We start from the raw sequence: 57,671 nt of genomic DNA, 5'->3' as shown, positions 1-57,671 counted from the left end.
GTCAACAACCCGTCCTAATAATGCATCGCCAACGGGTACTTCCATGATTCGACCCGTCCGCTTAACGGTGTCTCCTTCACGAATGCCTGTGTAATCCCCTAAAATAACAATACCTACATCATTACTTTCGAGGTTTTGAGCCATTCCGTAGACCCCGTTACTAAATTCGAGCAACTCACCAGCCATAGCATTATCTAAGCCATCGGCACGAGCAACCCCATCACCAACATAGGTAACAGTACCGGTTTCTTCGACAGATACTTTGTCTTGGTAGTTGGCGAGTTGTTTTTTGATGAGTGAACTGATTTCCTCAGTTTTAATGCTCATAAAGGTCTCACCTCTTTGAAAAAAGATATATTTATCTAACTAGTAAACGACGAATTTGCTTAATCTTTGAGCTGAGACTACCATCTAATGTCTTATTATCAACATGGACAATAACCCCACCTAAAATTTCTGGATCAACATGTTTCGTTAAGGTAACTTCATTAGCACCAAAACGTTTTGCAAGATTAGCCTTCAGTTGATCCTCTTGTTGTTTATCGAGTTGGATCGCTGTGGTAACGTCAGCATGCATCCGCTTCATTTTACGGTCATACCGCCGTTCAAACTCATCAATAATTGCGACCATGCAGTCAATACGGCCGTAATCGAAAACCATTTGAATTAAGTTAGCAACATACTTCGAAGCACCTTGCTGTAAATCTTTAATCAATGATTTCTTTTCATCAAGTGACAGTTGAACTCCCGCAAGTGCGGCGTCCAATCCCTCGTTGTCCTCAAAGACTTGGCGTAAAGCAATCAATTCTTGATAAGTTTGATCGAGTTCGTTATCAGCATCGACCAATTCAAACAGTGCTTTCGCATAGCGATCAGCAACTGTCTTCTTATCAAGACTCATGTTCTACCAACCCTTCGATATAGGAATCGATCAATTCTTTTTGATCGTCTGCCTTTAATTCTTTTTGGATGAGTTTGGAAGCAATCTCAATAGATAAGTTTGCAACGTCATCCTTAGCACTATTTAATGCATCGCGACGTGCTTGCTCAGCATCTTTTTGTGCCTGTTGCTTGAGAGCTTGGGCATCTTTTTGCGCCGTTTCAACAATTTGTGCCCGCTGAGTTTCTCCAGACTTTTTAGCATTACTTACAATCTCAGCAGCTTCTTGCCGTGAGCTTTGTAACTCAGCTTGTCGCTTTGCAGCCATCTTTTCAGCACTTTCACGTGAACGAGCAGCATTATCAATGTCATTAGCAATCTTATCTGCACGTTTCTTCATCATATCTGTTACTGGTTTCCAAGCAAAATGCTTAACTAATAGCATTAAGATGATAAAAGTAACGATGTAGAATACCAAGTCACCAATGTATAAACTGTTTGATTCAGCTAACACACTGTTTACAAACATCTATTGACACCTCCTTATCTTAAAATAAAAAACTTAAAATAATTACTTGTTCATAACAAGGAAGCCAATAACGATGGCAATAATAGGCATGGCTTCAATCAAACCAACACCAATAAACATCGTTGCTTGTAATCTACTTTGTAATTCTGGTTGACGTGCGATACTGTCAACTGTGTGTCCGATTAAGATACCGTCACCGATACCACCACCGATAGCGGCACCCATAGCCGCGAGTCCTGCAGCAATTGCTCCTAATGCCATTTTAAAATTCCTCCTTAGGGATTATTATTCGGAAATCTTCCGAGAAATATAAACCGTCGTTAATGTTACAAAGACATATGCCTGAATCGAACCGATAAATACGGAGAACCCTTGCCATGCTAGTTCCAAAAATAGTCCTGGAATAATAGTTAGGATTCCATGTGAGAATGCCATATTAGCAATCAAACTCATTAAAAGTTCACCGGCAAAAATGTTACCAAAAATACGGAGACCAAGAGTTAAGAAGTTAGCAAAGTCTTCGATAATGTTAACAGGAAGCATTAAAGTAAATGGTTTAGTGTATCCTTTCAAGTATCCACCAAGGCCATTATGTGCTACTCCAGCAGCGAATGCTAATACCATTACCATTAAAGAAAGTGTTAACGTAACAACTGGATCTGCCGTTGGACTTCTAAGCACTTCAGCTCCGTTCCAATGGAATTGGAAAATTAAACCGAATTGGTTTGCAAAGAAAATGAAAACAAACAAAACAAAGGCAAAGAAACTATAGTGCCCTTGTTCGGATGCTGGCATCTGACTTCGCACAATTCCATTAGTAAAGTCAACTAGCCACTCAAATACATTTTGTGCACCAGTAGGCTTCATTTGGATCTTTCGTGACATCCCGTAAAGAGTGAAGAACACGATTGCGTAGATAATCAGTCCAGAAACAATGTTCGTAGTATTGAACGTGAGTCCGAAAAGCTTAAAAGTTAAAGCATCACCGCCCATTCATATTCCACCTCTTTCCTTATAACAATAATTTGGCTTGTAAATTGGATGAACGTTGCAAATAAAACGAACTACCCCAAGTTACGAATGTTAATATATCATTAATTTCGTTAAAATTCAAAAAAACATTAGGTTTATATACCCCTACTAATCAATTGATAAGAATGGAAAGAAAACGTTTTCATAGCTTTGATAAACTTTTTCTTACAATCTGTTTTTTTCCACGACCGCTCAACTTTTTTGTTTTGTTATCATACGAAAAAACAGAGTAAGAGGCCGAACTCACTCTGCTTAAAATTCAAACTACATTTCACTTTTGGCTTTTTGGGGAAGAATTAAATTCATTATTATTCCGAGGACGGCTGCAACTGCTAATCCAGAGAATTGATATTTTCCCAATTGAAGATAGGCATTCCCAATCCCAATTACTAAAATAACGGATGAAATCATCAAATTTCTTTTTTCATTAAAATCAATTTTGTTCTCAATCATTACGCGCAATCCACTAGAGGCAATCACACCAAATAATAGAAATGAAATCCCGCCGATAACTGGTGAAGGAATAGATTCAATCAAGGCGCTTAATTTGCCAATAAAGCTAAAGAAGATGGCAAATACAGCTGCTCCAGCAATAACGTAAACTGAGTGGACACGCGTAATTGCCATTACCCCAATATTTTCCCCATAACTAGTTACGGGAGGTCCACCGACGAATCCGGCAATAATTGAAGCCGTCCCATCTCCTGCAAGCGTATGGTTCAACCCTGGTTCCTTGAAGTAATTTCGTTCAGTCAACTCATTCAGAACCATAATATGTCCCAAGTGTTCTGTCATGGTAACGAAAGCGATCGGTGCCATACTCAAAATCGCACCCCAGTATAATTGGGGATGGTAATCAACAAATGGAATCTGGAAGTCTGGCAAACTAAACCAGTGTGCATGCGCAACTGGAGAAAAATCCACAATACCAAATAAGACCGCAATAATATAACCAGCGACAATCCCCATCAAAATCGGAATTAAACCGAGAAATCCTTTAAAATACATATTGAAGATAACTGTTATTGCCATCGTAAGCATTGCGACCGCAAAAAAGCGTAAATCATAATGGCCAGTAGCTGAATTGATGGTAGCATCTTTAGCGGCTGTTCCTGCTAATGATAATCCAATTACAACTACAATCGGACCGACAACAATTGGTGGCAAAATGCGGTCAATCCATTGCGAGCCAACCAACGTTACAATTACTGATACGATTAAATACACGCACCCAACGGCAATTGTACCCTGTGCAATTCCCGGATAACCAGTAGTTTTCATTAAAGCCATCATTGGGACAACGAATGAGAAACTAGATCCCATATAAGCAGGAATCTTATGCTTAGTAATAAGTAAGTACATCAGGGTTCCTACCCCCGAACTAAACAAGGCGATTCCTGGATTTAATCCGACCAAGATTGGGACTAAAACAGTGGAACCAAACATAGAAAACATATGTTGTAAAGATAAGCCAAACCACTGCCAAGGTGCCGGCCGTTCGTCTACATCTAATACAACATTATCACGGTGCGCCATATAAATCCTCCTAAAGAAAAAACGACCTTGGAATCCCTGCTCCAAAGTCGTCTCTTCCTCTGCCCAATCCTAACTATGGAAAAGCATTAAGAATTTATCCGCACCTTTGAAGCCTCACAGGACTCCGATTAAAGGTCTATTTATAAGTTATTCGTATATTACTTTGTTTTAGGATGATTGTCAATAACTGATTTACGCCGCTTTGTCATCACCCAAGCGGTCATGGGAACAGTGATCAGCACCCCAATGAAAGAGATCAGAATTTCAATCATTTCTGCCACAAAAATTTTATTATTCATAATTGTACCAAAGGAATAGTGGAGACCTAAGAACCAAATAAATAGTGCTAAGAATCCACCGAAGAAGCCAAAGAAAAGCGTATTAAATGTTGTTCCAATAATCTGTTGCCCGATTGCCATCCCACTATGAATTAATTGACGATTAGTTCTTTCAGGATGATTCTCAAGGATTTCCGTAAGGCCAGAGGAAATCGCCATTGCCGCTTCCGCAATTGCGCCGAGCGAACTCAAAATAGTAGTAGTAACAGAAACTTTGAAATAACTAATTCCAATTAAAATTGACATCCCTTCTAACTCATCGCTATCTTCTGTTCCAAAGCCCTGCACCATTGCCCAGTGCTCGACAATAAAGATCAGCACTAAAATTAAACATAACACGATGAGGGAAGCATAAAAGGCTGTCACGGTTGTCCGCAAATCATCCTCTCCCATGAAAATGGTTATTGCCAAAATTGTAATCCCAATAGTCACCGTTACAAATAACGGGGGGACATGAAACGCGACTAAAATAATTGCAAAATATAAAAAGCCAAAGTTAAGAAGCAAGCTTAAAAAAGCCGTCCAGCCCTGTTTCCCTCCCACAAGGACCATCAAAATTAGCAAGACCAAGCCAAGGCCCGTAATTGTCGTCATCTTTGCACCTTCTTCCCTAATAATAATGCCCCAAATAGACTTACAAGGGGAACTGAAAGGACAATCCCAATCCCACTAATCAGGCTCTGAATGGTCCCTAAGCTCATATTCATTGCATAAGTATATCCCCACGAGTTGCCGTTTTTGATATACAAAAGACTACCGGTAAAGGTATCCACCATAAAAATTAAAAACAAAACATTTATTAACGGTCCCATAATTGATTTACCAACATTGCGCCCAGAGATAAATAACTGTTTGCGGGTAACAGCGGGATTTAGCTGTTTTAACTCAAAAAGAGTGGCGATAATATCGCTTGATTCATCCATTACTGCTCCTAAAGACCCCAACAATGTTTCAGCTAAGAAAAGCGGTCGAGGAACTTGAGTAACGTATTCCATTGACTCGTAGTAAATTCCCCGTTCATGTGTCCACATAAATACAAGCATACTTACTCCTAAAGCAACAAATGTCCCAATAACCGTTGCTGCAAAAGTTGCCAGCATCTTTTTACTAAAACCAAGAACTAATAATAGGCTAATAAACGTAAAAATTATGGCAAGAACACTAAAAAGCAGCATAATATGCTGACCATTTTGCTTTAAGTCAATCTCAATTGCAATTATAAACAAAAGAGCATTAATTACTACGCTTAAGAATGCAAATAGCCCTGAACGTCCCATAAGGAGAAGCAGCAACAAGACAACAAGCCAGAGTAAAAAGACGATTACTGTGTCCCGCTTATAACCGTTAACATTGGCGGTTAGTTTTCCGCCTCGTTTATGAAGCTGGGTTAAAAACACTTCATTCCCTGCCCGATAGCGTTGATCCATCGGTTGCGAATCGCTATATGTATTTTGGACTGTTAATTTTTGCCCGCGATATTTACCATTCATTAGTTTTACTTGGAGTTGTTGATTATATTGGTGGTCAACATTGGCAAACTGGTCTTTTACCCTTTGCCTACTCACTGTTTTTTCACTGATTACTTTAGCGATTGGTTGTTGATAGAACTGTTCATTATGGCTGGTAAATAAGAGAGTACCAATCCCAATAACCACTAAAAAAACTAACAACCAGATTCTTTGCTTTGTCCAGTATTGCTTAATCACAACTTTACATCCCCTTAGTACAGCAAAACTATTGTCATTTTACTCTTAACAGGCAACAAAAAAAGGATTTAAGAAAAATCTTTACTTTTCCTAAATCCTTTTTAGTTTGTTACCAACCAATCTTGAACTAACTTCTTTACACCGGTCATTGAATCGCAAGTTGTAATAGCCTGCTGATAGAGTTCCTGACATTTCTTGCTGTCTAATTGTTTCATCATTGAACGTGTCCGTAAAATAGAACTGGCACTCATCGAATAGACATCCAATCCCATCCCGATTAATAGTGGCAAGGCATAACGATCTCCTGCCATTTCTCCACACATCGCCACAGTTGTATCATGAGCATGCCCAGCATCGATAATGTGCTTAATTAATTTTAAAAAAGTTGGATTTAGCGGCTGGTAAAGGTACGAAACTGAATCATTACCACGGTCAGCCGCAAAACAATATTGGATTAAATCATTAGTTCCAATGCTAAAGAAATCAACTTCTGCAGCTAGACGCTCAGCATTTAATGCGGCTAATGGAACTTCAATCATTATCCCAAGATGGACATCGCGGCCAATCCCAGGATGATCGACAGCTAATTTCTGCTGCTCCTCATAATAGATTTTCTTAGCTGCTTGTAATTCTTCAAGCGTGGTAATCATTGGAAACATAATATTAATCTTCCCAAACTCGGATGCGCGGAGTAAGGCCCGCAACTGAGTCCTAAACATTTCTGGCCGATCAAGCGCAATCCGAATAGCCCGGTAGCCAAGGAAAGGGTTCATTTCTTTGGGTAAAGGCATGAATTGAAGTGGTTTATCGCCACCGATATCTAAGGTCCGAACTACTAGCCGTTTCCCATTTAACTGTTCAACGGCTCGACGATAGGCATTAAACTGCTCTTCTTCGGTTGGGAGGTGGTCGCTTTTCATATAAAGAAATTCAGTTCGAAATAGGCCAACACCATCAGCACCATTTTCTATTGCTGATGAAATATCAACTGAAGAACCAATATTAGCTGAAATCTTATATTGCTGGCCATCAGCAGTTACTGAGGGCTGGTTAATCATTTTTTTCCATTGCTGACGAACATTCATAAACTTATCCGCAATTTTTTGATATTGTTTAACATCACTTGTTGATGGTTCAATAATCGCACTGCCTTCAAAACCATCAACAATTACTCGTCGGCCATTCTGCACCTTTTTGGTGATATCGTTACATCCAACAATTGCTGGAATCTGTAAAGAACGAGCCATAATCGCTGCATGACTAGTTCGGCCACCCAAATCGGTAATAATCCCCTTAACAAAGCGACCATCCATCTGTGAAGTATCAGCAGGGCCAATAGAATGAGCAACTACAATGACGGGATGATCTAATTCACGTAAATTAGGGAGCTGTTTGCCTTCTAACTCTGCTAAAACCTGATCTTGAATATTTTGAAAATCAGCTGCTCGCTCTTGCATATATTCATTTCCAGTCATTGCCTGAAGGGTTTTGATCATCTTAGTAATTACTTCTGCAAAAGCCGATTCTGCATTTAAGCGTTGATTGGCAATCCGGTTTTCAACTTGTTTAATCATTTCCGGATCGTTTAGGATTGCAATATGAGTATCAAAAATTGCCAAATCTTCTGCACCAAGTTTATCAACAAGCTTCTTCTTAGTCTCCTTTAATTTCTGAACAATCTTATCAAAGGCATGATGCAATCTTGCTTTTTCACTATCAGGATCACTAATATGATATTTTTCAAAGTTAAGATTAGGCTTCGTTAATAAGTAAGCAGGTGCAATTCCTACTCCATCACTAGCTGCGATTCCATTAATTTGGGTCTCCATTAATCAATTCCCCTTTTCTGGTATAGTACCTATTATAAGCGAAAGCCTTTTCAACACAAACAAAAAATAAAAAGCAAGATTTGCGAAAGCTAAAAAGTTTTCTACAGATCATGCTTTTAATCCTTAATACTCTACTTAGTACCAAAAAGACGGTCACCAGCATCGCCTAATCCAGGAACAATGTATCCATCTTCATTAAGATGATCATCAAGTCCTGCTGTATAAATATCGACATCTGGATAAGCATCGCGCACAGCCTTAACTCCTTCAGGGGCTGCAACTAAGCAAGCAAATTTCATATTCTTTTCTGAGCAACCGCGCTTCTTTAAGGCTTCGATTGCCATCATTGCTGAACCACCAGTTGCCAGCATTGGGTCAACGATGAATAATTGCCGTTCTGTAATATCATTAGGTAACTTAACAAAGTATTCATGCGGCTTTAAGGTTTCTTCATCCCGGTACATTCCGATAAAACCAATTTTAGCTGCTGGGATAAGGTCAGTCATCCCATCAACCATTCCGATTCCGGCCCGAAGAATTGGAATAATCGCTACTTTTTTACCAGCCAATTCTTTCTGGGTTGTTTTAGCAATCGGCGTTTCAATTTCAACATCCTTTAATGGCATATCACGTGCAACTTCATAAGCCATTAAAGTTGAAATTTCCTTGACCGTTTCCCGGAAAAACTTTGTCCCAACATTTTTATCCCGAATCATTGTTAGCTTGTGCTGAATCAATGGATGATCTAACACTTCAAATTTACCCATGCCTATATACACTCCTTTGAATTTCTTCACTATTCTACCAAAAAAATCAAGTCATGACAAAGGATCTTAACAACTTTTTACGTTCTATTTTTTTAGTTAATCGGATACTTTGTGGTTAGCTCATGCACATCTTTTGCTACTTCTTGTAGACGCTCTTCATCGGTAGGGTTAGTTAAGGCTGTACTGATTAATTCCGCAACTCTTTGCGCGTCTCCTTCTTTAAATCCACGGCTGGTAATAGCAGGAGTTCCAATCCGCAAGCCACTTGTGATAAATGGACTTCGTGGGTCATTCGGAATGGCCTCCTTATTAGTTGTAATGTGAACACGGTCAAGGAGATTTTGCGCATCTTTTCCTGTTAAACCAGTCTTAGTAAGATCTAGAACGAGAAGGTGATTTTCGGTTTTTCCGGAAACCACCCGAATTTGTTTACTAGTATTAAACACTTTTTCCATTGCTTGGGCATTTTTTACAACTTGTTGGATATATTCCGCATATTCCGGTTGCAAGTCCTCATAAAGTGCTTGAGCTTTCCCCGCAATTACATGTTCCAGTGGTCCACCTTGGATTCCAGGGAAAACTGCTGAATTAATTTTCCGTCCTAACTCAGTCGATTTAGAGAGGATCATTCCTCCCCGCGGGCCCCGAAGTGTTTTATGAGTAGTAGTAGTAACGACATCAGCAATTGGAAGCGGACTTGGATGGGCACCAGTTGCTACTAATCCGGCGATATGAGCCATATCAACCATTAAGTAAGCCCCAACTTCATCAGCAATCTTACGAAATGCCTGCCAATCAATAATCCGACTATAGGCAGAAGCTCCCGCAACGATCAATTGTGGTTTTACCCTCTTAGCTAAAGCCATAATTTCATCATAATCAAGCTCTTCAGTATCTGGATTTAAGCCATAGCCATACGTCTTATATAATTTTCCACTAAAATTAACTGTTGCTCCATGAGTTAGGTGCCCACCAGCATCCATCCCCATCCCTAAAATCACATCTCCAGGCTTGAGGAGTGCTTGGTAAACTGCCATATTAGCTTGTGATCCAGAATGAGGTTGAACATTAGCATATGCTGCATTGAATAACTTTTTAGCATAATCAATTGCCAATTGTTCAACTTGATCTATAAACTCACAACCACCGTAATACCGCTTATTAGGATATCCCTCAGCATACTTATTTGTTAGAACTGACCCTTGCGCTTCACGAACAGCATCTGAAACGATATTCTCGGAGGCAATTAGCTCAATCGTATCTTGCTGGCGTTGTTCTTCATTTTCAATGGCTGCCCATAATTGGGGTGATTTTTTACCATAGTTCATTTACAACATCTCCTCTGGTTATAAATAAAGAGGCTGGGAAGCTACTCAGTCTCTTTATTATTTTATTGAGATTTTAATTAGGGAGTGGTACCTCTTCCACTATGTTCCCTTATTATTTTACCGCATTACTATCAAAGTGCATACCACCAGCAGACTTATTTAACCGATTCATGTATGCGCCCCCTAAATCATGAGCTGGAAATGCTTGAGTGACAATCACTTTAACATTAGGCTGATCATCAAATTGCCGTAAGCCATCAAATAGACGAGCACTGGCATCTTGAACATTCTTTCCTAATGAAAATTGAATAGCGTTCATCGGCAATACTTCTTGTTGGAGGACCTTTTCTTCAGCCATCATCCCAACATCAAATGGCTGTTGTCGTATCCATTCAACAACTTTATCCCAATCAGTATCTTCATCAACAATATATACTTGGGCCTTAGGTGCATAATGCTTGTATTTCATTCCGGGTGCTTTAGGAGTTTCATTTTTGCCTACTTTATGATGATTAAGGTCAATGGATCCAATCACTTTTTCAATGTCCTTCTTCGTAACAGCACCAGGACGTAAAATTACAGGGTGGGCTGTTGACATATCAAGGACAGTGGATTCAACTCCTACCCGTGTCGGACCATTATCCACAATTCCAGAGATCTTACCATGCAAGTCATGATAAACGTGTTGGGCAGTAGTCGGGCTCGGTTTCCCAGAAGTATTAGCAGATGGTCCCACCATCGGAACGCCAGCTTCTTCAATTAAATCAAGGGTTGGTTGACAGTCGGGGTAACGAAAGGCGACAGTTTTCAAACCACCTGTGACAGTTTTTGAAAGCGCGCCCTTCTTGATCTTCAAAATAATGGTTAAAGAACCAGGCCAAAATGCATCCATCAACTTTCGGGCATTATCAGGAATCTCGGCAGCATACTTTTCAACCATTGCGATGGAGTTAACATGAACAATCAATGGATTATCACTTGGTCGCCCTTTTGCTAAATAAACATTCTTAACGGCTTTTTCATTGGTTGCATCAGCCCCTAACCCGTAAACAGTTTCGGTTGGAAAAGCCACTAATTCACCGCGCTTAATCGCAGCTGCTGCTTGGGCAATCTCACCATGTCGAAAAATCTTCGTATCCATTCTTACTATCTTCCTCCTGCGTTTGAAAAATCCCATGCGTGTATCATCCTCATTTTTCCTGCCACATCATGTCGTGGGCATATCTGTGCGTGTTCATCGGTTTGATGTAGTAATTCTTGAATTGACTCCTCTTGATCATAACCAGTTTCGCCAAATATTTGACCAGTCGTAGTTAGGTATTGCCCTGCTTGCTTAAATAAGCGATGATAGAATCCTAACCCACGTTCATTAGCAAATAGGGCTAAGGCTGGTTCGTTTTCAAGGACTGCTTGATCAATTTCACCAGTATCGTCCGGGTCAATATAAGGCGGATTAGTCACAATTAAATCATATTGCTGATCAATATTTTCAAATAAATCGCTTTTAATTAACGGCAACTCCAGGTTAAACTTAGCCATATTTTCCTGAGCAACAGCAAGTGCAGCGGGTGAGATATCACTTAAACTTACATGCCAATTTGGCCGTTCAAGTGCAAGAGTAATGCCTATCACTCCACTCCCCGTTCCTAAATCAAGGACCTTCAATGGGCGAGATGGCATTTCTTGCAATACCCAATCGATTAACTCTGCTGTCTCAGCTTCTGGAATCAAAACATTTTTATTAACCTTAAAAGTTCGTCCATAAAATGGGGCCTGCCCAACAATATATTGAGCAGGCTCATGATTAAGCAATCTTGTTATGGCATCCTTCCACCAGTCTACTTCGTCAGCCGGCATCTCATCACGATTATGTAAAAGTAAGTGAGTCGCATCCCAACCATGTGATTGCTGAAGTAAAAACTGGGGGGCACTTGGATCAATATCTGTTCCTTGCAATTGTTCTTTTGCCCATCGCTGAGCCATAAAATAGTTGGTCGGTACGAAACTACTCATTCCGTAATTGCTCCAACTTTTGCGTTTGGTCAGCAACAATCAATGCTTCAATAATTTCATCGAGGTCACCAGCCATAATCTTATCAAGCTTGTTTAATGTTAACCCAATTCGGTGATCTGTTACCCGGTTTTGTGGGTAGTTGTAAGTACGAATCCGTTCTGAACGATCACCTGTCCCAATTGCGTCTTTCCGCTTTTGATCATAGGCGCTTTGTTCTTGTTGTTGGTAATAATCATAAACCCGTGACTTCAAAATCCGCATTGCCTTAGCTCGGTTTTGCTGTTGTGAACGTTCATCTTGCATTGCAACAACAATCCCTGTTGGCAAGTGGGTCATTCGAACAGCTGATGAAGTCTTGTTAACGTGCTGACCACCGGCACCGCTTGAACGGTAAACATCAACCCGGATATCTTTTGGATCAATGTCCACATCTACGTCTTCAGCTTCTGGCATTACCCCAACCGTCGCAGTTGACGTATGGACACGTCCAGCAGATTCAGTAACAGGGACCCGTTGAACACGATGCGCACCGTTTTCAAACTTAAGCTTAGAATAAACTTTATCCCCAGTAATCATTAAGGCAATTTCCTTAAAGCCACCGACTTCAGTTTCATTTCGATCCACAACTTCTACTTTCCAGCCTTGCTTTTCAGCATAGCGAAGGTACATGTTATAAAGGTCAGCAGCAAAGAGGCTTGCTTCGTCTCCTCCAGCAGCTCCACGGATTTCCATGATAATATTTTTATCATCATTAGGGTCTTTCGGAATTAGTAGGACTTCAAGCTCTTTTTCTAACTGTGCTTGTTCTTCTCGTGCTTCTGCTAACTCTTCCTTAGTTAAGGCGGTTAAGTCATCATCATTCGTTTCACGTAATAGTTCTTCATCATCACTAATCGTTTGGGTGACTTTTTTATATTGATTATATTTTTCAACCGTTTCACGTAAGCTTCCTTCTTCTTTTGAAAGCTTCATAAAACGTTGTGAGTCGGCAATTACTTCTGGATCACTGATCAATTCATTTAGTTCATCGTAACGATCAGCAACCGCTTGAAGCTTATCGAAAATTTCTTCCATTTCCATTCTTGGTTATTCCTCCTATTGTTTTAATTGGGGATGAAAATAGTGCTTCCGGCATACTGGATAATATGATTCATTTCCCCCTATCTGGACTTGTTCTCCCTCATATACTGGCTTGCCATTATGAATCCGTAAATTCATCGTAGCTTTGTGAGGGCAGAACCAACAAATTGTTTTCATCTCTTCAATTTTGTCAGCATAAATCAGTAAATATTTTGAACCTTCAAATAATTCATTCCGAAAGTCATTCTTTAGTCCAAAAGCCATTACCGGAATATTTAGCTCATCAACAATTTTGATTAATTGTAAGACATGCTCTTTCTTTAAAAACTGTGCTTCATCGATCAATACACAATATATCTTACGGTCCATCTTATTAACGTAATCGTAAATATTGGTGTCATCCATAATTGGTTTTACCTTACGCTCTAAGCCAATCCGACTAGCAATGATGCCTCGACCAGAACGATCATCAACGCCGCTCGTCATTAAGACGACCGGCTTCCCTTGTTCTTCATAGTTATGAGCAACCTTCAAAATATCGATTGACTTACCAGAATTCATCGCGCCATATTTAAAGAATAGTTGTGCCACTACAATTGCCCCTTTTTGTTTGCATAGTACTCTTCATTATATCCAAAAATTTGTGTCATTTAAATACTTCTACATTAGGAAAGAGTTTTTTACATTGAATAACTTTAATCTTATAATAATTTCAGTTTAATAACTTTCTTTTTGTTATCGTAAAGTTTAGAATTAAACGGTAATTTTAATCATCACTATTGTATCACTTACAATTGACACGAAAGGAATACATATATTCATGACAGTTCGAAGTTCATTTGCCGAATTTGCCGGGCGGTCAAGCTATTGGTTTCTCCATACTTTTATGAACGGAGGAAGTTCCCTTCCAGGAAAACTAACCTTAAAGCTTGATCCAAATATTCTCCAAGCCTTTAGCAAAAAGTACGACCTTGTTATTGTAACAGGGACCAATGGAAAAACATTAACTACCGCATTAAGCGTACGAGTTTTACGGGAAAAGTATGACCAGGTTCTTACTAATCCGACTGGTTCCAACATGGAGCAAGGAATCGTAACTACCTTTATTACGGCCCCCCGTCCAAAGAAAAAAGGGCTGGCCGTCCTCGAAGTCGATGAAGCAAATGTAGTTAAAGTATGTAAATACATCACACCAATTGCCTTTGTCTTCACCAACATTTTCCGTGATCAAATGGATCGTTACGGTGAAATTTACACCACTTATAACAAGATCTTAAAGGGGGTTAAATTAGCACCAAAAGCAACCATCATTGCTAACGGGGATGAACAGCTCTTTAACAGTAAGGACTTGCCTAATCCAATCATCTATTATGGCTTCAACCACGAAGAAAAAGAGCCATTTAACGCCCCAGCTAACACTGATGGGCTTCTTTGCCCTAAATGTCAACACATTCTAAAGTATCGAATGCGGACTTATGCAGGTTTAGGGAACTACTTCTGTCCAAATTGTGGTTTCCATCGACCAGAATTAACGTACGCTGTTACCAAAATTGATAAGCTTACCCCAACACATTCAACTTTTGAAATTGATGGTCAAAAATACACCATCGGAATTGGTGGTCTATACAATATTTATAATGCTCTTGCCGCATACTCGCTTGGCCGTTTTCTCGGAGTGAGCCAAGCACAAATTAAAGATGCTTTTGAATCAGACGAACGAGTATTTGGTCGGCAAGAAGTTATTAATATCGACGGAAAACAGGTTACTTTGATCTTAGTTAAAAATCCAGTTGGCCTTAATCAGGTTTTAGATATGATTGAGACAGATGACAAGCCATTTAGTTTTGCTTTCTTACTAAACGCTAACTATGCTGATGGCATTGACACCAGCTGGATCTGGGACGGTGACTTTGAAAAACTTACTCAGCATCAAATTCCGCAATACATGACTGGGGGAGAACGCTATAAAGATATTACCACCAGATTAACAATGGCTGGAGTAAAAGATATGTGGCATGAACCAGACCTTACCCAGGTAATTGATAAGATCAAGGAAATGCCTACTGAACATGTCTATATTCTGGCAACCTATACAGCTGTTCTGCAATTACGGAAACAACTAGCAGAAAAAGGCTATATCAAAGGAGGAATGGACTAATGGCAAAATATCACTTACACCTCGCCCACCTTTACGGCGATTTATTAAATACTTACAGTGATGTCGGTAATATTATTGCCCTTCAATATTACGCTAAACAGATGGATGCCGATATTGATGTCAAAGTCATTAGTATCGACAACGACTTTAATCCGCAAGATTTTGACTTAGCTCTTTTTGGTGGTGGTCAAGATTACGAACAACTTGTCGTTTCCAAAGATCTTCCAAACAAAAAAGCGGGGATTGACCAATTTATTAACGATGGCAAACCGCTTCTTGCTATTTGTGGAGGATACCAGCTTCTTGGTCACTACTATATTGGTGCTGATGGCGAGAAGATTCCGGGACTTGGAATTCTTGATCACTATACTTTAAGTCAAGACAATCACCGGTTCATTGGGGATATTACCATCAAAAATGAAGAAAGCAATCAAGAGTACCATGGTTTTGAAAATCACAACGGCCGCACATTCTTAGGAAAAGGTGAGCGCCCGCTTGGTAAAGTAGTTTCTGGTAATGGAAATAACGGTGAAGATCATACCGAGGGAGCAATCTATAAAAACACTTATTGCTCTTATTTCCACGGTCCCATTCTTACAAGAAATGGTGAGATTGCTAAAAAGATTCTTTTAGCAGCTCTTGAGCATAAATACCCCGATGCCGACTTAAGCAGTCAAAAAGCCCTAAAAATTAAACCTACATTTTAATTAAGGTGACAAACAGTGAATCAAACCATAACATTTGTATTTACCATTATTTTTTTGCTGGAAAGTTTTTGGGAAGTCCGTCTTTTCTCCCAACTACAAGCACTAGCCATCCAAAACCCAACTAGAATTCCACCTCGCTTTGCCAAAGTTATCCGTCTGGAGCGTCGTTGGAACTGGATATCTTGGATCCTAATCATCTTACTATTTCTTACTTCATCGAATTTCACGATTTTATGGGTAAGCCTAATCACATTGATTGAAACCTATGTCGTCTGGCGAATGGATAACATGAAAAGTAAGATGACCAGCGAAGATTAGAACACAAAAAGGGATGAGATTGAAGGAAAGTAAAAATTCCTTCTAACCTCATCCCTTTTATATTTTAAAAATTAATCTTTCCAGTAATAATCAGCATAAGCGCAATCACGGCTGCTAAGGCAATAATTGTTGCTAACCACTTTTCTTTCTTACTCATCTTATTAGGAGACCCGACAAATAACGGTATTCCTAGGGCAAAAATAATCGCACTCGCAAATACATATTCAAGTCCCGAAGCAACTAACATATAGACGGAATAAATGGAAGCTAACGTAGCAATAATCTTAAAGCCAAGGCCCATTTTTTCGCTAATTGCTAGCTTCAACCCATATAACGCAGAGAGCAAGTAAGCAACTAGTGTCATTGTCGCAGCCAAAGTATAGGCAATTGTGTAGGCCATTTGAAGTTGCGGAAGCAGTAAAACGAGTAAGCATACTTGCATAATAATTGTATATACAATTAGTGCAAAACCAGGAACACCATGGCGGTTAACAAGTTTAAATGCTCGCGGCATATCCCGATCATAACTGGTTACGTATGCAATTTCTGGTCCAATCATAAACCAACTCAATAATGCTCCTAATAGAGAAATCAGTAAGCCAATTTTAATAATAAGACTGCCCACTATTCCTAATGCTGTATGACTAAGCGCTGCTGCCAGTGGAACTGAAGTCTGGCTAAGTTCTTTAGCTGGTAGAATCCCCATTGGAATAATAGAGATTGAAATATAGAGGACCAATACAATTACAAAGCTAATAATCGTTGCTAATCCTACATCACGTGGCTGCTTTGCCCGACGTGACATTGAAACAGCTGCTTCAATCCCAACAAAGCACCACACAATAGTACTCATCGCACCACTAATCTGGTCTTTAAATGGGACATGCGTTTGATTAACGGCAAGAATGCTTGTCCAATCAGGAGCATTAAAAATATGTGGCTGAAATGCAAAAACACCAACAATAACAACTAATAAAAGCGGTAAGATCTTAATAATCGTAATAACGGCATTGAGGATACTTGCCTCACGAACACCAAACCATGTAATCGCAGTGTATCCCCACAGAATAATCGAACCTCCGATAAAACACATTAACGGCGAAAGTTGATGCGTCCCAAGCATACTATTTAAGGTCTTGAAAAAAAGCGAGATAAAGGCAATGTTGCCAAAGACTGCTCCCATCCAATATCCCCAAAAGGAATTAAAACCAATATAGTTGCCAAAGCCTTCCTTTGCATAAGTATAAATTCCACCGTTCATCTCCGGCTTGATAACAGAAAGCTTATAAAAGACTAATACTAACATCAAAATTCCGAAGCCACCAATTAGCCAGGCAATTAATGCAGCCATTGGATTTGCTTTCAAAATTAAATCGGTCGGACTATTAAAAATCCCACCACCAATAATCGTTCCTACAATTAAGGTGATTAAGAGGAAGAGATTTAATTTCTTTTCCTTCACCTTAATCACCTCACTTATAAATATTCTTAAAATGTGGAATAATTATACATTATTTACCTAGCCAATGGCAATAGTTCCATTAGCAACAAGCCAAATTGCAATGATACTTAAGATTAAGATCAACGCCATTGTCCACTTTTCAGCAGTTGTAACTTTACGATCATTTTCTTTACATGCTAAGTAGTAAATGTAGAATCCAGGAATAAAACTAATTGAAACTAGTAATACTTCTTGCCATCCAGCAAGGAACATACATGCGAACATGAATGCAGCAGAGAGCAAACCAATTGTAAACTGTCCCCATTCTTGGTGTGCAGAACTGTATTTCATTTGGTAAAGTCCAACAAATAAGTATGAGAATAAAATTGCTGCACTACATAATGAATATGCGAATTCATAGGCTTTATCAGTGAAAAGCAATGAGAACAAGAAGATTGTTTGCAATACCGCTGTAATCATCAAGGAAGCAGTTGGTGCTTTTTTAGCATTAACCTTTCCCCAGATTTTTGGCATTGCCTTATCATCAGCAACTAACATTGTTGTTTCGGCTGGAAGCATTGTCCAAGAAAGCCAGGAAACAATTGTTGAAATAATCAAACCAACATTAATCAAAATTGAACCCCAACTACCAACTGTTGCTTGAAGAACATGACCGATAGCTGGTTGACCCATTCCAGCTAATTCTGCCCGAGTTAATGCACCATAAGGCAAAATTGAAATTAATACATAGATAATCACTAAGAGGCCAAAACTAATAAGAGAAGCTTCACGAGCGGCTGTAAGCGACTTAGCCCGACTTGCCATAACAGAAGCACCTTCAACACCGATAAATACCCAAATTAATGTCATTAGGGTACCTTTCATTTGTTCCCAGACAGAACCAGTTGTGGTACCACGAGAAGCATTATTGGCAACACGTCCCCAGAAATCTGCTGTAAACATTCCGGCCTTGAAGCAAACAACCATCATAATAATAAAGATAACTAATGGTAAGACCTTGCAGATTGTTCCAATCATGTTAACAAAAGAAGCACTTTCAACACCATTGTTAACTAAGATTGTCAATAGCCAACAGAAGATGATGGCAATAATAATCGATGGTAAATTTTGACCACCTTTAAATGTTGGAAAGAACGTTCCGATTGAGCTCATCAACATAGTGGCAAAAGCAATGTTTCCCAGCCATGCGGACAACCAGTAGGACCATCCAGAAATAAATTCACCTAATGGTCCAAAACCGGCACCAGCATATGAGAAAATCCCTGAAGTAAGATCTGGTCGCTTTTCAGATAAATTGTTTAGCGAGAGAACCAGCATTAAAAAGCCAATTCCAACAAAGATCCAGGCCAATAGTGCAGGACCTGGCGCTGCTGCCGCCGCTACATCACTAGTAATACCAAATATTCCGGTACCGATACATGAACTTACAATTAAGGCGATCAATTCGCCTCTACCGATACCTTTCTTTTGTTCATCCATAAATATCCCTCCTATGCAGTTTATGAATGCATGTGTTGAATGATTAAATCATAAACCATTTTAGCATCATCATTATCTTTACTAATGATAATCAAGGTGTCGTTTCCAGCAAGTGTACCCACAACTTCCGGAATATCAAGTTCATCAAACATTCCAGCCAAAATCGTCGCATAACTAGAATTTAGTGCAGTTTTGATCACGTTCATAAATTGAACGGTTTCAATTGTCCGCACATTATCATGAATTCCTTGATATAATCGTTCAAAATTATGTTCGGGTGTCACATGAAGTTGAACATAATGGGTATGACCATCGCCATCATTTGCTTTAACGATATTCAACGCATGAATATCTCTTGAAATTGTTGCTTGTGTCGTCTCGAAACCCGCCTCAGTTAACAACTTAAGCAATTCTTCTTGCGTTTCAATTTTACGATCATTAACCACTTGTTCAATATATTTTCTTCTTGCCTTTCGATCCATTCGTGTTCCCTTCTTATCATGTTGATTACACTAAAATGATACAAGAAAAAGCAGCAAAATTATACCCTTTCTAGATTACTCAGATAAATTTGCTGCTTTTACTATCTTATTTATTTCTTGAGATCTTCACGAACAATTGGACATGACATGCACCGTGGACCACCACGACCCCGTGATAGTTCGCTTGAACGGACCTCGTGAACGAGAATACCATGCTTACGCAGCAAATCGTTTGAGACATAGTTCCGATCGTAAGTTACAACTACACCAGGGGCAATTGCTAGCGTGTTAGAACCGTCATTCCACTGTTCACGTGGAGCAATAATTGGATCGCCGCCACCAGTAGGAATCAAATCAATTTCCGGCTTATCAAGTGCCTTCTTCAAAATTTCTTTAAGATTTGTTTCATGAGTAATTGAAATTTCACCATTGTTACCTGGGTGCATAATGTATGCATCAACATGTCCACCATCACGTAAGATTGCTGGATGAACTGTAAATTGATCATAGTTAATCATTGTAAATACAGTATCAAGGTGCATCATTGCGTGGTTATGAGGAATATGAATTGCAATTACTGTATCATAATCAGACTTTTCGAAGAGACTTTCAGCTAATTCTGTAATAGCCTTAGCAGATGTTCGTTGAGAAATACCAATTGCTAATATATGATCACTGAGAACTAATTCGTCTCCACCTTCAATCCGGCCTTCAGGGTAACGGTTCCGCCATACCTCAACGCCCTTGTCAGCAAAACGCTTATTGTGCTTAATGATGTACTCAGTAAAGAGAGATTCACGTTGACGAGCCTTAAATGTCATGTGGTTAATGGTAATTCCATCCCCAATACATGCTTGCTGGTCACGAGTAAAGTATGCATTTGGCATTGGATCCATATAGAATGGGTAATCCTTATCTTCTGCTAGTTCGGCAAGCGAAGCATACTTAGTCTTGATTTCATCTTTACGTACACCGGCGATAATCTTATCAACCATGTCCTTAGTACTAAAACTAAGCAAGAATTCCTTTAAGCCATCATGGATTGCTCCAGCAGCATAACCGGATTCAGCAATGATTCTTTCAAGAAATTCCTCTTTGATATTATCATCAGCCAATGCGTCTGTTAATAAATCTTCAAGATACAAGACTTCTGCGCCATTATCACGTAATGTTTGCGCAAAAAGGTCATGTTCTTCTTGAGCGATCGGTAAGTATGGAATGTCATCTACAAGCATCCGGTGAAGAATTTCGGGATAAACATTTTCGATTTCCTTACCTGGTCGATGCAACATAACTGTCTTAAGCTTTCCAATTTCTGATGTAACGTGAATTGGACTTTGCATACAATATCACTCCTTTTTGAAGTATCACTTGACTACAACTACATCATATTAGTTTATGTAAACGTTGTCAAATGCCGTCACATCAATATTTAGTGAATTATATAAAAAGAAGTTATTAATATAAATTATCGACAGTTTTTATACATTTTTTGAACTCAAAACGCATATTCTGTGAAAGCGCTTATTCAATTAAGTGAATATAAATTTCACAAAGTTTTTTCTTTTTCTTTTAAATAAATTGCAAAAAGTTGGTCACGAGCATCTAAAAATTCTTGGTTTTTGGCACTTGGATGAACACGATTGGTTAATACAACAAAACCTTGGTCATTTTGCCGGTCTAACACCATCCAGGTTCCTGTAAATCCAGTGTGGCTAATCACAAGGTGGCCATCTTTAGCATGAAATAATTTCCAGCCCAGTGAACGGCTATGCGGACCTGGAATTCGTGTTTGATCTTTAAAAAGCAAATTAATTATTTTAGGCGTAAGAAGACCATTTAAATTATTTTCAATCAATGCATGACTAAAAATCTCCAAATCTTTCAACGATGCAAAAAGGCCAGCACATCCGCAACTTGCTCCCAAAATGTACCCTTTAGGATCATGGGTTGTTCCCCTAATCAAGCCACGTTTTGTTTGTACTTCTGTTGGCACGCAATTAGCTGGGGTAGGATTAAATGTTGCAGTTGGCAGATTCAATGGTTTGAGAACCTGTTCTGTAATAACATTTTGAACTGATTGATCATAAATTCGTTCAATAATCCATCCTAAATACAAATAGTTTACATCCGCATATTTGATTTGGCGGTTCAAGCTATCTTCCACATGCATTTTCGTCAAAAAAGCATTCTTTAGTTCGGAGGCAGTCAACTCATTACGATGTGGAATATAACCAGCAATCCCCGAAGTATGAGTAAGCAGGTTACGGATAGTTGGTCGGTCATCGTTAAACTCAGGTAAATATTGCTTTATTGGATCATCTAAAGACAATGTTCCTTTCTGAATAAGCTGGGCAATAACCGGAACTGTTCCTACCACTTTCGTTAGTGAAGCAACATCATAGAGCATACCTGGTTTTAATATTTCAGTCTCGGGATAAACTTGGGCCATCCCTGTTACTTCCCTAATCGTATGTTGATGATCAAAAATCAAATAGCTAACTCCGGGAACAACTCCTTCTTTAACCATTTGGTGTAATTTAGTAATTGTTAAATCGTATTTATTCATCGTTTTAATTCACTTCCTCAATAAGGTTTATTTTAACGTAAATAGGGCAAAGGAAAAATATCCAGAAATTTATTAAACAAAATCAGTCAATTATGACAAATAAGTCAAAAATGTTACAAAACCATTTCAAAAGGCGGTATAATATAAGTGTAATGATGTTATAAAAATAAGAGAGATTGAGGGGGTCATTAAAATGATGAAGATGACAAATAAAGTTTTAGCAAGTTCATTAGTAATTTTAGCAGCCCTTGGACTAGCTGGGTGTACCAATAGCGCAGCAGCTCCAACAAAGACATCTACTTCTGCGACAAAAGTAAGTCAACAAACAAGCAAAAAGGCGGCCTCCTCCACTAGTAGCGAAAAGGCAAAGGATCAAACCTCTACATCTACACCTACTAGTGTACAATCCACTTCTTCAACAAATACAAGCTCAACAAGCGCAAATTCAAAGGTAGCTAACAGTTCAGAAAAATCAACTAATCAAACGGTAACAGCTCCTAGTTCATCCATAACTAGTAGTTCTAGCAACCAATCAGCAACTACCAATTCCACTTCCTCAGCACAAACCGATCAACAAGTCCTAACGAGTTTCGTCAAGACAAGTGGCGTTCAACAAGATGGTAATCATTATTACATGACTAAGAATAATCAAAATAATAATTATCAAATTGAAGTTCGCAATAACCAAGGCGGCGATCCAAATGTAGCTCACCTTACTGGTACCTATCAATATGACCCCGCTACAAATCAAATCCATGAAATGAACCCAATCACCGGCAATTATGATAATTAATATTTTTAACGCAAAAAGGAGTACAGAGGGAATTTACCATTAGCGGTTTATTCCTTCTGTACTCCTTTATTAATTCATTTATTTAAAATAGCCTTTAAATGCAGCAAAGATTCCCTTTTTATTTCCAGTTTTATCATCATCGTTCGACTTAATTTGTTCGATTGTTGATTCTGTCTCACTGTTGCCATGAGGGGTTACTGCTACTAACTTCTTTAAGGTAATAGTATAGGTCTGTTCTCCAGCCGCAAAATGATGATCGGCAGGGAAACTATTCTCATCAAGCACATATCCCTCATCTTCAAATGACTTAATTTGTGGAGTTGGATCGTAGTTAAATTCTTCACCGGTTACCCCAGTAAGTTCCTCGGATGTTAATTCTGCACCAGTTTGATCAATAAATTTAACCAGAATTTTAGCTGGTTGTGGAGTGTAACTGATTTTTTCATTTCGATCGCTCGCATTTTCATCAACCTGTTCAGCTGGAATAGCAGGTGCATTATACCCCGCGATTGGTGCTGGAATATATTCAGGGATCACTCCTTTGCTCCACTCTTGCCAAATGTCACTACCAAGCACTTCATCATGAACGCCAAAACGAGTAGCAATTGCTTCCTGAGTTACAACTTGTTGTGTTTTATCAGGCATTGTAATCTGAATAGTTCGCGTTACGTGATGTTCCTTCTTTAGGGGAATAGTTTGGTGAGTGAGGTAAACAAAATATTGTTGTTCTGGACTACCAGCAAAGTACTTACCCTTTAATGCCCCTTTGTCAGCCTTAAACAATTCATACCCGGCATCTTCAAAATTCCATAGTTCATTACTATATGTTTGTCCTTCTGCAACATTTAATCTTTGGGTCCGATTATCAATAATCCGCCCAGAAGAAGGCTTGACAATTGGTAATCGATTATCTGGGACATCAACATAAAAGACGGTAATTTGTTGTGTCTGTAAATCTTGTTTACTAATAAAAACCTTATATTCTTTTTCTTGATCACTGTCTTCAGCCATTAAACGAGCATTTTGCGGTAATTCATTATCAACAATCACGTATCCTTCATCAGCAAGACGGTCTGTTTCAACTGTTGACTTATGACTGATCAAGTCGCCAGCAAGCCCAGAAACGATTTGTTCATCAATTACATCCCCAGTTTCATCAACATATTTAATCTTGACACTAACTTGCTTTGGATGGTAGATAACATTAATATTGCTATCTTTTGACGTTAATGAAATTGGTTCAGCGTCAACGTTTTTACCTGTATATCCAGGAACATGGGGTGCGGTAACTGCGGGGAGAGTAGCTTTACTCCAATCACTCCATGTTTTTTCATTAGTCGTTTTATCAGTAATTCCAAAACGCTGAATTTTTCCAGTTTGCTTAATGATCTGCTTGGATCCATCTGGCATATTAAAAGTGATTGTCCGTGTTACTTGATGATCTTCATCGATTTTTTCAATTTTATGAATAAGATAAACATAATAATCTTTAGTTGGTTGTCCACCAACATAGGTCCCTAATTTAGCACCTTCTTCGTATTCATAAATCTCAAAGCCGTTTTCTTCACCCCAGAGTTGGTTATGATAATTTTCATCACCTTGACCGGTAAAAGTTTGGGTTTGATTTTCGAGAATCTTTCCGTCACTTGGTTGTAAATCATCTTTGGTTTTATCAGGGATATTAACCAAGTCAACATAGTAAACATTAATTGTCTGTTTATTTTCAACCATCCTTACCTTTGCCGGTGAAGTGATTAACATATCATTGTCCTCACTCCCGTTAAGGAAATAACCAATAATGACATTATAATCACCAGGAGTTGCATCTACTAATTCAGAATCATCCACAATAAATGTTTGCTCAGGACTAACCGGAAGTTCCTCATTAGTTGAGGAGAGACCGCAAACTTTTTCAATCCCGCCAAATGAATTCCAATCACCTTTTGCCTCTGCCTTAAGCGTAAATGATTTAGTAATAAGAAGTTGATGAATGACAACATAAGGAATGAAGCCAAAACTTTCAAAATCAAGATAAGTAGGTTGAACCATAAAGGCAGAGGCCTCCATTAACTTTCTCCCTGTCTTATCAACATCGACTGAAAATCCTTTTTCTTGAATCGCACCTTGAATAGCGGCCTGCTTAAAGAAGTATTGACCGCCTTGCCACATTACATTATCCCCATCAATCTCAAACGAAACTTCATCGTTAAAGTTACTGATTGCATATGGTACTTCACCCAAAGTTGGCATCATCGCTTGAACATCTTCTGGAAATACCTCATCACCGTCTTCAGTTCGGCTAAGTGCCATGAATGGGACATTTTGATAGGCATCATGGGCAAAAACAGGCGTGCTTAAGCGGAAGTTTAATTGTGACGTTGTATGCTTATTAACTGTTAAATCGTAAAAGGCATATTCATTTAAATTAAATTGCTCTTGAGTATTAATATCTTCTAGATTTGTAATCTTAAAAGGAAATTCAACACGGTAAGAACTGTTTGGCAATAAAGAACCAAATACCATAATCGCTGTTACTTTTTCCCAACTAAAGTCATCACGCTGCTTAAGAGTATCAATCGTCGAATACTCTCCTTCGTGTCCTTGATAACTATAGGTAATATCAAATCCAGGAATTACATTTCCCTTTTCATCCTTGTATTCAAGACCGTCGAATTCATTAATCCGCGCCCCATCAAGTACAACTTGTGCCGTTCCTTGTTTTCCTTCAAATGTAGGCAACGTATAGACAACTTCAACTGATTTGGTAGTTTCTGTATTATTTTTTAAATGACCATATCCACTAAAATCAGTAGCTGCGCGATAATTAACTAATGATGCCGTTTCACTCATTGAATTACGACTTACAAGCGAACGATCTTTAGCGTGGCTTTCACTATTAGTTGCCTGTAAGTAAGTCCCATGCATTAAGCCACCTAAATCATCGATTAGTTGATATTCACCTAATGCTGGATTGTTTTTTATTACCGGTTCTTGACCGTTCAATTTTTGTTGTTGAGCCGCAAAATTTGGCGCTGCTTTAAGCATTTTTTCCAATAATGGTGTTCTATTGAGTGAAGCAACGCTTGAAGCAGATTTCTCCCCTAATTTTACTTGTCCGCCAACAGTTTCAACCGGGGCAAGCTCAACACCAAGTACCTCATTTTTTTTGATCTCATCTGTATCAAGCATCTTTTTTTCTCCCCCTTAAAGACTTTTATAATTCGATAACTATTATTTAGTATTGAGTATAATATACTTCATTCTTATTTCAATACTGATAAATTATTTAGGAATATATTTTTTAATGTTTTCCACCTTTTCATCCTTGATATATCAATATTTTTCCACCGTTAATGATGATAGAAAAAGAACAAAAGAATAATTTTTCATATGAAAAAATTATCTTTTGTTCTTTTAAAAATAGTTTATTCTTTTATCATTAGATATTTGATTACGAATAGAAATTACTATTGCGGACCATCGCTAACATAGCCATTATTTTCTTGACTATAGGCAGGAGTACTTGGTTCTTGCGCAGGAGCAGTCGGCGTACTGCTACCAGAGGTCCTATTTCCACCGCCATTGCTACTATATCGTGGACGAGAAGTATTGTAGTTTCTTGATGAGCTTCCTCCATTATTCGATGAAGCTGCTGTCGTGCTGTTTGAACTTTCGCTGTTACTTTGCGCCGTGGAAGCAGTCGAGCTTGAAGACGAGGAAACTGTACTACTACTTGCTGAGGAAGCGACTGAAGAAGAACTAGAACTTACCGAACTGCTACTTGATGAACTTTCTTGGGTATTATCGTTGCCCTTAACCTTTAACTGCTTGGTCACCTTTTGATCACCGCGTTCTGCAATAATATCATAAGTGCCAGCTACATCAAATGTATAAGTATGGTTAACTAATGATTCGCCCTTACTTGCTTTAAACGTCTTAACAATCTCTTTGCTCTTATGTCCCCGGATTGTCAAAGTAGTTTGTGGAGAAACCTTAAACTTAACTTTTGCTTCTCCATTATCATTTAAAGTAACTTTCCGATCAAACTGAACTGAGACCTTTCCCAAATTATCACTGTCGGAAGCAGCGTATTCAACATTTTCGGTCTTATCAGTTTGAGCTGGCTTTGCTTCTTGGCGATGTGAATGAATGCTACCAAAAACTATTCCCCCAACACAAATTACCAAGACAGCGACCAATGTCCAGTTAAAAAAGACACGGCCCCCACTTACGAAATTATTACCGTTGCGGTTTTTCCGTAACTGAGAAAAATATTGAGCAGCTAAAATAATAATCGCAATAACTGCTAATACTATCATTAAATTCATTACTCGCATAATTAACTCACCAAATCCATCCTATTCTTTTTCTATTTACACAAATCCATCATAGCATCAATTAAACCTTTTCTTAACGCTTTTACTAAATTTGTAATATAAATAAAAAAGTCTGTTACTAAATGAGTAACAGACTCAATCATATTCACCCGCACGGGGATCGAACCCGTAACTCCGCCTTGAGAGGGCGACGTCTTAACCAATTTGACCAGCGGGCAATAACGTACAAATAAAAGTATACGTTAATTTTAATTTTTCGTCAACTTAAAATCAAATTAATTTAATATTCATTTTCAGTGTCAAGTAAAATTGATTCAGCCAATAGAATTTCGTTGTAGAGCTCAAAAAGATAGTCACGACGATTCTCCTTTTGAGATACCATATCAAGGTACTGTCTTTCTGCCCGGAATGCCCATAATAAGGCTCGTTGCTCCAGTTCCTTTTCCTGCTCATTGAACTCTGGGTAGCGGCTTGCTTTAGCCCATTGATGCCAAAAGTCTGTGAATGAATTGGCACTCTTTTGATCCCGCAAATCATAAACGACACTTTCTCTAATGTTTTCTGGAAGGTATATCTTTTCTACTGCTTTCAATCCCTCTTTAACCATTTCTTGCCGTAAACGCTGAACTTGTTTGCCGGCCTCCTTCCTTGACATATCATGGTTAAGAATAAAGCGAAATACGATTGAAGGCACCACCATACTCAAAATAATAACAAGCATTTCTGCCAACACAATCATATCAAACTGTGCAGAGCTTACATTGTTAATAATCATATATACTAAGGCAAGTGTTACTGCGCCATGGACTCCCCCAAGAGCAAAAATTATACTTCCTTTATTACCCATCTTTGACAATAGTCCATAGAGATAACGAACAAGGAGATTAGTAATATAAAGTAAAATCCCAATCACAATCCATTGCGAATTTGTATTCCCAATAATCAAGTCATCGCGAATGATCCTGACAACCAATAATCCTAAAATAACGAAAATGGTATTATTTAAGAGTTCCCGCAGCAACCTTAAAAGCACTAGCCCATTATGAAATTGCCGGGGTGTTATAAAGCGACTTCGGATACTTTCACTATTCTGCATTAAACCTGCACAAACCACGGCAATAATCCCAGATACTTTTAATTCTTCAGCTATAAAGTAAATAAAGAATGGCGTACTAACAAATAATAATATTTGCGCATTATAAGCATCATGGTTAATTCGCCCTAAAAATTGACGAAAACTGATCATTACAAGAGCTGCCATAATGCCAATAATTATCCCGCCACCAGCTGAACGCAAAAAGTCAAAAAACGTTTGTTGATAGTTGAACTGTCCGTTTTTTACCCACAGTGCCATTGCAGTAACCAGGATAATACCAGAAGCATCATTAAATAATGACTCCATTTTTAGAATATTTTCTTGTCTTTCAGGGACAATCAACCCTTCCGAAACAGATTCGGTTGCAGTAGCGTCAGTTGGTGTACTTAAAGCGCCCATCAGAAATGCCAGGGCTAGCGGAATTCCCAAAAGCGATACACTAAAACCTGCAAATACCGTTCCGACAATTACTAAAAGAACAGCCGTCTCAAGGATTTGTCGCAATCTTTTTCCAATCAGATTAATTCTCGTTGATTGCCCCTCAAAATAAATCAGTGGAGCTACTATATACATAAATACTTCTGTGTGGAAAGGAAGAATCCGACCATTCAAAAAAGGAACTAAGCCAATAATTAGGCCGACGAAAATACTAATATAATTAATTGAGAAGTGCGGAAAGAAGCTGGAAATAATACTACTTAAAACTGCCGCTACCATTAAAACAATCGTTGAAACAAGCACTACAAAACTCTCCCTTTATAGCAAATAAGCTGTGACACCTTTTGTCGCAGCTTAAATCGCATTATTCAAATGATAATTCTAATAAATATACTTTCTTTTCTGGAATATGACAGGTCGTTGCCCAAACATCATGGTAATTTTTCTTTGTTCCATTGGTCATTGAAAAATAACTATCAAGAAGGTCGCCATTCTTTGCCACAAAATCATTTGACAAACGATTAACCATAAAACGATCAACAGGAAAATAAAATGAAGCATCGGCTATCTTTAAGGAGTCATCAAAAAGAATCAGAACCGTATTAGTATAACGTGGTTTAATGCTTTTGATTAACTCTGGATGATGCTTTAGTTTTGTTAAAACATAATAAATTGAATCAGAATTACTAGCCATATTCGTCCCCTCACTTGACTGTAATTATAACAAATAACTTTTTTATCAACAAAAGACCTGCTAGCTAATCTAGCAGGCCTTTTGTTAGAAGTTGGGCATACTGGTCTCGAACCAGTAAATTATGGATTCAGAGTCCACTGCCTTACCAGTTTGGCGAATGCCCAATAAAATAAACTTACAACGATATATACTATACATGGAAGTGGCTTAATAGTCAACTCTTTTTTATCATTTCTCTTCAGCACGTAATCGTTGGTGTTGACGGACACAACGCCATTTTGTAATCAAATCGATAACGGGATGTTTTTTAGAGTCACACCAATAATCAACATCGGACCAAATTTGTTTTTGCGTCCATTTGTCATAATCATGATGTAAGAAATTATAGTTTTTTAAGGCTGACTGCTTTTTCCAGATAGTTGCCATTATAAATTGGCTTCGTGTCCGTTGCACAGTTTTTTTAACCTGTGCCGGATCAACTGCTTCTACCCCTATTACTTTTGCCGTTCCAATTGGCGGAATGGGCTGACCACTTGGCAAGTATGGCGCTAAGGGAACATTGATCAATGCATCAAGAATCACCTCTTGCCAATCTTCTCGTGTCTCATAACGATGCACTAACCCCGGCTCAACATCATTAGCAATTAAATAATCACATGTTTTTCCCCAGCTTAGTTGAGTGTGAACCAAAAATGCTGTTGCCATTTTAAATACTCCTCCATCACTTTTATTAATATTTTACCGCAAAATCCTTTTACTTTGTGCAAAATATAACAAAAAAAGAAGCTAAGAATTATATTCCTTAACTCCTTACTATCCTATTTAAGCTTGAACAACATTCTCTCCCGCAATCTTAGTTCTATTTAGCAACAAGGAAGAACTAACAACAGAGACAGAACTAAAGGCCATTGCTAGACCGGCAAGCTCCGGACTAAGAGTAAAGCCCATAAATGCAAATAGCCCTGCAGCAATTGGAATACCAATGACATTATAAATGAGCGCCCAGAAGAGATTTAATTTAATCCGGTTAAAGGTCTTCTTAGAAATATCAAGTGCTCGCACAACTCCTCGTAAATCATTTTGAACGAGGACAATTCCACCAGAGTCAATTGCAATATCAGTTCCGGATCCCATCGCAATTCCAACATCAGCTGTCGATAACGCAGGAGCATCATTAATTCCATCACCAACAAAGGCGACTTTTTTCCCCTTGTCCTGAAGTTCCTTAATTTGTTGAGCCTTATCATTCGGCATTACCTCAGCAATTACTCTATCGATACCAACTTCATCAGCGATTGCTTGAGCTACCCGGTTATTATCACCAGTTAACATCACAGTCATTAATCCACGCGCCTTTAGCTCCTTAATTGCATCTTTTGAACTCGGCTTCGGAACATCTTGAATAGCAACTAAGCCGATTATTTCCCCATCAAGGCCAACATAAACAACTGTTTTAGCTTCGTTCTGTAATTTTTCAGCACGTGATGCCATTTCCCGGGAAATATTCACATCAACCAAAAGCCGATTGCTACCAACAAATGCTACTTGACCATTATAATTTGCGCGCACACCCTTACCTTCAATTGCTTCAAATTTCTCTACCTTTACTGGTGAGATTTCTTTATCTTTCGCTTTTTGAAGGATTGCTGATGCTAACGGGTGCTCAGATGATTCCTCAAGACTAGCAGCTATTGTTAATGCTTTTTTAGCATCTCCAACAATATCGGTTACAACCGGTTTGCCGACTGTAATTGTCCCCGTTTTATCGAACACAACAGTATCAATATTGCTTACTTCTTGGAGAACTTCACCATTCTTAATAAGAACACCCATCTTGGCACTTCTTGCAGTTCCAACCATTAATGCCGTTGGGGTTGCTAAACCTAATGCACACGGACAAGCAATCACAATTACTGAAACAGCAAATAATAATGCTTGAACAAATGTTGCACCAACAAAGGAATACCAAATCATAAAGGTTAGAATGGCAACTATCATTACTGCTGGAACAAAAATATTTGAAATTTTATCTGTTAAGTTCTGAATAGGAGCATGACTGGTTTGCGCCTTTTTTACTAAGTCAACAATTTGGGCGAGCATTGTATCGGATCCAACCTTTGTGGCCTTAAACGTAATCGTCCCATTATTATTAATTGTTGAACCAACAACAGTATCGCCAACTTTTTTCATTACTGGCATACTTTCACCAGTAACCATTGACTCATCCAAGGAAGTTACCCCTTCTAGAATTGTTCCATCGACGGGTACTTTTTCACCAGGCTTGACCCGAATAAGGTCACCAACTTGGACTTGATCAAGTGGTACTTTGACAAATTTACCATCTTTTAAGACCTCAGCATCTTTTGCTTGAAGGCCCATCAATTTACCAAGAGCATTGGAAGCATTGTTATGCATCTTCTCTTCCATCGCATCCCCCAGCAAAACAAATACAGTAACAAAAGCAGCACTTTCAAAGTAAACCGCCCTATCAGTTATCATTGCAAAAATACTATAAAAATAAGCGACAGCTGTTCCTGTGGCGACCAAGGTATTCATATTTGCACTATGTTTCTTAAATGCAGCGATCGCACTTTTCCAATATGGAAATGCTGAAATTGCCATAATAATAGTGGTAGTAATTAATGCTATCCAATTATAGGCAGGCATCATCCAGTGAAAAGGCATCGCAAACATTTGTATTAACATTGGGATTGATAATACAAATGAAATCCAAAATCGCTGAATGTTTGTGAACTTCATTACTTTACAACAACCTTTCCATGAAACATATCCATTCCACAAGCGTAGTTATAGGTTCCCGGCTTGTCAGTTGGAATATCAACAGTAACTTCTTTTTTACCGTCTAACTTCTCATCAATACCAAGTTCCTTAAAGACGACTTCATTCATACATCCCATGTTATCAGAAGGGATAAATTTTAATTGCGCTGGCTTTCCTTGTTTGAAAGTAACCGTTTCTGGTTTGTAGCCATGATTTTCTGCATTAACAACAACTTTTTTAGTTTGATCTTTTGAAAAAATACTCATTATTTAACAATCACCTTTCCATGAAACATATCCATCCCACAAGCAAAATTAAAAGTCTGGGCTTTATCTGTTGGAATATTAATCGTCGTAATCTTTTGCTTTGTTAAGTCCTTATTAACTCCTAGCTGTTCAAATACTACATGTGATAAACAAGCCGTCGAGTCATGCATATCAAAGTTAACTTGAGCCGGAATTCCCTTTTTCAAGATAACGGTTGATGGAGAATAACCACCATTAACGACAATTGTTGCAGTTTGTTCATCATTAACAATAGTTGACTTTCCCGCCGACTCTGTATGTTTTCCAAAGAACCACCAAACAATAAATGCAATTAAAATCAGTGCAATAACTATAGCGGCAATTCTCAATATTTCCACCTTCTTTTAGTTTACAACTGTAATCATATTATAGGTACAGCATACTATTAAAGTTTACAATTGTCAACAATAAAGAAAAAATATTAAATAATGGACGTTTTACTCTTTTTTAATTAGAATTTGAATACTAGGGGGTGTGACTGATTAAGAAGTCTAATTTCTTATTAACCTTATTTTATTTATTACTCTTTGGCGGAATCATTTGGTTTTATCAAAATAATTCTACCTTTCAAGAACAATTTAATATCGGCATTCATAATGCACAAGTGCTTACTCAATCGTGGTTACACCGAATAACTGGTAAAGAAGTTGCAACCCCAACTAAACAAAATGCTGACCAGCAAACTGGGACTCAAGATACACCTGCTGATGCACGCTGGGAACAAAATACTGCAACGATCTATATTAATATCAGTAATCCAGTATTAAAGAATGCAACAGAAACCGCAATTGCCCAATGGAATAACACGAAAGCATTCACATTTAAAGTCGTTAATGATAAGAATGCAAATATTAGTGTTTCCGCTGTTAATGATCCAAATAATGGGGCAGCGGGGCTTACCAATACAAGCATGAATTCCGCAACCGGATATTATCTGCACGCAACAGTAGAACTAAATTCTTACTACCTATTGAATCCTGCCTTTGGATACTCACAAGAACGAATCGTAAATACTGCTGAACACGAATTAGGGCATGCAATTGGTCTACAGCACACGAACAAGATTTCTGTGATGCAGCCAGCTGGATCATATTATCCCATTCAATCACGGGATATACAGGCTGTAAAGGCTTTATATTCACGAACTCCACAACCAATCATTGCTGAAGATAATTCCAACAGGTAGTCATAATTAAAAGGTCGAGCTCACTTTTCATAGAATTGGTATGGTAAAATAAAATAGCAAATCTAATTGGAAAGAGTATTTTTATGTCAAATAAAAAAGTTTTAGGTACGGCGATGATTATTACTGCCTGTACCTTTTGGGGTATTTCAGGGCTTTTTGCAAAGGCCCTTTTTAATGTTAGTAGTTCGATTACATCGATGTGGTTAACGCAGGTTCGAATGGTTTCAGCTGGAATTATTTTAGTCTTATTAAGTCAAATTCGTGGCGAGCATCCCTTTCAAATTTTTAAGGACCTTCACTCTGCATGGATTATCTTTGCATATGGTGTTTTTGGGTTAGTTCCGGTTCAGTACGCTTACTTTATGGCTGTCCAATATGGGAATGCTTCGATCGCAACTATTCTTCAATTTATCGGGCCCTTTTTTATCATTGCTTATCAAGCTGTATTTCGACACCTGCCACCACGACGAATTGAAATTATTAGTGCAATTATCGCCTTTTTAGGTGTTTTTATTATCGCAACTCATGGTCGATTTAACCATTTAGCAATGACGCTTAGTGTTTTAATATGGGGATTAATTTCTGCAATTGGTGTTGCAACGAATACCTTAATTCCACAAAATATGCTTCGCGAAGGTCGGGTTCCCTCATTAATTATTACAGGATGGGGGCTACTATTTGCTGGATTAACCTTAGTGCTTATTCACCCTAGTCAGCCTCATATCCCCAACATTCCCTCAGTTTGGTTATATGTGTTAGGTATTCTAGTAATTGGGACCTTAATTCCCTTTCAGCTAGCTAATAATTCATTAAAATATATCGATGCAACTACATTTAGTTTAATGGATGCATTCGAACCTTTATCAGCAACAATCGGTTCAGTCCTGATTTTTCATTTACAAATGACGGGTGCAGATATTCTTGGGTCGATTTTAGTTATTGTTGCAGTACTTGCGATTAATATTCGTATTCCACAGAAAAAGTTAAAGAGTAACTAAAAAAAGCGAGGCTGGGAGAAAACTTTTGTTTTCTCTCAGCCTCAACTACTTTTATGAACAATAGAAAGATAACGTGGAACTAGCTTCGCGTCGAAAAACAAAGTCACAAGTGCCTTCTGTCTCGCTCCCTCTTCTTTTTAGTTATCACGAATAACTGTCCCGACTTTACCGGCAAGAGCATCATCAAGACCATCTAATGAAGTAATTAATGCTTCTCGTTCTGGATGACCTTCAACAAATGAAAGACATGCTTCAATCTTAGGTAGCATACTACCAGCAGCAAATTGTCCTTCCTTCATGTATTTCTGAGCTTCTGCAACGTTTAATGTCTTAAGAGCTTTTTCATCTGGCTTACCATAGTTAACATAAACATGATCAACGGCAGTTAAAATAATCAACTTATCAGCATCGATCTTGTCGGCTAACAATGCACTTGAACGGTCCTTATCAATAACCGCTGGAACTCCTTCAAGTCCTTTATCAGTGATGATTACAGGTACACCACCACCACCACCGGCAATAACAAGCTTATCAGCGTCAATCAATGTTTTAATGCTATCAAGCTCCATAATCTTCATTGGTAGTGGAGAAGGAACGACTTGACGATATCCACGTCCCGCATCTTCTTTAAAAGTGTAGCCCTTTTCTTTGGCGATTTCATCAGCTTGTTCTTTAGTGTAGAAGTCACCAACTGGCTTTGATGGATTTTCAAAAGCAGGATCATTAGGGTCAACTGCAATTTGCGTTACAATTGTTGCCACACTCTTATTCATCCAACGGTGGTGTAATTCATTTTCTAAACTTTGTTGTAAATGATAGCCAATATAACCTTGACTCATTGCACCACATTCTGGGAAAGGAAAAGCAGCAGTCTTGCCGTGTTCAGCAGCAAAATTCATCCCTAAATTAATGGCACCCACTTGTGGACCATTACCGTGACTAATAACTACTTGATTTCCTGCAGCAATTAACCCAATTAATGAGGAAGCAGTATTCTTTACTAACTTTAATTGTTCTTCAGGTGATTTGCCTAATGCATTTCCCCCTAAAGCAACTACTACTTTAGCCATGGCAAATGCCTCCTAATTAGTTTTGTTCACCCAAAGTTGCAACCATTACAGCCTTGATAGTGTGCATCCGGTTTTCGGCTTCACGGAAGACAACTGAATGTTCACTTTCGAATACTTCGTCAGTAACTTCCATTTCCTTTAAGCCAAACTTCTTTTCAATTTCCTTACCAACTTCAGTGTCGAGGTTGTGGAATGCAGGAAGACAGTGTTCAAAGAGAACATTAGGGTTTTCAGTAGCCTTCATAACATCCATTGTTACTTGGTAAGGCTTAAGAAGGTTGATCCGCTTTTCCCACATATCATCAGATTCACCCATTGATACCCAAACATCAGCATAGATTACGTCCATACCTTTGACACCTTCTTTGATGTCATTAGTAACAACAATCTTAGCACCAGTCTTGGCAGCAATTTCATTAGCCTTATCTAGAGTTTCCTTAGTTGGTTCCAATTCCTTAGGAGTAACAACGTGGTATTCCATCCCCATTACAGCGGCACCAAGCATCAATGCATTTGAAACATTGTCTTGACCGTCACCTACAAAGGCAAACTTGATGTCCTTGTAAGGCTTCTTCAATACTTCGTGAGCGGTTAAGAAGTCAGCAAGTACTTGTGTTGGGTGGTCTTCGTCAGTTAAACCATTCCAAACTGGTACACCAGAGTACTTAGCTAAAATTTCAACATTGCGTTGTGAGAATCCACGGTATTCGATACCATCAAACATTCCACCAAGAACTCGTGCAGTATCCTTAACAGATTCCTTGTGACCGATGTGTGAACCTGATGGGCCAAGGTAAGTTACATGAGCACCTTCATCCTTAGCACCAACTTCAAAAGAACAACGAGTACGAGTAGAACTCTTTTCAAAAATTAAAGCAATGTTCTTACCTTCAAGATTCTTGCCTTCATAACCAGCATATTTTGCCTTCTTTAAATCTTCAGCAAGATCAAGCATGTATTCCATTTCCCGAGTGTTAAAATCTGCAAGAGTTAAGAAACTACGATTACGTAAATTAAAAGCCATTTTTATTTCCTCCTAAGGTCTTAATACAAGTACTATAATAGGCTAAAGTTTCATAATGCTTCAAAAAGATTCCATAAATAATAGAAAAAATTCAGCGTTTTTTTTGCAACAATCTCTTTATTCACAATGATGTAAGCGGAAACAGCTACACATTTGTAAAATAGCAACTCTATTGTCTATTATCTTCACAAAGAGTAAAATTAAATAGTGTTTCAAAATACTTCAAACAACATCAAGAAATCGGTGAAAATACATGAATTTTTATATTTTAGATAATGATAGTAAAATTATTCATTTATTATCCAATATTATTGAAAATGATTTCAATAATACTGTCGTCGGAACAACTTCTAACCCGCAACAGGCCTATGATGATGCAATGCGCCTAGGAATTGATATCATGTTTATCGATTATGCAATGCCAGCAATGGATGGAGTTCAACTTATTCAAAAAATTCAGGACAGTCATCATTATCCACACTTCATTATGACTGCTCAAGCAATTCTGCCTTCTGTCAAAACAAGTGCATATCAACATGGGATTGATTTTTTTATTGAAAAACCACTAAACATTGCAGAAGTTAAGTCAGTTATTAAACTAGCAGCGCAAAATATTAATATGTCTAACCGTCTTCTTCAAGTTTTGGACCTTGTAAGTGGTGCTGCGACGAATAATAATACAGTTACGATTAGCGGGAAAAACAAGAAAAAAGAAAACGCTCAGTCCATCTTACGTTTTCTCGGGATTACAGCTGGAAATGGCGCTCCTGCAATTAACAAACTTATTAATACGATGATTGAACGGGAAATTAGTTTTGATGAGGTTAACTTTGAAGAATTTTTCCAATGTGATGAGCATGGCAAAAAGATAATTTTCCAACGGATTCGACGCGATATAAAAACTGGTCTTAATAATCTCGCACATATGTGTATGGATTATCCAGAAAACGACATTATTTTGGAATATGCGAATAACTTATATGAATATAAAAATGTCCACAATGAAATTTCATTTCTCAAAGGAGAGCGTACTAATGGTGGGCAAGTGTCACTAAAACACTTCTTTAATGGATTGATTCAAGAAATAAATTAACAATAAAATAACGGAGAAAATGACCTTAAGACGGTTGCTTTCTCCGTTATTTACATTATCTAAGTTCTTTTAAAATTAATCGATCAATTGCAATCGTTGTTCCATAAAGCCAATCTCGCGGATCTTGTTCGCCGTAGCCAGGATGAGGCTGATGGAGAGCATAGCCATAGCTTTGTTGCGCAACAATCTTGCCATCACGGTCCATCGCTGAAACCTTGACTGCACTTGTATCTAGGTCAACCCCAATTACATATTCGTTCATTATAATTTCATTCCCTTCTTAACCAATTTTATTTTCAATTATCTTACCATTCTTCTCTTCACAATTTACAATCATCGATTATAACTTAAATTATGTTATACTAACAATAATATTAATAATAAGAAGGGATAACCATTATGATTGCATATAAAAATTGTACCCCTAACGAACTTGACTACACAGTTGGGAAGGGCGGGAAAACAACAATTAGTGTTAATGGTAAGGATATTGTTCTCACTTTTGAAGATATTCCCGCTGAAAACCCTAAATACATGGATATTAAAATATTTTCTGTTCCTAAACATGTAATGGCTTCAATCATAATTAATGCCTATCTTAAAGATAATACCGATAATTTAGATATAAATAAAAAGGTTAAAGAGAAATTAGCAAACTGTATTAATACAGCTGTAAGAAATCGTTTTGGTCTTATTTAATAGGAAAGAGAGGCTGGGAAAATAATCCAACCTCTTTACTATTTTAAAGTGTAAACTGCCAAAACGCAGTAGATGGCTGGATTATGAACGTTGATAAATCAACGTCCATAATGCCCCAATAGGCTGCTTCGCGTCGTAGCCATCCTTGCAGGGGTGGGACTAAAAACTCGAAGCAAGTTTATAGTCCCACTCCTTTTATTAAATTATTTTAAATGTAGGAGCTTAAATTCTAAATAACACCACAAGATAATTAGTAAAATACTATAAGCAGCAGAAAGCCATACCACATATTTTAAGAACGCTAAGATATGAAAAACAGTTAATATTTGCAGACAAATTGTTAAAACAATCCATACTACTAAATGATCTTTTACCCGATCCCGATGTTCAATTAATTCTTCTTTTTTCATAAAAATACTCCAGATAAAAGGAAAGAATAGCTATGTCGTAACAGCTATTCCCTTCTTAAATTATATTTAATTAATTTATCCTAATCGTTTTTATCCATCTTAGCTCGTAATTCTTTGCCGATCTCTTCATATCCTGGCTTACCAAGCAATCCGAACATATTAGTCTTATAAGCTTCAACACCCGGTTGGTTAAATGGATTAATACCGTTTAAGTAACCTGAAATTCCCATCGCAACCTCAAAGAAGTAAATAAGGTAACCTAAAGTATATTCGTCTTCTTGTGGGATATGAACAGTCATCACTGGTACTCCACCATCAGTATGAGCAGCAACTACCGCTTCATAAGCCTTGGTGTTAACATAATCCATTGTCTTACCTTCCAAGTAGCCTAAACCATCAAGATTATCTGGTTCTGTTGGAATTTCCATGTCATAATTTGGCTTATCGAGCTTAACAACGGTTTCCATTAAGAAACGGCGACCTTCTTGGATGTATTGACCAAGTGAGTGAAGGTCGGTTGTGAAGTTAGCTGAAGAAGGATAAATTCCCTTTTGATCTTTTCCTTCTGATTCCCCAGCTAATTGTTTCCACCATTCCGCAAACATCCGCATGTTAGGCTCGTAGTTTTCGAGTAATTCTGTTTCATAGCCCTTACGATAAAGAATGTTCCGGTAAGCAGCGTATTGGTAGGCTTTGTTCTTGGTTAGATCAGGATCAACATAATCCTTTTCCGCTTGTGCAGCCCCTTCCATCAGTTTATCAATGTCCGCACCAGAAGCAGCAATTGGCAAAAGACCTACAGCAGAAAGAACTGAGTAACGTCCTCCAACCCCATCAGGAATAACAAAGGTTTCATAGCCATGAGCATCTGCTTCAGTCTTTAAGGCACCCTTAGCCTTATCAGTAGTAGCGTAAATCCGCTTATTAGCTTCATTTTCCCCATACTTCTTAATTAAAAGGTCCTTAAAGATTCGGAAGGCAATTGATGGTTCAGTAGTTGTTCCTGACTTTGAAACAACATTGATGGAAAAGTCTTTATCACCAATTAATTGGATCAAGTCATGAACATAGGTTGAACTCAGGGAGTTACCAGCAAAGACTACCAATGGAGCTTTCCGGTCTTTTGCCTTTTGAGCTTGATAGAAAGTGTTGTGTAAGAAGTCGATTGCCATTTGGGCACCAAGATAAGAACCACCAATTCCAATAACAACTAAGACATCTGAATCACGTTGAATCTTATCAGCGGCCTTCTTAATACGGGCAAATTCTTCTTTATCATATTCGGTTGGTAAATGGAGCCAATCACGGAAGTCGGCGCCAGCACCAGTCCCATTCCGTAATTCATCATTAGCGGCGTTAACCATTGCTTGCATTTCACCAAGTTCATTTTCATGAACAAATTGCTTTAATGCGCTACTGTCAAATTTAATGTGTGTCATTCCAATAGCTTCTTTCTATTTTTATTTTTTAGACATTTAAATGATAGCGGATAATGAAGTCTGTTTCAATCAGAACTAGCAAATTTTTCTCATTAATGAAAATTGACAATCTAAGGTTAATTAGGCATACTGGAAACGCACAGCGTATCCGCTTACATAAATTGAAGGGAATAATTATTCATGGATAAAAATACTGAAAATATGTTAGCTGGGAAGCCTTATCGTCCTGGGACACCGGAACTCAATAAGTTTTCTCACCTTGCTCATCGTTTTTGTCGTGACTATAACTTAACAACTGATGAAGATACTGTTGAACGAGGAATGATTATTGATCGCCTATTTCCTCAGCATGCTGATGGAACATATCTTCAAGGACCTATTCATATTGACTATGGTCGTTTTACTAAAATAGGTAAGAATTTCTATGCTAATTTTAACTTTACCATTTTAGATACATGTCCTGTTACTATTGGAGATAATGTAATGTGCGGTCCAAACGTCTCGATCATTACAGCCATGCATCCTCTCATGTATCAGCAGCGTAATATTCGTCAACAAGCAGACGGTCAGTTCGATGACGTTGAATATGGCAAACCAGTTACAATTGGCGATAACTGTTGGCTTGCAAGCAATGTAACAGTTTGTCCGGGCGTAACAATCGGTAATGGTTGCGTTATCGGAGCAGGTACAGTCGTTACTAAAGATATTCCTGATAACTCTCTTGTCCTTGGGGTTCCAGGCAAAGTGATTCGTCCTATTACTGAAAAAGATCGCTTGGAAAATTTTCCTTATTAAATAATAATTTCGATATTAAAAGACCTTCATCAAAATCCGATGAAGGTCTTTTTAAGTTTAGTTTTAATATAATTTAAGCAAAAATAGTTAAAATACTTCCGGCAACAATAAAGATGATTCCGGCAATTGTAAATGACATTTCCCGCCGAGTCTTGTGTTCATGAAGAACTAAGATACCACCAATTGTTGCAATAATAACGTTCATTTGCGTGAAGACAAAGGCTGTATTAATTCCTAATGCCCGTCCAGCAAAGATATAAGCTAAGGCAGCAATTCCCCAAGAAATACCACCCCAGATATTGAGATATTGCTTCTTTTGCTTAAAGGAGTCAATATTACCTGAACAAATAGCATAAATAACAGATCCAAGTAAAATACCAAGCATTTCTGGAAGGAAGATTCCTAAAGAACTATCATTAGCAACCATTGGCATCTTTGGGAATGCTGAGTAAACCCAGTAACCAATTGTTGTAATAAGTAAGAAGAAGAAGTTTTGAACAGTAATCTTCTTCCCCGTACTTTCATCAGATACAGAGGTCATTAAAGCACCAACAATAACGATTGCTAAAGCGATAAATCCAACAGTAAGGGCACGTGCTCCACGCCATTCTCCAAAGATAATAACCCCAATCAAAGAGTTACCAACTAATTGAAATACTGTCGATAGTGGAATAGTGTTTGAAACACCCATCCGCTTAAATGAAACGAATTGTCCAATTTGACCAATTGTCCACAAAGCCCCGCACAGTACTGAGAACCAGAATCCAGTCGTTGTAACAGTTGGATGACCGATAATAAATGCAACCAACCCAACAATCGTAGCACCGGCACCAATACCAAACATTTGGTTAATCGTTGAACCACCGATCTTACCAGTGATCAGCGGCATAATTCCCCAACCAATCGCAGGGATTAAAGCAAGTAAGTAGTTCATAAAAAATTCTCTCCTATCAATCCGTAATATTATTACGAGATATAAGTGTATCATATGGTAAACGCTTCCACAAGCGCTTTCTTTAAATTTCTTTGGATTATAAAAATTGGTCTACAAAAAAGAAACGCTTTATTATCACAGTTAAAGCGTTTCACTTAAATCATTGGCTTACTTTTTGTCTTTATTATTTGTAGGTTGAATATTATGAGGAGCGTATTCACGATCAGGGAAAAAGATTGTAAATGTCGTCCCCTTACCATACTGACTTTTTACGTCAATTTTTCCGCCATGAAGAAGAACTAACTGCCGCACAATTGCAAGTCCTAAGCCAGATTCTCCGTACTTAGTATTCATCCGTGAACGATCAGCCTTATAGTATCGTTCCCAGATGTTTTCAAGTTGTTCAGGAGTCATCCCAATTCCATTATCTTGAACTTCAAATTGACTTCCCTTTTCCACACGTTTTCCCCGAATGTCAATAATTCCGTTATCAGTGAATTGGATTGCGTTTTGAATGATATTGAACATAATCTGTACAAACCGATCATAGTCTGCATATACTCGTAAATTCTTTTCTACATCCAAGTGCAGAGTATCCTTTTTCTCTTTTGCCTTTTTCGCTAACTGCTCTCGTAAATTTTCGAGTACTGCGGATGCATCAAATACTTTCCGTTCCATCGCAATTTGGTTAGTGCGAATCTTTTCATAATCCAAATTATCATTGACCAAGCGAATTAAACGCCGCGTATCATTTTGCATTAACTGGATACTATGCTTTTTATCCTCTTCTGGAATCGCATCATACTGTAACCCTTCAAGAATTCCATTAATGGTTGTTAATGGCGTCCGCATTTCATGGGCTGCATTGGCCATAAATTGGCGTCTCCGCTCCTCTTGCCGGCGAATTTCTTGTTGCGATTCACGTAACGAAGCAGTCATTTGGTTAAAACTCCGACCAAGGTCTGCCACTTCATCACGCCCATTATCGTCCACTTCAACATTGTAATTTCCTTGCGCAATTTGGTGAGTAGCCATCCGCAATCGATCAATTCGTTTGGTAATTGACCGTGCCAAGAAGTAACTAACTGCAAGCGTTACAAGACTAGCAGTCAGTAATGCCATTATTAAGTTAATCTTTATTTGATGCATATTTTGCTCAATTGTCGAGACGAAAGTTGCAATCGAGACTACCGCAATCATCTTTCCTTTATAGAAGTATGGTCGTGAAACTTCGGTCATTCGTGGAGAAACACCCTTTGATACTCGTGAATTAATTTTAGGAGTAATTAGCTTAGTACAAACGGTTTCTCCCTTTTTTAATTTTTTCCAATCACTTTTACTCATACTAGGAGCAAAGCCGTTACTGGCAAAGATTTTCCGGTGAGTTGTATCATAAATTGCAAAGTGAACATTTTGCCGTGTTAAAAGATTGGCATTGCTATTCAATGATTCTGTAGCAAACCCTTCAAAACTTTGGGTTGCCATATTGTAACGAATAGAATCCTGAATTAAACTATCAGAATAACTTTTCAATTGTTGCCACGTATTATGATACATAGTGTTATTAGTTACATTTATAAACGAAATACTAACAATCACCATTAGCGTCAGAATAATCGCAAAAAATGAAAGCATCAACCGATACATTAATTTCATTAGTCGTTACCCTCGTCATCAAATTTATAGCCGACCCCCCATACAGTCTTAATTACTTGAGGTCCAATATTTTCTAACTTTTGCCGTAACTTTTTAATATGAGCATCAACAGTTCGCTCATCACCATAATACTCATAGTCCCACACTAATTGTAAAAGTTGTGAACGGGTGAATACTTGACGTGGTTTAGAGGCAAGCGTCTTTAATAAGTCAAATTCTTTAGGTGTCAAGTCGCCAACCGGTTTTCCATATAAGAATACTTCTCTTGTCTTAGTATTCATCTTAAAGTTCTTTGTTTGAATATCGAATGTATCATCACTATCAGTATCTTGAACATCCTCAAGCTTGTTTAAATGTGTTCGCCGATAAAGTGCCTTGATCCGTGCAATCAAAGTAATTGTACTAAATGGTTTGGTTACATAATCATCAGCACCAATTTCCAATCCCAATACTTGATCACTTTCAGTATCACGAGCTGTTAACATAATTAAAGGAACTGTTGGTGATACCCGCCGAATATCAGCTGCAACCTGCATCCCATCCTTTTTAGGAAGATTAAGGTCTAGCAAAATAATATCCCATTTATGAGGGTCAGCGTTAAACTTTTCTTCTGCTTCCACGCCATCATAAGCAAATTCATAGTGCCACTTTTCTTTCTTGAAAAACATTGCCATCATTTCACAGACAGAATGATTATCCTCAATCATTAATATTTCCATTTAATTCATTCCTTTATATTTTATCTGAGCTCTATTTACTAATTTTCATATCGGAATACCTTCTTATGAACCCCACTAATTATCCTAATATTCTTAGCATTAAAAAAGACTGCCATAAACCAATGGCAGTCCTTATAGGCATATAGTGGAGATGACGGGAGTCGAACCCGTGTCCCCTAAAGGCTGCTATATCAACTATTTTATGTTGTTAGATGTTAATTATACAACACCTCTACAACATTTTAGTTTTTAAAGATTCTCAATAATTTTACCGATCGAATTATCTTTAATCGGGTGTAAATCATTATAAACTTTTATAGTAATTGTAGCATCTTTATGCCCTAACACACTAGCAACATCATTGACCGACATTCCATCTTCAATCAGTAAACTGGTGTATGTATGCCTCAGTCCGTGTGGTGTTACGTAAGAAGGGAGATTATACTTTTTTTCAATTGTATTTAACCATTTTCCAGGTTTCGATGGTGTCAATATACCGCCTTTTTGGCTTGTAAATACTAATTGATTTGGTTTAAAAGTATTAATATTAAAAAATTTCAGTTCTTGATATTGCTCAGAACGCCATTTTTTCAACACTTTAATAGTTTCTGGCCCAATAGGTACATCACGTACAGAATAAATATTCTTTGTTTTACCTATTATAAGATTATTTTTAGCATCACGGGTAACGGCTCTTTTTATATGAAGAAATCCACCTTCAAGATCAATATCATTCCATGTTAAAGCTAGAAGTTCTCCTTTTCGTAATCCCGTATGTGACAAGATAAAAAGAAAAGCAAACGCCTTATAATTTGTTGATTCATAATGCTCGTGCAATCCTTTTTTAAAAGTAATGAACTCATCTTTAGTAAATGATCTTACTTTTCTTTCATCATCCTTATCTTTTTTTGGATGCTCAATTAATTTGAAAGGATTATCATGGATCAATTTGTATTTAATACTTAGATCAAAAATACTTGTGGCATCATTGACCATTTTATTATAAAACTTGAAATCTTTAGCCCATTGATAAACTAAAGATTGACAAGTAGAAATACTGATATCTTTAAGTAATTTATCACCCAAAGCCGGTATTAAATGTTTATTACATTCCGTTTCATATTTTTTATAGGTTGAACCAGCTACCGTCTGCTTTTTATTATCAAGCCACCGATTAGTAACTTCTTCAAACGTTACCTTTTCATTACTACTAAAGCCATGGTTCTCAATTTCGACCATTTTTTGACGATACCAAGCTCGAGCCTCACGTTTAGTAGTAAAACCACCCTTATTATGTTGTTTATTATCTGGAGTTCGGTAAGCAACCCGATAACGTTTACCTTTTTTTGTATTATACCCATAAGGTTCCATGTAATTTCACTCTCTTTCTGCGTACATCATTTAAGCATGATTGAGCAAGGGAAACATCGAGAAGTGAATTACATTATATCTATCAGTCTAATTAGACATACTTAATTTTGTCAAGAAATCATCAATTTCTGCTAAATCTTTTTTCTTGTCATACGGTTCGTTACCTTCGGAAATTTGGTTCACATGAAAAAGAATCTCGGCAGACTTTTGTATATTAGAAGAATCATCCTGAAGGTTTAAGTTGTTTAAAAGTTTAAAAACTTGAGCAAGAAATCTCACTTGTGTGGGATTTAATTTCCCGTCAAAAAAAACACGCATTTCAGCTCCTAAGTCGTTTAATTGTTTATTCTGTATATTACTGTTTTTTGTCTTCTCATTAAGGTCACGAAGTCCAAGCATTTGACTTAATTCCAGTTGAATACTATTTAATTGTTTTTTATCTTCAATATTAGTAGATTCTGGTTGATTAATGATCTTGTTTAACAATTTTTGTTTTTCCTCAACAGTTGTAGTATCACCATTAACAAGAAATTCTACTGTTACATCGCCGAGTTTAGCAATTTCGCGTAAGCGTGTAGCATTAGGCTTTGTATCGCCACTTTCCCACCTTGAAACAGCACCTTTGCTGACTGCTGGTGTGAAATGAGCACCAAACTGCGATTGATTCTCACCTCTTTTTTGTCTAATAGCCTTAATTCTAGCACCTAGTGCTACTCGATTATACATATCTATCACCCTTTGTATTATCGTAAATAATATAATTACTTACGATTCATTAATCTTTAATTTGTTTGAGTGTCTTTGCTAATCTATTGCGTAATCCTTTGAATTCAACCCAATCATTAACTAAGTTAGCATAGTCACTATATTTTGCCAAGATAGTTGTATTCTTTGACTTAAGATTAATACGACTAGCGTATTCCAAAGTATAAAATTCTGGTTGGTCCACACATAATACAAAATCAGCAAAACGATAACTAATTTTTTTATTTGCTGGTAAAATAGCAATTCCAATAATAGAGTAATTCCCAGAACCACGATAATTAGGGCACTTACGACGATATACAATTAAGCTATAATTACTGTTTAAATTCATAACTTTAATCCCCTTTTTTTTTTTTTTTACAAAAATATAAAAAGTTGAGTTTTTGTTGTTGCTTTTAGTCTAATAATGTTGTACTATAATGTCAAGCAATACGTTGAGTATTAGTTGAAGCAATTGTATTGCTTATTATTTCACTATAATGTTGAGTTTTTGTTGAAAAAAAGAGGTGATTAAAAATGAAGAAAATCGTAACTAAAATTGAACTTCCAGATTTTTTAGCTACTGCAATTGAAAATACTGTGACAGAAGCAATTCAGAATGCAGCAAATAAGCAAGCTCTCAGTAATCAATATCATGTTTATATGTCAAAAGCTGAAGCAGCAAAGTATCTAAATATAGCTTCTAACACACTTGATTTGTGGATTTCTACCACTGATATCCCGTACAGACGGGTTGGTAAAACTTATCGCTTTAATCGTAATGAGCTTGATAAGTTTATGACTTCAACTAATAACCGAAATAAATAAATGGAGAACTTTTAAAAGCAAGGGAAACATCGAGGAGTGTTTATTATTAATTACATTATTAATTTGGACGAGAATAAAGAAGCTATTGTACAAAAAATGTTGTTAGATAAGCAATTTTGGCCTAACTCTAACTCACCCCAATCAATTAATCAGTTGGCCGCCTGGGCGGTTGACGATTATATCGATTACTATAACTCATTTACAGAAAAGAAGTGAATAATTTTGGAAAGTAAACTTACAGAGTCTACTAAAGACTTGATTTTAGTTGATGCACAAGTGATTTATCCAAACTGTGGAATCAAAATTACACTAGCATCTCCATACCGCAAATTACTTCAAATCAGTGAAAATTTTAAAACATGTGATCTTATGATTAACTCATCGCATGAAAATCAAAAATCTGAAGCACAAAAATCGCTCAATTCGTTAATGACATCTTTAAACTTAAAAGTTAGTGAATTAGCAACACATCAACCGCCCCAAGTTACAGCAGCAACTTATGCAAGATTACTTCAAAGCGTAAGCCTAAGCGGTTCTTTATTCACAAAACTGCGAGATGAGTTGCCATTGATTAATGTAGAAGCAAGTGAAGGCGTTTCTAACCACCATCATAAGAAGTATTTGAACTATACTTTTTACTCAATAAATAAGACTATTGAACGAAGCAAGCTACAAATCAACTACACCCCCTCCGATAGTTGGTGGTTTCGCAGTCAATTGCATCCCAAGTCCCTTGCCATTCTTCCAAAAGACTTTTTACTTTGGTTTGATGAAAACAAGCGCGATCGAAGTGATCAAAATGACTTTAGTTTAGTAGCAAAAAGCTTAAATATCAGTAATAATTACTTGCTTCAAGCTCTGTTTTATCAGATAAAGTTCGAGATCGCTGATGTTATCTGTTGTCCGCCATTTTATAATCGGCTTCCTCGAAATTTGCCAGCGAATATTTTTCAACGTGATACTCGTTTAAATAACTCTTTAACAGGACAGATAATTAAATATTATCGTTCGCATCATACGCGACCATCTGCTAAACAAATTTATTTAGCCGGTATTCACGATCGACTTCCAAATTATTGTTGGAATGGAAAATGGATAAGTGATCATCGCTAACGTAAAAGAGTGTCAAAAAGTAGCATCTTTGGGGACTCTCCCATAAAGAACCCGCTTGACACCGCGCTAAAATCGTTGAGAGAGTAAGCATCTATGGTAAATTCTGGGTGAACAACATTAACAAAAGTGTTCACCCAAAACAACAAAAAAGAATTAACCAAACCGCCATTTAGTTAATTCTTCTAAACAAAAAGACTAAAACACTAAAGTGAAGCATCATTACCAATTAAAAACTCACTTCAGTATTTAAAAAATTATAACATATAAATATTGTGTGTACTAATCGCTATTTAGTATAGTGTGGTTTTTAGTATTGCTTCCTTTAGTTATATAAGGAGGCTATAAATTTGAGTGGTGTTAATACATTAACACGGACTTTTAAAATTAGAAATTATAAGATTGATGATTATCAAAATCTTTCTAAATTAAAAAAAGATTATGACCTTGACGCAGTCTTTATTGCTGATGACAGTGAATGGGACACATCGCTGAGTCATAGTAATGATATTGACTATCGTAATCAAGACGATATTATTAGTCATCAATACGTCATAAAATATGCAGAATATCCTTCATTGGGGATTGTAATTTATCGTCAGCGTGGAGATAAACCATTCAGTTTCTGGGATCTTATTAGTGTTGTTCGATATTATCTTAACCATGTTGGTTACTGTGAAAAATATACAGACGGAGATTATCAACGACTAGCGCGACAATTAAGTTTAAAGAAAGATAAAATTAAAGAAAAGTTGAATAAATCGAATCGAGTTCCGCTGGTTGTATATGTAGGCTTCTTTGCAGGTGTCGACATTACCGCATATTCAGATTGGCAAAAATACCTTGATATTCAAGGTAAATCAAAGACAGATCCTAGTTTTATTGCTTTAAACAAGCAAGAATTTTTCAGCAATCCTTATTCAATCATGGTTACAAATCCTAATTCACGACGAATCAAGTATCCTATAACTATTAAATTTGTCGATACAATGGCCCTTGGTCCGCAAGGTGGATTAGCCACTTTAGGTTCAATCGTTAGTCAAAAGAAACTTAACACGAAAGATTGGGATCTTGAAGATAAATTGATTACTTCTAAGCAATACAAAGATTCTTATAATGGTGGCTATTATAAATCTCATATGCGTTCTTTATTAGAAAAACGTCCTGATGATTATTTAAACTATGCTCTAGGTGATTCCGAAGTTACTTTAAAGTACTTAGACGTTTTCATGGGAAATGTAATCGATGTATATAATGAAGAATTAATTAAAAATGTGCATATTCCTGCTACAGTAACATCTTTAGCGGATGAAATTAGTTCTCATTACTCTCAGGAACCTTATGATTCAAAAACGGTTAAAAATATTTATCAAGATATTTTTCGCGGTATTGATGTTGATCAATATTTACGACCAAAATTATACAATCAAGAACCACCCAAAGATATGAGAGAGTGGGTTAAAGTTTTAAGCGATGCTGTTGATGGTTCAGATAATTTTGAATTTCAAAAACTATTTGTTGAAAAACTAAAATCTTATCTCGCTCGAGGTACACTTGCTTACAAGAAAAGCAAGAAAGGATATATCTATCAAAAGTTAGTTGGTTCAGCACCTGCTAAAAATCAAAAAGGATCGCCTTCAATATTAGCCGATCGAATTAACTTTAATAAGCTATACAAAGATAATCCTAAATTTGATGTAAGCAATTTGATAAATCAGAAGGTCAAAGTCAGTAAGCCAAAATTTGCAATCAGTACTAAGTTACGTAATCAATATGCCGATCATGCTCATCAATTTAATTACACTCGTAATAATGTACCTCCCACCATTGATGACTTATTAGTTAAACTAAATAACGCTTCAATTTATAGTACAGTTTCCTGGTTTAATAACAAAGATGTAATTCGCTGGACTCCTGAGGTTTTTCTAACTACTCAATTGAACTTTGATCAAATGCGAAAAGGTTATAATTTTATTGAATCTAGTGCAGTTGATAAAAAGCATAAAAAAGGTAGTCATGATCAATTTAGTGTACATCCAGATGATGTTTATAATGATGGATTTAATATGGCAAAGCAAGCCTATGTTGGTGGAATGAACTTAGCCTTTAACCCTGGAATTATCACGAGTGCGTTTAAATATAAATATGATATTGATCTCAAATCAAGCTATGTAGATGCTGGTCACCTAATCCCAGATTTTAGGCTTGATTGTAAACCAATTTTAAATGTACATGACTTAGATAGCAACATTTTAAAAAATTACCGTAAAAATTCACAATATTTTGTAAATGGAGCGTTTACAATCGGTGTTGCTAATGTTTCTTATCACTTTCCGGACAATGTAAAACGCGTATCAGTTGGCTATAAGCCTTTAATAAAAGATCAAGGACCAGTTTACGTGCAGCAGGCAAACCAGGTTAATATGACTGTAACTGATATTATTAACATTATTGAACACGGAGGTACTGTCAGAGTTCATCGAATCATTATTCCTCAACAAAAGACACTTAATGGACACGTTACCTGTCTGGCACCAATTGGAAAAATGCAACACTGGTCATTAATCCATCGAAATGAAGCTAAAGCAAAACGTGATAAATTTGATTCTAACTTTGATGAATACCGAAAATATGACGCTCTTCAACTCTTCTATAAACTACTAGGAAATGGTGGATATGGTAAATCTGGTCAAGGCTTAGGGACTGGAGGTACTCGAGATTTCCTAACAGGAAATACCATGTATGTGCCTTTCAGTCGTAATACTAACCCTTTTACAGCCGCACAATACACCTCAATTGCCCGGTACCAAGTCAATGCGCTAATGGATTTAGTTGAAGAAACATACCCAAATAGTCTAATTCCCTCTATTACAACGGATGGTTTTATCTTCTGTTCTAATAATCTATTAGATGAAGAAACTATTCGAACAAAATGTGAAAAATGTTTTGATAAAAACTGGGTTTTAGTAAATAAAGAAAATTTCAACGGGCAGTTTTTTGAACTGAAGTCCCACAACCATGATCAAAAGTATACTACCACCGCACTAATCAACATTCGCACTCGTTTTAATATGACAGAAGATAACCATATTAAAGCGATTGTAGGATTACAGCCCAACAGCTGGACAACAGATCGACTAATCAAACTACTTGAAACTGGTACTGTGACATTTAAGGTTGATGATTTTAGAATGCAGTCAATAAATGACATGAAACACTCAATTGATAATAAACGCTATGTTAGTATGAAAACTTGGAAACAGTCTAAATGGCTTAATTTGAGTTCCGACGATACTTATCAACCAATTGGCTTTATACCTCAAGGCGATTTCGGTTATTATTTGACACGTCCCTTCAGTTCAATTGAAGAGTTGATGACGTATCGAAAAGAGTTAAAGAATTACCGTTCACTATTTCCAAATTTTCAAAAAAAATATGCTGAACAGTTTATGAAATTAGATCAAACTGTACGCGATTATCATCATGGTGAACGGATTGAGAAACATGTATCGTGGATTAAAGATGATGTGTATTTAAAAGGTAAGAATTATCCTGAAATTCTTGAAAATTATAAAAAAGAATATGTTCAAAAAGTGATGTTACGCTATTTAGCACAGCATTCAGATGAATATGACTTAAAGCTAATTTATAATGATTTATTTCAAGACAGTTATAAAGAATTCAAATCATTCAATCGTGCATTAAAGCGAAACAAAGATCAATTTATTAATCCACTATGCGTTTTAAGGGAAAGCATTATTGATACTTTAAGAACTTACCGAATTCAAGAATAATTAAAAAAATGTGTTTTTGCTAATGTTACTGCTAAGAGTAATGAGTTAAACAGGCTCATTACTCTTTTTATTCATAATGCGACCATGCTGAATAAATTGAAACGATTTTTTCTTTATCATTAACTACATATACTACACGATGTTGGACATTTATTCTTCGAGAATACTTTCTCGCCATTGGTGGTTCTAATTTTTCAAATCCTTGATTAGGTTCATATGGATTCTCTTTTAACTGCTGGATGACCCTATTAAAATTTTCTTTTAAATTGCTATGCTTAATCTTCCTTAGATCTGATTTAGCAGAATTCTTAATTTGAACTTTATACATTACAACTTATCCCAATCAATCTCATCTATATCGGTAAAGCCACTATCATCTTTCTCACGTTGACGAACTACATCACCAACTCCATTGTTTTCTAAATACATAGTTTCTTGAATAGCGTCCCAATCGCTTTTACTGATTAAAACAGCGTCTTCTTCTTTTTTACTTGAAGATATTGTTACTGGGGTATGATCTAAATTGACCTTCTTAATCAGATTATATAAATTTTTTCGCGCATTAGTCGGTGTAATAATGTTATCCATTTAATTAACCTTCTTTCACATTATAGTTATACCGCAATTATAACGTACGCAATAGTGTACGTCAACGGTTTAACAATAAACACATAGCTTCTAAAGTTTCGCGCTTTCAGCGCAGAAAAATTTATGAATTCAAAAATTTAGGAGGTTTTTTTATTATGCAAACAATGAATGAAATTATTGAAGAGGTTAACGAAGACTTGCAACTACAAGCGGATCTTCTATTAACAAATAGCGAACAACAAGCACTATTAAATAGCGGTTTATTATTTTTTACTGCTGAACGGATTAAACCATATATTGCCAAAATTAGAAATTATTTACGAGAAACTTCTTGTGAAGGTCGCGTATGGACAATGTATAAAGCTACAGATATTAGTAATAACCTTTTAGGCTTTTACACATTAGTCTTAAACGACGATTCAAACTGTAATTAATCTCAATATCTTATATTTAACGGAGGAATAAGTAATGAGCGAATTAAATCAAGTAATAGAAAAACATGTTAATACTGTTGTTAATGAAATAAAAGGCGCCTGTGGTTATCAACTTAATGATGCGCAAATAGATGAATTACGTCTTACAGGAAGAGTCGAAATAAGTCTAACTGAATTAGCACCATATTTCGACGCTTTGAATAAATTTATAAAATCACATCATATTAACTGGGGGCTTAGTCTTAATACTATTAGTAGCGACTTTGAAATTGAGCTTAAAGGCTGTCACCTGTTATTTTAAATAATTTTAGCCTCAGTTTTCTGGGGCTTTTTTCTTCAATTTTATATTTCACCATGGCTTCTAAAAGGATTTCATAACTACAATAATAGGCATCTGAAAATTTATAATTCCAAAGATCAATTGCGATACCTAGAACAATAACAGTAATAATTGCTGCCACAACATAAGGAATCAAAACATTATCTTCTCTTGAATGAAAAAATGAAAATACCAACCATAGTATGATTCCAAATACTGCAGTAAAATTCAAAGCACCATTAATTAATTTTATCATTGTACTAAATTGTAAATCTAAACTTTTCCTTTCTTTAATACGCTGAGTTAATATAAATTCTAGATATTCTGCGTTAAAACTACCTTGTTTCAAAATAATTTGTATACTCTTATTAAGCTTTCTGGTGGAATTTGAAAGTTCCTTATTCACCTTTATATGTAGCCTTTTATACCACAAATCAACAAGAAGAAAAGATATAATTAATATAAGCATTAAAGAGAAAGGTTTATTGATTTTAAACCAATTTGTTGAATAAATTATTGATATGCTTAAAAATACAACTAAAAGATATGTTCCTAATGGTACGTAAGCTTTAAGACGTTGATGTAAATAAGCCTTTTTAACATTTTTTAGATCATTTTGTATTTTCGCATTACTCAAAAACCTATCCAATTCCTCATTAACATCAAAAGAGGTTTGAGTGGGTATAGAATTTGATTTCTCACTATTCATTTGCTTCTCCAATTTATTAATTTCATTACCCATGGCATTAATATTCTCTTCTAATTTCTTTTGCTGAAAAATAAGACGCTTATACGATCTTTTTAATTTTAATAAATTATATTGCATTAGTCGCTCTCCTTATCAATCACATAAAAAAACTTGCTAATTTCAGTTAGCAAGTTTTTATTTATTACCATTCTTTCTTCTTTGTAACTAATCCTAACCCAAACATAGAAGTAAGAGCTCCTAAAGCAATTATTGCGGCTGAATTACTGTTACCAGTTTGCGGTAGTGTTCCGTTCTTATTATTCTTAGTCATCTGTACTAAGTTTGTCATCGTCTCAGCCTCAGCACGCTTATCATTTGCAGCCATTACCACACTCTTCTTTTCTTCGTTAGGCAACACAACAGCAGTCTTACCAGTAGTATCTAAAGCAACAGTATTAGCATTACCAGCAACAACTTGCTTGTTTTGAGCAGTTTGGTGATCGCTAGTCTTTGTTAATACTTGGTTCTTTAAGGCAGTTAATTCGCCGTCAAGTTTAGTAGCAAGAGCATTGTATTGAGCTTGGTCATCATTAACGAGCTTGGCTTGTTGAGCATCTAATTGACTCTTAAGTTGGGTATAATTATCGTTAAGAGCCTTAACTGATGCATCGTGATCAGCTTGAGCCTTAGCAATCTTAGCTTGGGCAGTTTTATCTAAGTTAGCCTTGTAGGCAGCTAAAGTGTCTTCAGCGTCTTGTTGAATCTTTTGTAAACGAGCTTCATGAGCTTGCTTTAATTGATCGAGCTTGTGTTGGCCATCTTGCTTAACTTGAGCAAGCTTTTGATCAAGTTGAGTCTTTAATTGATCGGTATTTTCAGGTTGAGCCTTAATAGCATTGACCTTAGTTTGAAGATCGTGGTTTAATTGGTCAACTTTAGCTTGGTAAGCATCATTTTCAGCCTTAACCTTAGCATCGTGATCAGCCTGTAATTTAGCGGCTTGATCACTGAACTTAGTGTTAATAGCAGTTAATTGTTGTTGATAACTGTTTTCTGCATCAGCAATGCTCTTTTGCAGATTTGCTAACTTAGCCTTAGCGTCATTTAAGGTTTGACTAACAGCATTTGCAGCCTTAGTTAATTGATCAACTTGGCTTTGTGCTTGGCTAACCTTAGCTTGTAAGTCAGCGATTTGCTTTTGAGATGTGTTACCAGGAATGGCGATTTCATCACGATAACCTGGTTGGTTAACCTTAGAATTTGGATCAGCGGCGTCAACAACGTAGCCTTCCTTAACTAAGTGTTGAATGTGCTTGGAAGAAGCATCAGAAATGGAGTTGAAGTGGAAACCACCAACGTTTGTTTGACCCCAAGCCTTCATCCCCTTGCCGTATTCAAAGCTTACACCAAGGTTGTCACCAGCAACGGTTAAATCGGAATTAGCGGCACGAACACCTAATAGGTCAGTGGCGTGACCGTAGTTTTGGCTAGCGTCTTGGAATAGTAACATTAGAATTGAATTGTATACACCACGGTAAAGATCATTTAATGTTAAATTATTGTAAACGTGCCATGGCCCGCCAAACCAACCGTCTCCAGCCCATGATTCACTAACAAGATCAGTGTTCCATTTTTCAGCAACTCGACTTAAAGCTTCTCCGTCGTGATTGTTTTCCCAAGTGTTCCAATTATCTTTACGATATTCGTTCGCAACATCTTGAGCAACGTCAATAGACGCGTTGGTGATCTTGTACGGTTCAACACCGATTGCTTCACGAATTGGGTTTAATAATGAAACAGCAAATTGCGTAGCTTTGATGATGTCATCTCGTGAAAGAGTACCGTTATCATTTAGGGTAACTGGCGTTTGCTTAGCGGTAGGGTCTGAATGATAATTCATTAGGTTATCATTGTATGCTTTTACATCTAATTGCTTAAGCTTCTTAAATAACTCTGGGTAAGTGCTTTCTGTTACTAAAAAGTCATCTTTTTCTTTAGTGTTAACATATTCTTTCCAAGCGTCAATGTAGCCAGCTGGTAAGTTGATAGTATTAGCCACATGTTCTTTTTGACCATCTTGTGCTTGAGCTAAAGCATTTTGACTAGCACTTAAGGTATTCTTAGCATTAGATAAGGCGCTTTGTGTGTCATTGTTTTCACCTTGCGCCTTATTAACAGCGTTTTGCGCATCATCAAGTTGCTTTTGGCTATCTGCTTGGTTAGGTTGCTTAAGATCATTCTTAGCGGCTTGCTCTTGTTGAGCATTTTGCTTGAGATCGTTAGCTAATTGATCGTTTAGCTTATTAACAGTAGCGTCATGATCAGATTTAGCTTGATCTAAGGCTTGTTGCGCATCTTTAGTGGCAGAGTCAATTTGATTTTGCTTTTGTTCAGGGGTAACGATGTGCTTAGCGGCGTTAGCTAATTCTTGGGCGTTTGCTTGTTGTTGGTTAGCAACGGCTTGATCGTTAGCCTTAGTTTGAGCGGCTACTTGAGATTGGTAAGCATTGTTTTCAGTGACGGCTTGGGCTTGTTCGGATTGGCGAACTTCAGCATTCTTTTGGGCATAGGCATCAGTAGCTTGTTGATTAGCCACGTTGATTTGATCTTGTAGTTGTTGGTTTAAAACCTTAGTCTTAGCATCATTTGATGCTTGTGCGTTAGCGAGCTTATCAGCATTTGTTTGTGCTGCTTGATTTTCAGCGGTAGTTTGCTGTTGCTTTAAAGCAGATAGTTGCTGGTTGTTGTTATCTTGCTTTTTGGCAATTTGTTTCTCCGGTGTATTTTGGCTTTGCGTTTTTGATGCCATGTCATCAGCATGAACCGTAACATTAGTAACTGCACTAATAGTTACAACTGATGTAGCAAGTAAAGTTGACTTAAGGATGGTATTTTTTCTATTCATAATATCCCCCAAAATTATATTTGTTATGTGCGCATTAAATTTCTAATAATTAAACCTAAATCGATATGACCTTTATTTTCTATTTATATGTATTTAACATCTCCCTAAATAAATACATGGTTATTACTAATCACTTTGAATAGTAAAAGAAGCTATTTACAATTAACATTTTTTATTATATTTTTCATCCACACATAAGTCAATATCAA

56 protein-coding genes, 2 tRNA genes and 1 pseudogene (1 of these 59 running past the window's edge) are annotated in these 57,671 nt (G+C 37.1%); 14 read left to right on the top strand and 45 right to left on the bottom strand.

Annotation, left to right across the window (positions count from 1 at the left end; all coding sequences use genetic code 11):
- The 15 genes from atpA to LMC10_RS06510 form a co-directional block, all read right to left on the bottom strand.
- A protein-coding gene (atpA, locus tag LMC10_RS06580) for a F0F1 ATP synthase subunit alpha (protein WP_003666568.1) crosses the window boundary here: on the bottom strand, positions 1 to 327 show its start. 1,203 nt of this gene lie to the left of the window's left edge; only the first 327 of its 1,530 coding nucleotides appear in the window; its start codon is at positions 325 to 327; its stop codon lies off the left edge, out of view.
- A gap of 31 nt (positions 328 to 358) precedes the next feature.
- The gene (gene atpH / locus LMC10_RS06575; protein WP_003667559.1) at positions 359 to 901 is read right to left on the bottom strand and encodes an ATP synthase F1 subunit delta; all 543 of its coding nucleotides are present in this window, start codon (positions 899 to 901) and stop codon (positions 359 to 361) included.
- Positions 891 to 1,409: a F0F1 ATP synthase subunit B gene (atpF, locus tag LMC10_RS06570; RefSeq protein ID WP_003666564.1), complete on the bottom strand. Its 519-nt coding sequence runs from the start codon at positions 1,407 to 1,409 to the stop codon at positions 891 to 893. Before atpF ends, atpH begins: the two co-directional genes overlap by 11 nt.
- A gap of 42 nt (positions 1,410 to 1,451) precedes the next feature.
- Complete coding sequence (gene atpE / locus LMC10_RS06565; RefSeq protein ID WP_003666561.1) at positions 1,452 to 1,670, bottom strand: F0F1 ATP synthase subunit C; 219 nt, start codon at positions 1,668 to 1,670, stop codon at positions 1,452 to 1,454.
- A 24-nt stretch (positions 1,671 to 1,694) separates the two neighbouring features.
- Complete coding sequence (gene atpB, locus LMC10_RS06560; protein WP_003666558.1) at positions 1,695 to 2,402, bottom strand: F0F1 ATP synthase subunit A; 708 nt, start codon at positions 2,400 to 2,402, stop codon at positions 1,695 to 1,697.
- A 303-nt stretch (positions 2,403 to 2,705) separates the two neighbouring features.
- Positions 2,706 to 3,977 carry a uracil permease gene (gene uraA, locus LMC10_RS06555; RefSeq protein WP_003666556.1) on the bottom strand — a complete coding sequence of 424 codons (1,272 nt, stop codon included), beginning with the start codon at positions 3,975 to 3,977 and terminating at the stop codon, positions 2,706 to 2,708.
- A gap of 158 nt (positions 3,978 to 4,135) precedes the next feature.
- The gene (locus LMC10_RS06550; RefSeq protein WP_020842927.1) at positions 4,136 to 4,909 is read right to left on the bottom strand and encodes a YibE/F family protein; all 774 of its coding nucleotides are present in this window, start codon (positions 4,907 to 4,909) and stop codon (positions 4,136 to 4,138) included.
- On the bottom strand, positions 4,906 to 6,021 hold the full coding sequence (locus LMC10_RS06545) for a YibE/F family protein (protein ID WP_229269274.1): 1,116 nt from the start codon (positions 6,019 to 6,021) through the stop codon (positions 4,906 to 4,908). Before LMC10_RS06545 ends, LMC10_RS06550 begins: the two co-directional genes overlap by 4 nt.
- A gap of 101 nt (positions 6,022 to 6,122) precedes the next feature.
- Positions 6,123 to 7,850, bottom strand: coding sequence for a phosphoenolpyruvate--protein phosphotransferase (ptsP, locus tag LMC10_RS06540; RefSeq protein WP_229269273.1), 1,728 nt, complete (start codon positions 7,848 to 7,850; stop codon positions 6,123 to 6,125).
- 131 nt (positions 7,851 to 7,981) lie between these two features.
- Positions 7,982 to 8,617: a uracil phosphoribosyltransferase gene (gene upp, locus LMC10_RS06535; RefSeq protein ID WP_003676152.1), complete on the bottom strand. Its 636-nt coding sequence runs from the start codon at positions 8,615 to 8,617 to the stop codon at positions 7,982 to 7,984.
- Between the two features lie 92 nt (positions 8,618 to 8,709).
- A complete protein-coding gene (glyA, locus tag LMC10_RS06530; protein ID WP_229269272.1) occupies positions 8,710 to 9,945 on the bottom strand; it encodes a serine hydroxymethyltransferase in 1,236 nt (411 codons plus the stop codon).
- Positions 9,946 to 10,057: 112 nt separating this feature from the next.
- The gene (locus LMC10_RS06525; protein WP_229269271.1) at positions 10,058 to 11,086 is read right to left on the bottom strand and encodes an L-threonylcarbamoyladenylate synthase; all 1,029 of its coding nucleotides are present in this window, start codon (positions 11,084 to 11,086) and stop codon (positions 10,058 to 10,060) included.
- 5 nt (positions 11,087 to 11,091) lie between these two features.
- Complete coding sequence (prmC, locus tag LMC10_RS06520) at positions 11,092 to 11,958, bottom strand: peptide chain release factor N(5)-glutamine methyltransferase (protein WP_019253952.1); 867 nt, start codon at positions 11,956 to 11,958, stop codon at positions 11,092 to 11,094.
- On the bottom strand, positions 11,951 to 13,033 hold the full coding sequence (prfA, locus tag LMC10_RS06515) for a peptide chain release factor 1 (RefSeq protein WP_003676159.1): 1,083 nt from the start codon (positions 13,031 to 13,033) through the stop codon (positions 11,951 to 11,953). The genes prmC and prfA overlap by 8 nt, the downstream gene beginning before the upstream one ends.
- Positions 13,034 to 13,054: 21 nt before the next feature.
- A complete protein-coding gene (locus LMC10_RS06510; RefSeq protein WP_003667548.1) occupies positions 13,055 to 13,630 on the bottom strand; it encodes a thymidine kinase in 576 nt (191 codons plus the stop codon).
- A gap of 229 nt (positions 13,631 to 13,859) precedes the next feature.
- On the opposite strand from LMC10_RS06510, the gene LMC10_RS06505 reads away from it, so the two are divergent.
- Together LMC10_RS06505 and LMC10_RS06500 are read left to right on the top strand one after the other, a co-directional pair.
- Positions 13,860 to 15,197, top strand: a complete 1,338-nt coding sequence (locus tag LMC10_RS06505) for a Mur ligase family protein (RefSeq protein ID WP_003667547.1) — start codon at positions 13,860 to 13,862, stop codon at positions 15,195 to 15,197.
- Positions 15,197 to 15,904, top strand: a complete 708-nt coding sequence (locus LMC10_RS06500) for a type 1 glutamine amidotransferase (protein WP_228341814.1) — start codon at positions 15,197 to 15,199, stop codon at positions 15,902 to 15,904. Before LMC10_RS06505 ends, LMC10_RS06500 begins: the two co-directional genes overlap by 1 nt.
- A gap of 382 nt (positions 15,905 to 16,286) precedes the next feature.
- Here LMC10_RS06500 and LMC10_RS06495 read toward each other — a convergent pair whose 3' ends face one another.
- From LMC10_RS06495 to LMC10_RS06475, 5 genes are all read right to left on the bottom strand, one after another.
- Positions 16,287 to 17,693, bottom strand: coding sequence for an amino acid permease (locus LMC10_RS06495; protein WP_324294051.1), 1,407 nt, complete (start codon positions 17,691 to 17,693; stop codon positions 16,287 to 16,289).
- Between the two features lie 48 nt (positions 17,694 to 17,741).
- Positions 17,742 to 19,163 carry a basic amino acid/polyamine antiporter gene (locus tag LMC10_RS06490; RefSeq protein ID WP_122481888.1) on the bottom strand — a complete coding sequence of 474 codons (1,422 nt, stop codon included), beginning with the start codon at positions 19,161 to 19,163 and terminating at the stop codon, positions 17,742 to 17,744.
- 20 nt (positions 19,164 to 19,183) lie between these two features.
- Complete coding sequence (locus LMC10_RS06485) at positions 19,184 to 19,645, bottom strand: arginine repressor (protein ID WP_003666533.1); 462 nt, start codon at positions 19,643 to 19,645, stop codon at positions 19,184 to 19,186.
- 110 nt (positions 19,646 to 19,755) lie between these two features.
- Positions 19,756 to 20,988 (bottom strand): arginine deiminase, encoded by a 1,233-nt coding sequence (gene arcA, locus LMC10_RS06480; RefSeq protein ID WP_229269269.1) that lies wholly within the window; start codon positions 20,986 to 20,988, stop codon positions 19,756 to 19,758.
- Positions 20,989 to 21,194: 206 nt separating this feature from the next.
- Positions 21,195 to 22,214, bottom strand: coding sequence for a serine hydrolase domain-containing protein (locus LMC10_RS06475; protein WP_229269268.1), 1,020 nt, complete (start codon positions 22,212 to 22,214; stop codon positions 21,195 to 21,197).
- A 193-nt stretch (positions 22,215 to 22,407) separates the two neighbouring features.
- Here LMC10_RS06475 and LMC10_RS06470 point away from each other — a divergent pair, with 193 nt between their 5' ends.
- Complete coding sequence (locus LMC10_RS06470) at positions 22,408 to 23,007, top strand: hypothetical protein (protein ID WP_228341818.1); 600 nt, start codon at positions 22,408 to 22,410, stop codon at positions 23,005 to 23,007.
- Positions 23,008 to 23,085: 78 nt separating this feature from the next.
- Here the strand turns inward: LMC10_RS06470 and LMC10_RS06465 are convergent, their stop codons facing one another.
- The 10 genes from LMC10_RS06465 to LMC10_RS06420 all read right to left on the bottom strand — a co-directional run bounded on the left by LMC10_RS06465 (position 23,086) and on the right by LMC10_RS06420 (position 32,996).
- Positions 23,086 to 26,196: a mucin-binding protein gene (locus LMC10_RS06465; protein ID WP_229269267.1), complete on the bottom strand. Its 3,111-nt coding sequence runs from the start codon at positions 26,194 to 26,196 to the stop codon at positions 23,086 to 23,088.
- Between the two features lie 278 nt (positions 26,197 to 26,474).
- On the bottom strand, positions 26,475 to 27,344 hold the full coding sequence (locus tag LMC10_RS06460; protein ID WP_229269266.1) for a hypothetical protein: 870 nt from the start codon (positions 27,342 to 27,344) through the stop codon (positions 26,475 to 26,477).
- Between the two features lie 145 nt (positions 27,345 to 27,489).
- Positions 27,490 to 27,562 (bottom strand) — tRNA-Glu (locus LMC10_RS06455).
- A 62-nt stretch (positions 27,563 to 27,624) separates the two neighbouring features.
- A complete protein-coding gene (locus LMC10_RS06450; protein WP_229269265.1) occupies positions 27,625 to 29,181 on the bottom strand; it encodes a cation:proton antiporter in 1,557 nt (518 codons plus the stop codon).
- A 61-nt stretch (positions 29,182 to 29,242) separates the two neighbouring features.
- On the bottom strand, positions 29,243 to 29,572 hold the full coding sequence (locus LMC10_RS06445) for a hypothetical protein (RefSeq protein WP_229269264.1): 330 nt from the start codon (positions 29,570 to 29,572) through the stop codon (positions 29,243 to 29,245).
- A gap of 91 nt (positions 29,573 to 29,663) precedes the next feature.
- Positions 29,664 to 29,736: transfer RNA gene (locus tag LMC10_RS06440), tRNA-Gln, on the bottom strand.
- A gap of 64 nt (positions 29,737 to 29,800) precedes the next feature.
- Positions 29,801 to 30,277, bottom strand: coding sequence for a DUF7679 family protein (locus LMC10_RS06435; protein WP_229269263.1), 477 nt, complete (start codon positions 30,275 to 30,277; stop codon positions 29,801 to 29,803).
- Between the two features lie 117 nt (positions 30,278 to 30,394).
- Positions 30,395 to 32,332 (bottom strand): copper-translocating P-type ATPase, encoded by a 1,938-nt coding sequence (locus LMC10_RS06430; RefSeq protein ID WP_229269262.1) that lies wholly within the window; start codon positions 32,330 to 32,332, stop codon positions 30,395 to 30,397.
- The gene (locus tag LMC10_RS06425) at positions 32,332 to 32,619 is read right to left on the bottom strand and encodes a cupredoxin domain-containing protein (RefSeq protein WP_003667520.1); all 288 of its coding nucleotides are present in this window, start codon (positions 32,617 to 32,619) and stop codon (positions 32,332 to 32,334) included. The genes LMC10_RS06430 and LMC10_RS06425 overlap by 1 nt, the downstream gene beginning before the upstream one ends.
- The gene (locus LMC10_RS06420; protein WP_134907007.1) at positions 32,619 to 32,996 is read right to left on the bottom strand and encodes a cupredoxin domain-containing protein; all 378 of its coding nucleotides are present in this window, start codon (positions 32,994 to 32,996) and stop codon (positions 32,619 to 32,621) included. The genes LMC10_RS06425 and LMC10_RS06420 overlap by 1 nt, the downstream gene beginning before the upstream one ends.
- 266 nt (positions 32,997 to 33,262) lie before the next feature.
- Between LMC10_RS06420 and LMC10_RS06415 the strand changes: the two genes are divergently transcribed.
- Both LMC10_RS06415 and LMC10_RS06410 read left to right on the top strand, forming a co-directional pair.
- Positions 33,263 to 33,844 (top strand): matrixin family metalloprotease, encoded by a 582-nt coding sequence (locus tag LMC10_RS06415; protein ID WP_228341836.1) that lies wholly within the window; start codon positions 33,263 to 33,265, stop codon positions 33,842 to 33,844.
- 83 nt (positions 33,845 to 33,927) lie between these two features.
- On the top strand, positions 33,928 to 34,842 hold the full coding sequence (locus LMC10_RS06410; protein ID WP_228341837.1) for a DMT family transporter: 915 nt from the start codon (positions 33,928 to 33,930) through the stop codon (positions 34,840 to 34,842).
- A gap of 137 nt (positions 34,843 to 34,979) precedes the next feature.
- Here the strand turns inward: LMC10_RS06410 and arcC are convergent, their stop codons facing one another.
- The gene (gene arcC, locus LMC10_RS06405) at positions 34,980 to 35,912 is read right to left on the bottom strand and encodes a carbamate kinase (protein ID WP_153702677.1); all 933 of its coding nucleotides are present in this window, start codon (positions 35,910 to 35,912) and stop codon (positions 34,980 to 34,982) included.
- A 16-nt stretch (positions 35,913 to 35,928) separates the two neighbouring features.
- Positions 35,929 to 36,936: an ornithine carbamoyltransferase gene (gene argF, locus LMC10_RS06400; RefSeq protein ID WP_003670402.1), complete on the bottom strand. Its 1,008-nt coding sequence runs from the start codon at positions 36,934 to 36,936 to the stop codon at positions 35,929 to 35,931.
- Between the two features lie 253 nt (positions 36,937 to 37,189).
- On the opposite strand from argF, the gene LMC10_RS06395 reads away from it, so the two are divergent.
- Positions 37,190 to 38,029 carry a DNA-binding domain-containing protein gene (locus LMC10_RS06395; RefSeq protein WP_019251320.1) on the top strand — a complete coding sequence of 280 codons (840 nt, stop codon included), beginning with the start codon at positions 37,190 to 37,192 and terminating at the stop codon, positions 38,027 to 38,029.
- A gap of 64 nt (positions 38,030 to 38,093) precedes the next feature.
- On the opposite strand, the pseudogene LMC10_RS06390 reads toward LMC10_RS06395, so the two are convergent.
- A pseudogene (locus LMC10_RS06390) lies at positions 38,094 to 38,291 on the bottom strand (FGGY family carbohydrate kinase); the annotation flags it as partial.
- Positions 38,292 to 38,428: 137 nt separating this feature from the next.
- On the opposite strand from LMC10_RS06390, the gene LMC10_RS06385 reads away from it, so the two are divergent.
- Positions 38,429 to 38,728, top strand: coding sequence for a hypothetical protein (locus LMC10_RS06385; RefSeq protein ID WP_229269260.1), 300 nt, complete (start codon positions 38,429 to 38,431; stop codon positions 38,726 to 38,728).
- 203 nt (positions 38,729 to 38,931) lie between these two features.
- Here the strand turns inward: LMC10_RS06385 and LMC10_RS06380 are convergent, their stop codons facing one another.
- Positions 38,932 to 39,138, bottom strand: a complete 207-nt coding sequence (locus LMC10_RS06380; protein ID WP_035151787.1) for a hypothetical protein — start codon at positions 39,136 to 39,138, stop codon at positions 38,932 to 38,934.
- An 80-nt stretch (positions 39,139 to 39,218) separates the two neighbouring features.
- Positions 39,219 to 40,577, bottom strand: coding sequence for a glucose-6-phosphate isomerase (locus LMC10_RS06375; protein ID WP_229269259.1), 1,359 nt, complete (start codon positions 40,575 to 40,577; stop codon positions 39,219 to 39,221).
- A gap of 180 nt (positions 40,578 to 40,757) precedes the next feature.
- Here LMC10_RS06375 and LMC10_RS06370 point away from each other — a divergent pair, with 180 nt between their 5' ends.
- The gene (locus LMC10_RS06370; RefSeq protein WP_229269258.1) at positions 40,758 to 41,372 is read left to right on the top strand and encodes a sugar O-acetyltransferase; all 615 of its coding nucleotides are present in this window, start codon (positions 40,758 to 40,760) and stop codon (positions 41,370 to 41,372) included.
- Between the two features lie 73 nt (positions 41,373 to 41,445).
- Here the strand turns inward: LMC10_RS06370 and LMC10_RS06365 are convergent, their stop codons facing one another.
- The 6 genes from LMC10_RS06365 to LMC10_RS06340 all read right to left on the bottom strand — a co-directional run bounded on the left by LMC10_RS06365 (position 41,446) and on the right by LMC10_RS06340 (position 47,148).
- Positions 41,446 to 42,306, bottom strand: coding sequence for a GRP family sugar transporter (locus LMC10_RS06365; protein ID WP_153702691.1), 861 nt, complete (start codon positions 42,304 to 42,306; stop codon positions 41,446 to 41,448).
- 168 nt (positions 42,307 to 42,474) lie between these two features.
- Entirely contained in the window at positions 42,475 to 43,962 is a 1,488-nt protein-coding gene (locus tag LMC10_RS06360) for a sensor histidine kinase (RefSeq protein ID WP_135950821.1), read from the bottom strand.
- Positions 43,962 to 44,681: a response regulator transcription factor gene (locus LMC10_RS06355; RefSeq protein ID WP_003670412.1), complete on the bottom strand. Its 720-nt coding sequence runs from the start codon at positions 44,679 to 44,681 to the stop codon at positions 43,962 to 43,964. The genes LMC10_RS06360 and LMC10_RS06355 overlap by 1 nt, the downstream gene beginning before the upstream one ends.
- Before the next feature lie 249 nt (positions 44,682 to 44,930).
- Positions 44,931 to 46,052 (bottom strand): site-specific integrase, encoded by a 1,122-nt coding sequence (locus tag LMC10_RS06350; RefSeq protein ID WP_229269257.1) that lies wholly within the window; start codon positions 46,050 to 46,052, stop codon positions 44,931 to 44,933.
- Between the two features lie 87 nt (positions 46,053 to 46,139).
- Positions 46,140 to 46,778, bottom strand: a complete 639-nt coding sequence (locus LMC10_RS06345; protein ID WP_229269256.1) for a helix-turn-helix domain-containing protein — start codon at positions 46,776 to 46,778, stop codon at positions 46,140 to 46,142.
- A 49-nt stretch (positions 46,779 to 46,827) separates the two neighbouring features.
- Positions 46,828 to 47,148, bottom strand: a complete 321-nt coding sequence (locus tag LMC10_RS06340) for a hypothetical protein (RefSeq protein WP_107690230.1) — start codon at positions 47,146 to 47,148, stop codon at positions 46,828 to 46,830.
- A 185-nt stretch (positions 47,149 to 47,333) separates the two neighbouring features.
- On the opposite strand from LMC10_RS06340, the gene LMC10_RS06335 reads away from it, so the two are divergent.
- The 4 genes from LMC10_RS06335 to LMC10_RS06320 all read left to right on the top strand — a co-directional run bounded on the left by LMC10_RS06335 (position 47,334) and on the right by LMC10_RS06320 (position 52,528).
- Complete coding sequence (locus tag LMC10_RS06335; protein ID WP_094537206.1) at positions 47,334 to 47,624, top strand: excisionase family DNA-binding protein; 291 nt, start codon at positions 47,334 to 47,336, stop codon at positions 47,622 to 47,624.
- Positions 47,625 to 47,660: 36 nt separating this feature from the next.
- Positions 47,661 to 47,840: a hypothetical protein gene (locus LMC10_RS06330; protein WP_229269255.1), complete on the top strand. Its 180-nt coding sequence runs from the start codon at positions 47,661 to 47,663 to the stop codon at positions 47,838 to 47,840.
- Positions 47,841 to 47,846: 6 nt separating this feature from the next.
- Positions 47,847 to 48,737: a hypothetical protein gene (locus tag LMC10_RS06325; protein WP_229269254.1), complete on the top strand. Its 891-nt coding sequence runs from the start codon at positions 47,847 to 47,849 to the stop codon at positions 48,735 to 48,737.
- A gap of 347 nt (positions 48,738 to 49,084) precedes the next feature.
- Positions 49,085 to 52,528 (top strand): hypothetical protein, encoded by a 3,444-nt coding sequence (locus LMC10_RS06320; RefSeq protein ID WP_229269253.1) that lies wholly within the window; start codon positions 49,085 to 49,087, stop codon positions 52,526 to 52,528.
- Positions 52,529 to 52,595: 67 nt separating this feature from the next.
- Here LMC10_RS06320 and LMC10_RS06315 read toward each other — a convergent pair whose 3' ends face one another.
- Together LMC10_RS06315 and LMC10_RS06310 are read right to left on the bottom strand one after the other, a co-directional pair.
- Complete coding sequence (locus LMC10_RS06315; RefSeq protein WP_229269252.1) at positions 52,596 to 52,856, bottom strand: Txe/YoeB family addiction module toxin; 261 nt, start codon at positions 52,854 to 52,856, stop codon at positions 52,596 to 52,598.
- Positions 52,856 to 53,116, bottom strand: a complete 261-nt coding sequence (locus LMC10_RS06310) for a type II toxin-antitoxin system Phd/YefM family antitoxin (protein ID WP_042746454.1) — start codon at positions 53,114 to 53,116, stop codon at positions 52,856 to 52,858. The genes LMC10_RS06315 and LMC10_RS06310 overlap by 1 nt, the downstream gene beginning before the upstream one ends.
- 155 nt (positions 53,117 to 53,271) lie before the next feature.
- Between LMC10_RS06310 and LMC10_RS06305 the strand changes: the two genes are divergently transcribed.
- Positions 53,272 to 53,550: a hypothetical protein gene (locus LMC10_RS06305; protein WP_229269251.1), complete on the top strand. Its 279-nt coding sequence runs from the start codon at positions 53,272 to 53,274 to the stop codon at positions 53,548 to 53,550.
- A 34-nt stretch (positions 53,551 to 53,584) separates the two neighbouring features.
- On the top strand, positions 53,585 to 53,851 hold the full coding sequence (locus LMC10_RS06300) for a hypothetical protein (protein WP_124216447.1): 267 nt from the start codon (positions 53,585 to 53,587) through the stop codon (positions 53,849 to 53,851).
- Here LMC10_RS06300 and LMC10_RS06295 read toward each other — a convergent pair.
- Together LMC10_RS06295 and LMC10_RS06290 are read right to left on the bottom strand one after the other, a co-directional pair.
- Complete coding sequence (locus LMC10_RS06295; RefSeq protein ID WP_229269250.1) at positions 53,826 to 54,695, bottom strand: hypothetical protein; 870 nt, start codon at positions 54,693 to 54,695, stop codon at positions 53,826 to 53,828. The genes LMC10_RS06300 and LMC10_RS06295 overlap by 26 nt on opposite strands.
- Before the next feature lie 64 nt (positions 54,696 to 54,759).
- Complete coding sequence (locus tag LMC10_RS06290; RefSeq protein ID WP_229269249.1) at positions 54,760 to 57,462, bottom strand: SEC10/PgrA surface exclusion domain-containing protein; 2,703 nt, start codon at positions 57,460 to 57,462, stop codon at positions 54,760 to 54,762.
- Positions 57,463 to 57,671: the final 209 nt, after the last annotated feature.

It is taken from the genome of Limosilactobacillus reuteri subsp. simiae (assembly GCF_020784875.1).
Taxonomy (GTDB): Bacteria; Bacillota; Bacilli; order Lactobacillales; family Lactobacillaceae; genus Limosilactobacillus; species Limosilactobacillus reuteri_H.
This window is presented reverse-complemented; position numbering and strand designations above follow the sequence as displayed.

Excerpts from the sequence above, each read along its gene's own strand:
- atpH (WP_003667559.1), bottom strand. The coding sequence starts at position 901 with ATGAGTCTTGATAAGAAGACAGTTGCTGATCGCTATGCGAAAGCACTG.
- atpF (WP_003666564.1), bottom strand. The coding sequence starts at position 1,409 with ATGTTTGTAAACAGTGTGTTAGCTGAATCAAACAGTTTATACATTGGT.
- atpE (WP_003666561.1), bottom strand. The coding sequence starts at position 1,670 with ATGGCATTAGGAGCAATTGCTGCAGGACTCGCGGCTATGGGTGCCGCT.
- atpB (WP_003666558.1), bottom strand. The coding sequence starts at position 2,402 with ATGGGCGGTGATGCTTTAACTTTTAAGCTTTTCGGACTCACGTTCAAT.
- uraA (WP_003666556.1), bottom strand. The coding sequence starts at position 3,977 with ATGGCGCACCGTGATAATGTTGTATTAGATGTAGACGAACGGCCGGCA.
- LMC10_RS06550 (WP_020842927.1), bottom strand. The coding sequence starts at position 4,909 with ATGACGACAATTACGGGCCTTGGCTTGGTCTTGCTAATTTTGATGGTC.
- ptsP (WP_229269273.1), bottom strand. The coding sequence starts at position 7,850 with ATGGAGACCCAAATTAATGGAATCGCAGCTAGTGATGGAGTAGGAATT.
- upp (WP_003676152.1), bottom strand. The coding sequence starts at position 8,617 with ATGGGTAAATTTGAAGTGTTAGATCATCCATTGATTCAGCACAAGCTA.
- glyA (WP_229269272.1), bottom strand. The coding sequence starts at position 9,945 with ATGAACTATGGTAAAAAATCACCCCAATTATGGGCAGCCATTGAAAAT.
- LMC10_RS06525 (WP_229269271.1), bottom strand. The coding sequence starts at position 11,086 with ATGGATACGAAGATTTTTCGACATGGTGAGATTGCCCAAGCAGCAGCT.
- prmC (WP_019253952.1), bottom strand. The coding sequence starts at position 11,958 with ATGAGTAGTTTCGTACCGACCAACTATTTTATGGCTCAGCGATGGGCA.
- prfA (WP_003676159.1), bottom strand. The coding sequence starts at position 13,033 with ATGGAAGAAATTTTCGATAAGCTTCAAGCGGTTGCTGATCGTTACGAT.
- LMC10_RS06505 (WP_003667547.1), top strand. The coding sequence starts at position 13,860 with ATGACAGTTCGAAGTTCATTTGCCGAATTTGCCGGGCGGTCAAGCTAT.
- LMC10_RS06500 (WP_228341814.1), top strand. The coding sequence starts at position 15,197 with ATGGCAAAATATCACTTACACCTCGCCCACCTTTACGGCGATTTATTA.
- LMC10_RS06490 (WP_122481888.1), bottom strand. The coding sequence starts at position 19,163 with ATGGATGAACAAAAGAAAGGTATCGGTAGAGGCGAATTGATCGCCTTA.
- LMC10_RS06485 (WP_003666533.1), bottom strand. The coding sequence starts at position 19,645 with ATGGATCGAAAGGCAAGAAGAAAATATATTGAACAAGTGGTTAATGAT.
- arcA (WP_229269269.1), bottom strand. The coding sequence starts at position 20,988 with ATGCAAAGTCCAATTCACGTTACATCAGAAATTGGAAAGCTTAAGACA.
- LMC10_RS06475 (WP_229269268.1), bottom strand. The coding sequence starts at position 22,214 with ATGAATAAATACGATTTAACAATTACTAAATTACACCAAATGGTTAAA.
- LMC10_RS06470 (WP_228341818.1), top strand. The coding sequence starts at position 22,408 with ATGATGAAGATGACAAATAAAGTTTTAGCAAGTTCATTAGTAATTTTA.
- LMC10_RS06465 (WP_229269267.1), bottom strand. The coding sequence starts at position 26,196 with ATGCTTGATACAGATGAGATCAAAAAAAATGAGGTACTTGGTGTTGAG.
- LMC10_RS06460 (WP_229269266.1), bottom strand. The coding sequence starts at position 27,344 with ATGCGAGTAATGAATTTAATGATAGTATTAGCAGTTATTGCGATTATT.
- LMC10_RS06445 (WP_229269264.1), bottom strand. The coding sequence starts at position 29,572 with ATGGCTAGTAATTCTGATTCAATTTATTATGTTTTAACAAAACTAAAG.
- LMC10_RS06435 (WP_229269263.1), bottom strand. The coding sequence starts at position 30,277 with ATGGCAACAGCATTTTTGGTTCACACTCAACTAAGCTGGGGAAAAACA.
- LMC10_RS06430 (WP_229269262.1), bottom strand. The coding sequence starts at position 32,332 with ATGAAGTTCACAAACATTCAGCGATTTTGGATTTCATTTGTATTATCA.
- LMC10_RS06425 (WP_003667520.1), bottom strand. The coding sequence starts at position 32,619 with ATGAGTATTTTTTCAAAAGATCAAACTAAAAAAGTTGTTGTTAATGCA.
- LMC10_RS06410 (WP_228341837.1), top strand. The coding sequence starts at position 33,928 with ATGTCAAATAAAAAAGTTTTAGGTACGGCGATGATTATTACTGCCTGT.
- arcC (WP_153702677.1), bottom strand. The coding sequence starts at position 35,912 with ATGGCTAAAGTAGTAGTTGCTTTAGGGGGAAATGCATTAGGCAAATCA.
- argF (WP_003670402.1), bottom strand. The coding sequence starts at position 36,936 with ATGGCTTTTAATTTACGTAATCGTAGTTTCTTAACTCTTGCAGATTTT.
- LMC10_RS06395 (WP_019251320.1), top strand. The coding sequence starts at position 37,190 with ATGAATTTTTATATTTTAGATAATGATAGTAAAATTATTCATTTATTA.
- LMC10_RS06385 (WP_229269260.1), top strand. The coding sequence starts at position 38,429 with ATGATTGCATATAAAAATTGTACCCCTAACGAACTTGACTACACAGTT.
- LMC10_RS06380 (WP_035151787.1), bottom strand. The coding sequence starts at position 39,138 with ATGAAAAAAGAAGAATTAATTGAACATCGGGATCGGGTAAAAGATCAT.
- LMC10_RS06375 (WP_229269259.1), bottom strand. The coding sequence starts at position 40,577 with ATGACACACATTAAATTTGACAGTAGCGCATTAAAGCAATTTGTTCAT.
- LMC10_RS06370 (WP_229269258.1), top strand. The coding sequence starts at position 40,758 with ATGGATAAAAATACTGAAAATATGTTAGCTGGGAAGCCTTATCGTCCT.
- LMC10_RS06365 (WP_153702691.1), bottom strand. The coding sequence starts at position 42,306 with ATGAACTACTTACTTGCTTTAATCCCTGCGATTGGTTGGGGAATTATG.
- LMC10_RS06360 (WP_135950821.1), bottom strand. The coding sequence starts at position 43,962 with ATGAAATTAATGTATCGGTTGATGCTTTCATTTTTTGCGATTATTCTG.
- LMC10_RS06355 (WP_003670412.1), bottom strand. The coding sequence starts at position 44,681 with ATGGAAATATTAATGATTGAGGATAATCATTCTGTCTGTGAAATGATG.
- LMC10_RS06350 (WP_229269257.1), bottom strand. The coding sequence starts at position 46,052 with ATGGAACCTTATGGGTATAATACAAAAAAAGGTAAACGTTATCGGGTT.
- LMC10_RS06345 (WP_229269256.1), bottom strand. The coding sequence starts at position 46,778 with ATGTATAATCGAGTAGCACTAGGTGCTAGAATTAAGGCTATTAGACAA.
- LMC10_RS06340 (WP_107690230.1), bottom strand. The coding sequence starts at position 47,148 with ATGAATTTAAACAGTAATTATAGCTTAATTGTATATCGTCGTAAGTGC.
- LMC10_RS06335 (WP_094537206.1), top strand. The coding sequence starts at position 47,334 with ATGAAGAAAATCGTAACTAAAATTGAACTTCCAGATTTTTTAGCTACT.
- LMC10_RS06315 (WP_229269252.1), bottom strand. The coding sequence starts at position 52,856 with ATGTATAAAGTTCAAATTAAGAATTCTGCTAAATCAGATCTAAGGAAG.
- LMC10_RS06310 (WP_042746454.1), bottom strand. The coding sequence starts at position 53,116 with ATGGATAACATTATTACACCGACTAATGCGCGAAAAAATTTATATAAT.
- LMC10_RS06305 (WP_229269251.1), top strand. The coding sequence starts at position 53,272 with ATGCAAACAATGAATGAAATTATTGAAGAGGTTAACGAAGACTTGCAA.
- LMC10_RS06300 (WP_124216447.1), top strand. The coding sequence starts at position 53,585 with ATGAGCGAATTAAATCAAGTAATAGAAAAACATGTTAATACTGTTGTT.
- LMC10_RS06295 (WP_229269250.1), bottom strand. The coding sequence starts at position 54,695 with ATGCAATATAATTTATTAAAATTAAAAAGATCGTATAAGCGTCTTATT.
- LMC10_RS06290 (WP_229269249.1), bottom strand. The coding sequence starts at position 57,462 with ATGAATAGAAAAAATACCATCCTTAAGTCAACTTTACTTGCTACATCA.